This window comes from Ramlibacter sp. G4-7 (assembly GCF_057784995.1).
Genome location: NZ_JBYNTT010000023.1, coordinates 1 through 55,406 on the forward strand (window position 1 = coordinate 1; position 55,406 = coordinate 55,406).

At 68.5% G+C, this 55,406-nt stretch carries 52 protein-coding genes (1 of these 52 running past the window's edge); 26 read left to right on the forward strand and 26 right to left on the reverse strand.

Features of this window, described 5'->3' with window-relative positions; all coding sequences use genetic code 11:
• Positions 1-115: 115 nt before the first annotated feature.
• Positions 116-1,489 carry an MATE family efflux transporter gene (locus AC3EGR_RS22985; protein WP_488548856.1) on the forward strand — a complete coding sequence of 458 codons (1,374 nt, stop codon included), beginning with the start codon at positions 116-118 and terminating at the stop codon, positions 1,487-1,489.
• A gap of 19 nt (positions 1,490-1,508) precedes the next feature.
• On the opposite strand, the gene AC3EGR_RS22990 is transcribed toward AC3EGR_RS22985, so the two are convergent.
• Genes AC3EGR_RS22990 through AC3EGR_RS23005 form a run of 4 tightly spaced genes read right to left on the reverse strand, consistent with a single transcriptional unit; the run spans position 1,509 to position 3,895 of the window.
• A complete protein-coding gene (locus tag AC3EGR_RS22990; protein ID WP_488548857.1) occupies positions 1,509-2,102 on the reverse strand; it encodes a hypothetical protein in 594 nt (197 codons plus the stop codon).
• Between the two features lie 47 nt (positions 2,103-2,149).
• On the reverse strand, positions 2,150-2,806 hold the full coding sequence (locus AC3EGR_RS22995; protein ID WP_488548858.1) for an RraA family protein: 657 nt from the start codon (positions 2,804-2,806) through the stop codon (positions 2,150-2,152).
• A gap of 19 nt (positions 2,807-2,825) precedes the next feature.
• On the reverse strand, positions 2,826-3,488 hold the full coding sequence (locus tag AC3EGR_RS23000) for an RraA family protein (RefSeq protein WP_488548859.1): 663 nt from the start codon (positions 3,486-3,488) through the stop codon (positions 2,826-2,828).
• On the reverse strand, positions 3,485-3,895 hold the full coding sequence (locus tag AC3EGR_RS23005) for a RidA family protein (protein ID WP_488548860.1): 411 nt from the start codon (positions 3,893-3,895) through the stop codon (positions 3,485-3,487). Before AC3EGR_RS23005 ends, AC3EGR_RS23000 begins: the two co-directional genes overlap by 4 nt.
• A 97-nt stretch (positions 3,896-3,992) precedes the next feature.
• On the opposite strand from AC3EGR_RS23005, the gene AC3EGR_RS23010 reads away from it, so the two are divergent.
• Positions 3,993-4,712, forward strand: coding sequence for a GntR family transcriptional regulator (locus tag AC3EGR_RS23010; protein WP_488548861.1), 720 nt, complete (start codon positions 3,993-3,995; stop codon positions 4,710-4,712).
• A 19-nt stretch (positions 4,713-4,731) separates the two neighbouring features.
• Here the strand turns inward: AC3EGR_RS23010 and AC3EGR_RS23015 are convergent, their stop codons facing one another.
• A complete protein-coding gene (locus AC3EGR_RS23015) occupies positions 4,732-5,691 on the reverse strand; it encodes a Bug family tripartite tricarboxylate transporter substrate binding protein (RefSeq protein WP_488548862.1) in 960 nt (319 codons plus the stop codon).
• Between the two features lie 20 nt (positions 5,692-5,711).
• Positions 5,712-6,692, reverse strand: coding sequence for a 2-hydroxyacid dehydrogenase (locus tag AC3EGR_RS23020; RefSeq protein WP_488548863.1), 981 nt, complete (start codon positions 6,690-6,692; stop codon positions 5,712-5,714).
• Positions 6,693-6,822: 130 nt separating this feature from the next.
• On the opposite strand from AC3EGR_RS23020, the gene AC3EGR_RS23025 reads away from it, so the two are divergent.
• The 9 genes from AC3EGR_RS23025 to AC3EGR_RS23065 all read left to right on the forward strand — a co-directional run bounded on the left by AC3EGR_RS23025 (position 6,823) and on the right by AC3EGR_RS23065 (position 16,137).
• A complete protein-coding gene (locus tag AC3EGR_RS23025; RefSeq protein WP_488548864.1) occupies positions 6,823-7,821 on the forward strand; it encodes a Bug family tripartite tricarboxylate transporter substrate binding protein in 999 nt (332 codons plus the stop codon).
• A 38-nt stretch (positions 7,822-7,859) separates the two neighbouring features.
• On the forward strand, positions 7,860-8,852 hold the full coding sequence (locus AC3EGR_RS23030; protein ID WP_488548865.1) for an amidohydrolase family protein: 993 nt from the start codon (positions 7,860-7,862) through the stop codon (positions 8,850-8,852).
• A 2-nt stretch (positions 8,853-8,854) separates the two neighbouring features.
• Positions 8,855-9,844: a DODA-type extradiol aromatic ring-opening family dioxygenase gene (locus tag AC3EGR_RS23035; protein ID WP_488548866.1), complete on the forward strand. Its 990-nt coding sequence runs from the start codon at positions 8,855-8,857 to the stop codon at positions 9,842-9,844.
• A 20-nt stretch (positions 9,845-9,864) separates the two neighbouring features.
• On the forward strand, positions 9,865-11,184 hold the full coding sequence (locus tag AC3EGR_RS23040; protein WP_488548867.1) for a Rieske 2Fe-2S domain-containing protein: 1,320 nt from the start codon (positions 9,865-9,867) through the stop codon (positions 11,182-11,184).
• Between the two features lies 1 nt (position 11,185).
• Positions 11,186-12,157 (forward strand): Bug family tripartite tricarboxylate transporter substrate binding protein, encoded by a 972-nt coding sequence (locus AC3EGR_RS23045; protein ID WP_488548868.1) that lies wholly within the window; start codon positions 11,186-11,188, stop codon positions 12,155-12,157.
• Between the two features lie 68 nt (positions 12,158-12,225).
• Positions 12,226-13,008 carry a short-chain dehydrogenase/reductase gene (locus AC3EGR_RS23050; protein WP_488548869.1) on the forward strand — a complete coding sequence of 261 codons (783 nt, stop codon included), beginning with the start codon at positions 12,226-12,228 and terminating at the stop codon, positions 13,006-13,008.
• A gap of 11 nt (positions 13,009-13,019) precedes the next feature.
• Positions 13,020-13,856: an alpha/beta fold hydrolase gene (locus AC3EGR_RS23055; RefSeq protein ID WP_488548870.1), complete on the forward strand. Its 837-nt coding sequence runs from the start codon at positions 13,020-13,022 to the stop codon at positions 13,854-13,856.
• Positions 13,857-13,928: 72 nt separating this feature from the next.
• A complete protein-coding gene (locus AC3EGR_RS23060; protein WP_488548871.1) occupies positions 13,929-14,897 on the forward strand; it encodes a Bug family tripartite tricarboxylate transporter substrate binding protein in 969 nt (322 codons plus the stop codon).
• A gap of 1 nt (position 14,898) precedes the next feature.
• Entirely contained in the window at positions 14,899-16,137 is a 1,239-nt protein-coding gene (locus tag AC3EGR_RS23065) for a Rieske 2Fe-2S domain-containing protein (protein WP_488548872.1), read from the forward strand.
• Between the two features lie 42 nt (positions 16,138-16,179).
• Here the strand turns inward: AC3EGR_RS23065 and AC3EGR_RS23070 are convergent, their stop codons facing one another.
• Entirely contained in the window at positions 16,180-17,091 is a 912-nt protein-coding gene (locus tag AC3EGR_RS23070) for a LysR family transcriptional regulator (protein WP_488548873.1), read from the reverse strand.
• Between the two features lie 177 nt (positions 17,092-17,268).
• Here AC3EGR_RS23070 and AC3EGR_RS23075 point away from each other — a divergent pair, with 177 nt between their 5' ends.
• The 3 genes from AC3EGR_RS23075 to AC3EGR_RS23085 are packed head-to-tail and all read left to right on the forward strand — an operon-like array spanning position 17,269 to position 21,052.
• A complete protein-coding gene (locus AC3EGR_RS23075; protein ID WP_488548874.1) occupies positions 17,269-18,834 on the forward strand; it encodes an AMP-binding protein in 1,566 nt (521 codons plus the stop codon).
• Positions 18,835-18,842: 8 nt separating this feature from the next.
• Positions 18,843-20,051, forward strand: a complete 1,209-nt coding sequence (locus tag AC3EGR_RS23080; RefSeq protein WP_488548875.1) for an acyl-CoA dehydrogenase family protein — start codon at positions 18,843-18,845, stop codon at positions 20,049-20,051.
• Positions 20,052-20,077: 26 nt separating this feature from the next.
• Positions 20,078-21,052 (forward strand): Bug family tripartite tricarboxylate transporter substrate binding protein, encoded by a 975-nt coding sequence (locus AC3EGR_RS23085; protein WP_488548876.1) that lies wholly within the window; start codon positions 20,078-20,080, stop codon positions 21,050-21,052.
• A 42-nt stretch (positions 21,053-21,094) separates the two neighbouring features.
• Here AC3EGR_RS23085 and AC3EGR_RS23090 read toward each other — a convergent pair whose 3' ends face one another.
• The 7 genes from AC3EGR_RS23090 to AC3EGR_RS23120 form a co-directional block, all read right to left on the reverse strand.
• Positions 21,095-21,484 (reverse strand): hypothetical protein, encoded by a 390-nt coding sequence (locus tag AC3EGR_RS23090; protein ID WP_488548877.1) that lies wholly within the window; start codon positions 21,482-21,484, stop codon positions 21,095-21,097.
• A 140-nt stretch (positions 21,485-21,624) separates the two neighbouring features.
• Entirely contained in the window at positions 21,625-22,017 is a 393-nt protein-coding gene (locus AC3EGR_RS23095; RefSeq protein WP_488548878.1) for a hypothetical protein, read from the reverse strand.
• A gap of 97 nt (positions 22,018-22,114) precedes the next feature.
• Positions 22,115-23,701 (reverse strand): sensor histidine kinase, encoded by a 1,587-nt coding sequence (locus tag AC3EGR_RS23100; RefSeq protein WP_488548879.1) that lies wholly within the window; start codon positions 23,699-23,701, stop codon positions 22,115-22,117.
• A 202-nt stretch (positions 23,702-23,903) separates the two neighbouring features.
• Entirely contained in the window at positions 23,904-24,893 is a 990-nt protein-coding gene (locus tag AC3EGR_RS23105; protein WP_488548880.1) for a Bug family tripartite tricarboxylate transporter substrate binding protein, read from the reverse strand.
• 32 nt (positions 24,894-24,925) lie between these two features.
• Positions 24,926-25,900 carry a D-2-hydroxyacid dehydrogenase gene (locus AC3EGR_RS23110; RefSeq protein ID WP_488548881.1) on the reverse strand — a complete coding sequence of 325 codons (975 nt, stop codon included), beginning with the start codon at positions 25,898-25,900 and terminating at the stop codon, positions 24,926-24,928.
• A gap of 17 nt (positions 25,901-25,917) precedes the next feature.
• A complete protein-coding gene (locus AC3EGR_RS23115) occupies positions 25,918-27,108 on the reverse strand; it encodes a mandelate racemase/muconate lactonizing enzyme family protein (RefSeq protein ID WP_488548882.1) in 1,191 nt (396 codons plus the stop codon).
• On the reverse strand, positions 27,105-27,623 hold the full coding sequence (locus AC3EGR_RS23120; RefSeq protein ID WP_488548883.1) for a MarR family winged helix-turn-helix transcriptional regulator: 519 nt from the start codon (positions 27,621-27,623) through the stop codon (positions 27,105-27,107). The genes AC3EGR_RS23115 and AC3EGR_RS23120 overlap by 4 nt, the downstream gene beginning before the upstream one ends.
• 184 nt (positions 27,624-27,807) lie before the next feature.
• On the opposite strand from AC3EGR_RS23120, the gene AC3EGR_RS23125 reads away from it, so the two are divergent.
• Both AC3EGR_RS23125 and AC3EGR_RS23130 read left to right on the forward strand, forming a co-directional pair.
• On the forward strand, positions 27,808-27,951 hold the full coding sequence (locus AC3EGR_RS23125) for a hypothetical protein (RefSeq protein ID WP_488548884.1): 144 nt from the start codon (positions 27,808-27,810) through the stop codon (positions 27,949-27,951).
• A gap of 12 nt (positions 27,952-27,963) precedes the next feature.
• A complete protein-coding gene (locus AC3EGR_RS23130; RefSeq protein WP_488548885.1) occupies positions 27,964-28,158 on the forward strand; it encodes a hypothetical protein in 195 nt (64 codons plus the stop codon).
• Between the two features lie 72 nt (positions 28,159-28,230).
• Here AC3EGR_RS23130 and AC3EGR_RS23135 read toward each other — a convergent pair whose 3' ends face one another.
• From AC3EGR_RS23135 to AC3EGR_RS23150, 4 genes are read right to left on the reverse strand one after another with little or no spacing between them, the layout of a single operon-like run.
• Positions 28,231-29,151 carry a dihydrodipicolinate synthase family protein gene (locus AC3EGR_RS23135; protein WP_488548886.1) on the reverse strand — a complete coding sequence of 307 codons (921 nt, stop codon included), beginning with the start codon at positions 29,149-29,151 and terminating at the stop codon, positions 28,231-28,233.
• Positions 29,152-29,158: 7 nt separating this feature from the next.
• A complete protein-coding gene (locus tag AC3EGR_RS23140; protein ID WP_488548887.1) occupies positions 29,159-30,130 on the reverse strand; it encodes an aldose epimerase family protein in 972 nt (323 codons plus the stop codon).
• A complete protein-coding gene (locus AC3EGR_RS23145; RefSeq protein WP_488548888.1) occupies positions 30,127-30,999 on the reverse strand; it encodes an SMP-30/gluconolactonase/LRE family protein in 873 nt (290 codons plus the stop codon). The genes AC3EGR_RS23140 and AC3EGR_RS23145 overlap by 4 nt, the downstream gene beginning before the upstream one ends.
• Positions 30,996-31,760 carry an SDR family NAD(P)-dependent oxidoreductase gene (locus tag AC3EGR_RS23150; protein WP_488548889.1) on the reverse strand — a complete coding sequence of 255 codons (765 nt, stop codon included), beginning with the start codon at positions 31,758-31,760 and terminating at the stop codon, positions 30,996-30,998. The genes AC3EGR_RS23145 and AC3EGR_RS23150 overlap by 4 nt, the downstream gene beginning before the upstream one ends.
• Before the next feature lie 162 nt (positions 31,761-31,922).
• On the opposite strand from AC3EGR_RS23150, the gene AC3EGR_RS23155 reads away from it, so the two are divergent.
• Entirely contained in the window at positions 31,923-32,387 is a 465-nt protein-coding gene (locus tag AC3EGR_RS23155; protein WP_488548890.1) for a FadR/GntR family transcriptional regulator, read from the forward strand.
• 133 nt (positions 32,388-32,520) lie between these two features.
• On the opposite strand, the gene AC3EGR_RS23160 is transcribed toward AC3EGR_RS23155, so the two are convergent.
• Positions 32,521-33,063, reverse strand: a complete 543-nt coding sequence (locus AC3EGR_RS23160; protein ID WP_488548891.1) for a hypothetical protein — start codon at positions 33,061-33,063, stop codon at positions 32,521-32,523.
• 424 nt (positions 33,064-33,487) lie between these two features.
• On the opposite strand from AC3EGR_RS23160, the gene AC3EGR_RS23165 reads away from it, so the two are divergent.
• Positions 33,488-34,051, forward strand: coding sequence for a GAF domain-containing protein (locus tag AC3EGR_RS23165; RefSeq protein ID WP_488548892.1), 564 nt, complete (start codon positions 33,488-33,490; stop codon positions 34,049-34,051).
• Between the two features lie 104 nt (positions 34,052-34,155).
• Here AC3EGR_RS23165 and AC3EGR_RS23170 read toward each other — a convergent pair whose 3' ends face one another.
• Positions 34,156-36,000 carry an AI-2E family transporter gene (locus AC3EGR_RS23170; RefSeq protein ID WP_488548893.1) on the reverse strand — a complete coding sequence of 615 codons (1,845 nt, stop codon included), beginning with the start codon at positions 35,998-36,000 and terminating at the stop codon, positions 34,156-34,158.
• Between the two features lie 183 nt (positions 36,001-36,183).
• On the opposite strand from AC3EGR_RS23170, the gene AC3EGR_RS23175 reads away from it, so the two are divergent.
• On the forward strand, positions 36,184-36,429 hold the full coding sequence (locus tag AC3EGR_RS23175; protein WP_488548894.1) for a hypothetical protein: 246 nt from the start codon (positions 36,184-36,186) through the stop codon (positions 36,427-36,429).
• Positions 36,430-36,899: 470 nt separating this feature from the next.
• Here the strand turns inward: AC3EGR_RS23175 and AC3EGR_RS23180 are convergent, their stop codons facing one another.
• The 3 genes from AC3EGR_RS23180 to AC3EGR_RS23190 form a co-directional block, all read right to left on the reverse strand.
• Complete coding sequence (locus tag AC3EGR_RS23180; protein WP_488548895.1) at positions 36,900-38,450, reverse strand: ion channel; 1,551 nt, start codon at positions 38,448-38,450, stop codon at positions 36,900-36,902.
• 655 nt (positions 38,451-39,105) lie between these two features.
• Positions 39,106-41,004, reverse strand: coding sequence for an RNA-directed DNA polymerase (locus tag AC3EGR_RS23185; protein WP_488548896.1), 1,899 nt, complete (start codon positions 41,002-41,004; stop codon positions 39,106-39,108).
• Positions 41,001-41,255 carry a colicin E3/pyocin S6 family cytotoxin gene (locus AC3EGR_RS23190; RefSeq protein ID WP_488548897.1) on the reverse strand — a complete coding sequence of 85 codons (255 nt, stop codon included), beginning with the start codon at positions 41,253-41,255 and terminating at the stop codon, positions 41,001-41,003. The genes AC3EGR_RS23185 and AC3EGR_RS23190 overlap by 4 nt, the downstream gene beginning before the upstream one ends.
• A gap of 663 nt (positions 41,256-41,918) precedes the next feature.
• Between AC3EGR_RS23190 and AC3EGR_RS23195 the strand changes: the two genes are divergently transcribed.
• The 7 genes from AC3EGR_RS23195 to AC3EGR_RS23225 all read left to right on the forward strand — a co-directional run bounded on the left by AC3EGR_RS23195 (position 41,919) and on the right by AC3EGR_RS23225 (position 53,083).
• Positions 41,919-45,812 carry an NACHT domain-containing protein gene (locus tag AC3EGR_RS23195; protein ID WP_488548898.1) on the forward strand — a complete coding sequence of 1,298 codons (3,894 nt, stop codon included), beginning with the start codon at positions 41,919-41,921 and terminating at the stop codon, positions 45,810-45,812.
• Positions 45,813-46,242: 430 nt separating this feature from the next.
• Positions 46,243-47,478, forward strand: coding sequence for a thiamine pyrophosphate-dependent enzyme (locus AC3EGR_RS23200; RefSeq protein ID WP_488548899.1), 1,236 nt, complete (start codon positions 46,243-46,245; stop codon positions 47,476-47,478).
• 2 nt (positions 47,479-47,480) lie between these two features.
• Entirely contained in the window at positions 47,481-48,542 is a 1,062-nt protein-coding gene (locus AC3EGR_RS23205) for an alpha-ketoacid dehydrogenase subunit beta (RefSeq protein ID WP_488548900.1), read from the forward strand.
• A gap of 1 nt (position 48,543) precedes the next feature.
• Positions 48,544-49,869 carry a dihydrolipoamide acetyltransferase family protein gene (locus tag AC3EGR_RS23210; RefSeq protein ID WP_488548901.1) on the forward strand — a complete coding sequence of 442 codons (1,326 nt, stop codon included), beginning with the start codon at positions 48,544-48,546 and terminating at the stop codon, positions 49,867-49,869.
• Positions 49,870-49,873: 4 nt separating this feature from the next.
• The gene (gene lpdA, locus AC3EGR_RS23215) at positions 49,874-51,268 is read left to right on the forward strand and encodes a dihydrolipoyl dehydrogenase (RefSeq protein WP_488548902.1); all 1,395 of its coding nucleotides are present in this window, start codon (positions 49,874-49,876) and stop codon (positions 51,266-51,268) included.
• A gap of 17 nt (positions 51,269-51,285) precedes the next feature.
• Positions 51,286-52,197 carry an alpha/beta fold hydrolase gene (locus tag AC3EGR_RS23220; RefSeq protein WP_488548903.1) on the forward strand — a complete coding sequence of 304 codons (912 nt, stop codon included), beginning with the start codon at positions 51,286-51,288 and terminating at the stop codon, positions 52,195-52,197.
• Positions 52,198-52,216: 19 nt separating this feature from the next.
• A complete protein-coding gene (locus AC3EGR_RS23225) occupies positions 52,217-53,083 on the forward strand; it encodes a toll/interleukin-1 receptor domain-containing protein (protein WP_488548904.1) in 867 nt (288 codons plus the stop codon).
• Between the two features lie 31 nt (positions 53,084-53,114).
• On the opposite strand, the gene AC3EGR_RS23230 is transcribed toward AC3EGR_RS23225, so the two are convergent.
• The 3 genes in view from AC3EGR_RS23230 to AC3EGR_RS23240 are tightly spaced (at most 32 nt apart) and all read right to left on the reverse strand, a layout consistent with a single transcriptional unit that may run on beyond the window.
• Positions 53,115-53,630 (reverse strand): c-type cytochrome, encoded by a 516-nt coding sequence (locus AC3EGR_RS23230; RefSeq protein WP_488548905.1) that lies wholly within the window; start codon positions 53,628-53,630, stop codon positions 53,115-53,117.
• A gap of 32 nt (positions 53,631-53,662) precedes the next feature.
• Positions 53,663-54,844, reverse strand: coding sequence for a c-type cytochrome (locus AC3EGR_RS23235; protein WP_488548906.1), 1,182 nt, complete (start codon positions 54,842-54,844; stop codon positions 53,663-53,665).
• On the reverse strand, positions 54,841-55,406 hold the 3' end of the coding sequence (locus AC3EGR_RS23240; protein ID WP_488548907.1) for a GMC family oxidoreductase. The gene runs 1,201 nt beyond the window's last position; only the last 566 of its 1,767 coding nucleotides appear in the window; the start codon falls outside the window, past its right edge; the stop codon is at positions 54,841-54,843. The genes AC3EGR_RS23235 and AC3EGR_RS23240 overlap by 4 nt, the downstream gene beginning before the upstream one ends.

Genomic DNA, 55,406 nt, shown 5'->3' on the forward strand with positions numbered 1-55,406 from the left:
GCGCTGAACACGGGTTGCCCCCCGCGGCGAGCGTTCGTCGCCAGCGACGCCCGTCGCCGTGGACAACCCTGCGCAGCGGCACGCCTACGCAGACGAATGTCAGGAGGGTAGTCCAGTGAGCACCGCTGCCCTGCCCGCGTCCGCTGCCACGCAGAAGATGCTGCGCGGCCCCGTGCTGCCCACGCTGCTGCGGCTGGCGACGCCCAACGTCCTGGGCCTGTTCGCGAACACGGTGGTGATCGGCTTCGACGGCTACATCGTCGGCCGCCTCGGCGCCGACACGCTGGCCGGCGTGGCCGTGGTCCTGCCGCTGGCCATGCTGATGCTGCAGATGTCCGCCGGCGGCCTGGGCGGCAGCACGACGGCCGTGGTCGCACGGGCGCTGGGCGCCGGCGACGCGCCGCAGGCGACGCGGCTGGCGCAGCACGCGCTGCTGCTCGGGCTGGCAGCGTCGCTGCTGTTCACGCTGGTCGCCGCCAGCCCCGCCTTGTACTCGGCGATGGGTGCGCGCGACGCGGTGCTGGCACAGGCGAGCAGCTATGCGGCGGTGCTGTTCGCCGGCGCCGCGGCGATCTGGTCCGTGAACGTGCTGGCCGGCGTCGCGCGCGGCACCGGCGACATGGGCGCGGCCGCCCTCGCATTGATCGCGACCACCGTGATGCACCTGCTGCTGTGCCCCCTGCTCGTGTTCGGCACGGGAGCGTGGCCCGGCCTGGGCGTGGCGGGCGCGGCCACCAGCACGGTCACCTGCAATGCGATCTCCGCGCTCGGCCTGCTGGCCTGGCTGTCGCGGCCCGCACGCGCCGTGCGCATCCTCGGCCCGCGCTGGGCACTGCATCGCGCCAGCTTCCGCACCATCCTGAAGCTCGCCCTGCCCTCCGCCCTGAGCCCGATCCTGAGCAACAGCTCCATCGCGCTGTCCACCGCCTATGTCGCCACTTTCGGCAGCCTGGCCGTCGCGGCCTACGGCATCGCCGCGCGCCTGGAATACATCCTGGTGCCCATCGCCTTCGGCTTCGGCGGCGCCCTGACGGCCATGGTCGCGACCAACCTCGGCGCGCACCAGGCGGTGCGCGCCAAGCGCGTGACCTGGACCGGTGCCAGCCTCGTGTGGGCGGTGACCGGCCTCATCGGCGTGGCGGCGGCGCTCTGGCCGCAGGGCTGGATGGGCCTGTTCTCCAGCGACGCGGCGGTGCGCGAAGCGGGGAGCACCTACCTGCGCATCGTCGGCGGCTCCTACGGCTTCTTCGGACTGGGGCTCGCGCTGTTCTTCGCGTCGCAGGGCGCGGGCCGGCTGGCGTGGCCCTTGACGGCGAGCACGGCACGGCTGGCGGTGGTGGCCATCGGGGGGTGGATCGCGCTGCGCGTCGCGCCCGGTTCGCCCGACGTGCTCTATGGCGTGGTGGCGGTCAGCCTCGTCGTCATGGGCGTCACGCTCGCCACGGCCACCTACCTGGCCGACTGGGCCGCGCGCGGCAACGACGCGTGAGGGCCTGCGTCCGCGCGGCTCAAGTGGGCGGCGCGGCGCGACGCGCCTGTTCCAGCAGCCCCGGGATCTTCGCGGCGTCCAGGGAGGCGCCGGCACCGGGCGAGCCCTTTTGCCAGACGAAGAGCGACTGGCCGTTGCGCATCGCCGCGTAGCCTTCCGGTGCGGGGAACGCCACGAGCTCCCGCGCCGGACCGGGGACGCGCAGGCGGATCACCGCCACCGTCACCTCGTACCAGGAATCCGGATGCTCTTCGCCACGCCTTTCGCGCACCGAGTAGCGCACCTGCACGACGGCCCAGGGAACGCCGCCATCCTCGCCCTCGATGGCACGCGGGCACTGCAGCTCGCCATCGCGTGACCACTCGGTCCACGGCGCGGGCACGCCGAAGCGCGCAAGCCCGGCGCAGGACGGACCGCTTCGGAAACTGCCTTTCAGCCGCCCTGCCGCGTCCTGCCAGGCGGCGTCGCGGCCCGACTCGATCCCCCGTCCGACGAAGAACAGCAATCCCGCACCCGCCAGGGCCAGCACCGCTGCCGGAATGCGCAACCCGCGCGACCACAGGAACACGGCTGCGGCGAAGCAGGCGAAGACGACAGGAACGAGCCACGGCATCGCGCGATGCTAGCCGAGCGGGTGGCGCCGTCGCCCGCGCCAGCCGCTCAGGGCTGCTTTCTCGTCTGCAGCTGGTGGTAGCGGTGCTTCTCCCGCGCCTCGCGCAGGCTCATGCCTTCGCGCACGCTGGCGCGGATCGCGTCCTCCGCCGCCTGGATCTCCTCCGCCGCGGCCAGCACCTTCTCTTCGAACGCCGCCGGCACCACGACCACCCCGTCGGCATCGCCGCGGACCAGGTCGCCGGGGCAGACGCGCACGTTGCCGATGTTGACGGGGATCTGCGTCGCTTCCACCTGCACGCGGTCCTTGCCGGTGCGCATCCAGTGGTCGCGGCTGTAGATCGGGTAGTTCAGTTCCAGGCACAGGGACACGTCGCGGTTGATCCCGTCGATCAAGGTGCCGGCAATGCCCTTGCGGCTGGCGATCTCCGTGAGGATGTCGCCCCACACGGTGCAGTCCTCGCGGCCGTTGTTGTCCAGGACGATCACCGTGCCCGCCGGCAGGTCGTCGATGTAGTCGCCCACGGTCCCCGGCGGCTGGCCCGCGGGGCCGTACTTCAGCGTCCAGGCGCGCCCGGTCATGCGAAAGCTGCTCGAACGCGGCTTGATCCTGTAGCACTGGCCGACCACGGCGAGGCGATCGAGCGCGTCGCTCAGGGTGGCGGTGTCGAGCCTGGCTGCGCGCTCGACGTTCCGGTCGCTCATGGAATGTCTCCTCGTTTCCTTACTTGAGCATGTGCTCGTAGTCGGCGCCCATCACTTCGCTGATGCGCTTGCCGGCGCGCAGGGCAGCGGCCATGGCCGCCTCGCGCGCGACGATCATCTCGGCAGCCTGCAACACGCGCTCGATGTCGGCGGCGGGGATGAACACCACCCCGCTGGCATCCGCGATGGCGTAGTCGCCGGTGGCCACCGTCACCCCGCCGATGTCGACGGGTTCGCCCGTATCCAGCTCCGCGACGCGCCCGCGTGCCGTGCGCGCGGTGAGGCTGCGGCAATACACCGGGAAGTCGTAGCCGCGCGCCTCGTCGATGTCGCGCACCGGCCCGTCGGCGATCACGCCCGCGACGCCGCGCACCTTCGCGCCCAGCGAGAGGATGCCGCCCCAGCTGCCCGCGTCCAGGCCGGTCTTCTGCTCCACGACGATGATCTCGCCCGCCTGGGCCATCTCCACCGCGGTGGTGCCCAGGTGGCGCGGCGGGCCGCTGCGCCGCGGCGCCGCATCGGCCGTGACCATCCGGAAGGTCACGACCTTGCCGGCGATCCGGCGGGTCGTCGAGCGCTGCTCCAGGCCCGAGACGGCGGGCGGAAGGCCCAGCTTGTCCATCGCGTCCGAGACCGCGCAGCAATCCAGGCGCGCGAGCCGTTCGACATGGTTCTTGCTCATGGGGCCTCCGGCCTGTCCTGCACGACCGCGATCGCCTCCAGCTGCAGCAGCATGCCCCCGCGCAGCTCGTGCACGAGGGTGTGGCGCGCGGGCCTGTCCTGCGGGTCGGGGAAGCACTTCACCCATTCCGCGTTGATGGCGTCGCGCACCGATTCGTCCTTGACGAACACCGTGACGTGGCCGACGTCCTCGAGCGTGGCGCCCCCGTTCTGCAACAACGTGCGCAGGTTCTGGAAAGCGAAGCGCGCCTGCTCCGCCGCCTCGGCCGGCACCTTGTTGGTGGCGGGGTCCTTGCCGGCGATGCCGGAGGAGAAGAGCATGTTCCCCACGCGCGCGCCCATGGGAATGGGCACGTTGCCGTGGTTGACGCCGGGAACTTCGATGGAACGGGGTCTGCGTGCGGTCATGGGAATGGCGTGGGCTCCAGGGAGGTGCGCGGGATCATATATTGAATTCAATCTGGCATTCAAAGGTGGAAAGCACGAATTACAATGCGGCACAGCCATGCAAGACGCCGATCCCGCTACCGATACCGTCCCCGTCCAGCCACGCGTCGGGGTGGCCATGGCCACCGCCCTGCAACGGCTGCGGCACATGATCGTCACCGGCGAGCTCACGCCCGGCGAACAGATCCGCCAGCAGGAAACCGCCGACCTGCTGGGCGTCAGCCGCGTGCCGCTGCGCGAGGCGATGAACGTGCTGGCCAACCAGGGGATGCTGCTGCACCGGCCCAACCAGGGCTACTTCGTGGTCAAGCGCGCGCCCGGCGAGCTCGCGCAGATCCGCCGCATGATGCACGCGCTGGAAAACGAGCTGGTCAAGACGGCGGAGTGGCCCGACCGCAAGGCGCTGGCGCAGTTGCGCGCCCTCAACGCCAGGATGCGCGACACGGTGCGCAAGGCGGAGTGGACCCAGCTGGCGACGCTCAACCGCGATTTCCACTTCGCGATCTACGCCTTGTCGCCCGACAACCTGATCCTCGCCGAAGTGCAGCGGCTGTGGTCGCTGGCGGATCCCTTCATCCTGGTGAAGTTCGAGAGCATCGAGGCGCGCGCGCGCACCGTGGACGAGCACGAGGAGATCATCGACGCGCTGCAGGCGCAGGACCGGCCCGCGCTGCGCCGCGCCATGGACCACCACCGCGCCAGCAGCATGCAGGGCGTGACGAGCGCCATCGGCGCCGGTCCCGACCCGCACGGCCTGCGGCGGGTGCAGGGACGCTGAAGCCGCCCCCGGCGCCGCCTCACTGGGCGACGATGTTGGCGCCCTTGACGACGGCGGTCCAGCGCGGGTAGTCCTCCTGGATCGCCCGGGCGAAGGATTCGGGCGTCCCCTTCATCGGCTCCAGCCCGCGGCTGGTGATCGCCTCGCGGATTTCCGGCAGGTCCAGCACCTTGTTGAACTCGCGATTGAGGTAATTGACGATCGCCGGCGGCGTGCCGGCCGGGGCCACCATGCCGGACCAGGATTGCAGCGTGAGCTGCGGCAGCCCGAGTTCCGTCACGGTCGGCACGTCCGGCAATCCCGGCAGGCGCGTGGGGCTGGTCGTCACCAGGGGCTTGAGCTTGCCGTCCTTGAAGTGCGGATCGAGCATGAACAGCTGGTCGAAGAACAACTGCACATTGCCCGCCAGCAGGTCCTGCACCGCCGGTGCTGCGCCCTTGTAGGCGACGTGGACCATCTTCACGCCCGTCTCTTTCTGGAACATCTCGCCGATCAGGTGCGGCGTGGTGCCGACGCCGGGCGACGCGAAGCTCAGGCTGCCCGGCCGGGCTTTCGCCAGCTGGATCAGCTCCTTCAGGTCCTTCGCCTGCACGCCGGCGTTCGCGGCGAGCACCAGCGAGAACGAGAGGACCGGCGCAACCGCGGCGAATTCCTGTGGCGGGCGGTGCATCACCTGCGGCGCGATGTTCAGCGTGCTCTGGTTGGCGTAGAACAGGGTGTACCCGTCCGGGGCCGAAGCTGCCACCTGCTGCGAGGCGATCTGCCCGCCGGCGCCCGGCGTGTTCACCGGCACGACCGGCTGTTTGAGGTTCTCGCCCAGCTTGTTGGCCACCAGGCGCGCGATCACGTCCGAAGGGCCGCCCGGTGCGAAGGGCAGCACGAGGCGGATGGGCTTGTTCGGATAGCCGGCCGGTTGCGCGGATACGCCGGCCGCGGCCAGCGCCACGGCGGCTGCGATCAGCGATCGTCTGCGGATCATGTCTTGTCTCCTGTGTTCGGTCAGTAGCCGGCCTGTCGGTCGATCGCGTGCAGGGGCTGCGCGCCGGAGCGCACCCGCTGCAGGTTGTCCAGGAACTGCGCGACCGCCCCTTGCACCGTGGGCTGGGCGGCGATGTGCGGCGTGACACTGATGCGCGGGTGCTGCCACAGCGGGTCTTGCGGCGGCAGCGGCTCGGTCGCGAAGACGTCGAGTGCCGCGCCCGCCAGGTGGCCCTCGTCCACCAGGGCGACCAGCGCGGCTTCGTCCAGGATGCCGCCGCGCGCCGCGTTGATCACGAACGCGCCGGGCTTCAGGCGGCGCAGCAGCGCGCCATCGAGCAGGCCGCGCGTGGCGGCGGTGAAAGGCAGCAGGCACACCAGCGTGTCCGTCTGGCCGAGGAAGGCCCCCAGCTGCTCCTGCCCCGCGTACATCGCGTGCATTCCGTCCACGCCCTGCCCCGAGCGGCTCCAGCCGGTCACGCGCAAGCCCAGCGCCAGCAGCGCCTGTGCCACCGCGCCGCCGATCTCGCCGACGCCCATCACGCCGACGGTGTGCGTGCGCCCATCGGGAAGGGGATGGCGCTGCCATTGCCGGTCGCGCGCCTGTGCCTCATAGCGATCGAAACCGCGCAAGCGCCGCAGCACCTGGTAGGCGACGTACTGCGCCATGCTCAGGCCCAGCCCGGCTTCCACCACGCGCGTGACCCAGACGTGCGGCGGGATGTCGCCCGCCGCCAGCAGCCCGTCCGCGCCGGCGCCCACCGAGGCCACCAGCTTCAGGTTGGGCAGCCGCGGCACCAGGCCCGGCGCGAGCTTGAAGGCGAACAGCGCATCGATGCGCGCCGGGTCGCAGCCGTCCAGGCTGGTCACCACCTCGAGTTGCGGCGCCGCCTCGCGCAAGGCACGGTAGCGGGACGCGACCACCTCCGAGCTGAGCAGCATCAGGACGGCCGGCGCGCTGGAAGCGGCGGCGGGAGGGGTCGGGGCGGGTGGCTCGATCACGGCCGGACTCTAGGGGATGGAAGCTCCTTCCACGCGGTCGGAATGAGTCGGGACTTACCCGAATGCCTTCACGATTGAATTCAATCTAGCATTCACTCCCCTGATTTCGATCAACGACCGGGAGACTTCCATGCTGTATCGCCAGCTGCGCCGCCTCGGCGCGGCGCTGTGTGCCGTTGCCGCCATCGTGGGCGGCGGTGCGTCCGCCGCGGACGACCCGGCTGCCTCCTATCCCAACAAGCCGATCCGCATCATCGTGCCCTTCGTGGCCGGCGGCGGTACGGACATGACCGCGCGCCTGCTGGCGCAGAAGCTCGGCGACAAGTTCGGCCAGCAGGTGATCGTGGACAACCGCCCCGGCGGCAACACCGTGATCGCCACGCAGGCCGTGGCCAGCGCCGCCCCCGATGGCTACACCCTGCTGCTGGCCAACAGCACCTTCGCGATCAACCACCTGATCAGCCGCAACCTGCCGTACGACACCTTCAAGGACTTCACGCCCGTGAGCGGGGTGTCCTCCGGCCCCTGGCTGATGGTGGTGCATCCGTCGGTGCCGGCGAACAACCTCAAGGAGATGCTGGCCATCCTGCGCGCCGCCAAGCCCGGCGAGTGGAACTTCGCCACCGTCGGCAGCACCGGCATCGGCCGGGTCGTGGGGGAAACCTTCGCGGTCGACGCCGGCGTGAAGCTGCAGCACATCCCCTACAAGGGAGCGGCGCAGGTGTCGGCGGCCCTGCTCGCGGGTGAAGTGAAGTTCACCATCGACCCGCCCGGCCCTTACATCGAGCACATCCGCGCCGGCAAGGTGAAGGGCCTCGCGGTGAGCAGCAGCAAGCGCCTGCCCTCCCTGCCCGACGTGCCCACCTTTGCCGAGCAAGGCATGCCCGAGTTCAACCTGCAGGCGTGGAACGGCCTGCTGGTGCCGGCCGCCACCCCCAAGGCGATCGTCAACAAGCTCGCCGCGGCGGTGCAGGAGGTGCTCGCCAGCCCCGAGGTCAAGGACAAGCTCGCGGGCATGGAGACCGAAGCCATCGGCTCTTCCCCCGCGCAGTTCGCGACCTTCCTGCGTTCCGAGTCCGACCGCTTCAGCCGCGTCGTCAAGGCCGCCAACATCCAGCCCGTCAACTGAATCCGACAGAACAGGCGCCCAGCGCCAGAGGACAACGCATGATCATCGACTCCCACGCCCACGTCGTCATTCCGGGCTACAGCCACAAGTTCCTGGCGGAACTCGTCGGCAGCCGTGCCAACCCCGTACGCATGCCGCAGCACACCGAAGAAGGCGTGCGCAAGGCCGCGCAGTCCATCATCGACATCATGGACACGGTGGGCACGGACATCCAGTTCATCTCGCCGCGCCCCTACCAGCAGATGCACTCCATCAAGCCCGCACGCGTGACGGCGCTGTGGACCAAGCACATGAACGACCTGATCTTCGAGACGGTCAAGATGTTTCCCAAGCGCTTCCGCGCGGTCGCCGGCCTGCCGCAGTACCGGGACGAGAGCCCCGTCAACTGCCTGCCGGAGCTGGAGTTCCGGGTCAAGGAACAGGGCTTCATCGGCTGCCTGCTCAATCCGGATCCCACCGAAGGCGACGGCGCGCCGCCGCCCGGACTGGGCGACGAGTTCTGGTATCCGCTCTACGAGAAGCTGTGCGAGCTGGACGTGCCGGCCCTGGTGCACTCGGCCGGCAGCTGCTCGCCGCGCGAGTCGTACACGCTGAAATTCATCAACGAGGAGAGCATCGCGATCATCTCGCTGCTGGACTCCAAGGTGTTCGAGCGCTTCCCCAGCCTGAAGCTGATCATCCCGCACGGCGGCGGCGCCATCCCCTACCACATGGGCCGCTTCCGCTCCTGGTCGGTGCGCCGGCCCGGCCAGGAGTTCTTCGACGACAAGCTCAAGCGCCTGAACTTCGACACCTGCACCTACGACAAGAACGCCCTGGAGCTGCTGTTCAAGACGGTCGGCGCCGACCGCGTGCTGTTCGGCACCGAGAAGCCCGGCACCGGCAGCGGCCGCGACCCGAAGACGGGGCGCGACTACGACGACCTCAAGCCCGTGATCGAGAGCATCGAGTTCCTGTCGCCCGAGGACAAGCGCAACATCTTCGAGTGCAACTGCACCCGCCTGTACTCGCGCTTCCGCAAGGACGAGTGAGCGTGGCCAAGATCGTCCTGGGCGTCGGCACCTCGCACACGCCGATGCTGAACCTGACGGCGCAGCAGTGGTCGCATCGCGCCAACGTCGACTACAACAATCCCAAGCTGGTCATGCCCGACGGCCGCCAGCTCAGCTACCCGCAGGTGCTGGAGGAGCTCGGCCCGCGCTGCCAGGACGAGATCGCCATGGACGTCCTGCAGCGCAAGGAACAGGCCTGCCATGCGGCGCTGGACCGGCTGGGCGATGCGATCGCCGAGGCGCAGCCCGACGTCGTGGTGGTGATCGGCGACGACCAGCAGGAACTGTTCGACGCGAACAACCAGCCGGCCTTCGCGGTCTTCCACGGCGAGGAGATCGTGACCACCACGGGCCGGTACGCCGAAGGCGCACCCGACTGGATGCGCCAGGTCGGCCGCGGCTACCTGATGGAGGACGTGCACCGGCTGCCCGCGAACCCGCAGTTCGCGCTGCAGATGATCGAAGGCCTCATGGAACGCGACGTGGATGTCGCCTCGGTGGCGGGCGTGAAGGATCCGGCCAAGGCCGGGTTCGGCCACGCCTACGGCTTCATCGCCAAACGCCTGTTCCGCCGCGCGATCCCGATGGTGCCGGTGCTGCTGAACACCTACTTCCCGCCCAACGTGGTGAGCGCCGGGCGCGCCTACGACATCGGCCGCAAGATCCGCGAGGCGGTCGAGGCGATGCCGCAGGACCTGCGCGTGGCAGTGGTCGCGTCCGGCGGGCTGACCCACTTCGTCATCGACGCGGAATTCGACCTGCACGTGATCGATGCGCTGCGCCGCAAGGACGTCGCCGCGCTGCGCGCCATCCCGCGGGAGCGCCTGAAGTCGGGCACGTCCGAAACGCTGAACTGGATCATGGCCGCCGGCGCCGTGGACCACATGGATTTCAGGTGGGCCGAATACCAGCCGCTGTACCGCACCGCCGCCGGCACCGGCACCGGCGCGGCGTTCTGCGTCTGGTCCTGAAGACAGAGGAGATCGCTCACATGCTGACCGAAGAAAAGAACAGGCTGCTCACCCGCGTGGGTCCGGGCACGGCCATGGGCGACTACATGCGCCGCTACTGGCATCCGATCGCCGGCACTTCCGAGTTCGACGAACGCCACACCAAGCCGGTGCGCCTCTTCGGCGAGGACCTGGTCCTGTACAAGGACCTCTCGGGCACCTTCGGCCTGATCGACCGCCAGTGCCCGCACCGCCGCGCCGACATGAGCTACGGCATCGCCGAACAGGACGGCCTGCGCTGCAACTACCACGGCTGGGCCTTCAACGAGTGCGGCACCTGCGTGCACCAGCCGTTCGAGGACACGGCCTACCCCGAGAAGAACACCAAGCGCAACATCAAGACCAAGGCCTACCCCGTCGGGGTCAAGGCCGGCATGGTCTGGGCCTACCTCGGCCCGCAGCCCGCGCCGCTGCTGCCGGACTGGGAGCCGTTCTCGCGCGAGAACGCGTTCGTCCAGGTCGCGCTGGCCGAGATCCCCTGCAACTGGTTCCAGTGCCAGGAGAACTCGATCGACCCGGTGCATTTCGAGTGGATGCACGAGAACTGGGGCAAGCGCCTGCGCGAGGGCACGGACGTCACCTACGGGCCGAAGCACCTGAAGCTGGACTTCGACGAGTTCGAGTACGGCTTCGTCTACAAGCGCGTGCGCGAGGGCAGCGACGAGTCGCATCCCTTCTGGACGATCGGCCGGGTGGCCCTGTGGCCCAACGCCTTCTTCCTGGGCGACCACTTCGAATGGCGCGTGCCGATCGACGACGAGCACACGCTCAGCGTGCTGTGGAAGCTCACGCACGTGCCCAAGGACCGCGAGCCCTACGTGCAGCCGTCGATTCCCACCTGGCACGGCCCGGTGCGCGACGAGAAGGGCCAGTGGATCACCAGCCACGTCATGAACCAGGACTTCCTGGGCTGGGTGGGCCAGGGGACGATCGCCGACCGCACGAAGGAGAACCTGGGGATGAGCGACCGGGGCATTGCGATGGTGCGCCGCCGGTTCTTCGAGGAACTCGATCGCGTCGCGACGGGAAAGGAGCCCAAGGGCCTCATCCGCGATCCGGCGAAGAACGTGCGCGTGCAGCTGCCGGTGGCCAACCAGGACACCAGCCTGCGCGGACTCACGATCGCGCAGATCATGGACCACCCCCGCCGGCGCCAGCACCTGACCAGCTTTCCGCTGCAGGCCGGCCAGCCGGAGTCGGTGCGCAAGATGCAGTCCGAAGCCATGGGCGTGGAGATCGGCGAATTCCAGGGGCTGGCGCCGCAGTTCCCGGTGCGGCCGCAGGCCGGGAAGGGGAGCTGACATGCACGCACACCTGAATCGCCGCGCCGCACTGGCGCTGCTGGCCGCAGCCACCGCACCCGCGATCGCGCAGCCGCAGGGGCAGGCGATCCGCATCGTGGCGGGCTACGCTCCGGGCGGCAACGTCGACGTGCTCGCGCGCACCTTCGCGCGGTTCCTCTCGGACGCGCTGGGCCGCCCCGTGATCGTCGAGAACAAGCCGGGCGGCGGCGGACAGTTCGCCGCCGAACTGCTGAAGAACGCGCCGGCCGATGGCAGCGTGCTGATGATGGCGCCCGACGCGGCGGTGGTGGTGCGTCCCGCCGGCATGAAGAAGCCGCCGTACGATCCGCGGCGCGACTTCACGGCGGTGGCCGAAACCGGCGCGCAGGACTATGCGTTCGCGGTGCCCGCCAGCCTGCCCGTGAAGGACCTGCGCGAGTTCGCGGCCTGGGCCCGGGCCCATCCCAAGGAAGCGAACTACGGCTCCGCGGGCGTCGGCGGCATCACCCACATGGGCAGCATCCTGATCGCGCGCGCCCTCGACGTGCCGCTGCAGCATGTGCCTTACAACGGCTCGGCGCCAGCGGTCGCCGCGCTGGTGGGCGGCCAGATCACCTCCACGTTCCAGCCGGTGGGCACCCTGGCCGCCCAGGCACAGGCGGGCAAGGTCAGGCTGCTCGCCGTGTCGGGCACGAAGCGCAACGAGCTGTTTGCCGACGTCCCCACGTTCTCGGAACTGGGCCATCCCTCGCTGCGCATCGTGACCTGGTTCGGGTTGTTCGCCCCGGCCAGGACGCCGCCGGAGATCGTCCAGCAGTACAACGGGATCGTCCTGAATGCGCTGCGCCAGCCGGCGATCCGCACGCAGATGAAGACGATGGGCCTGGACGTGCGCGAATACACGCCCGCGCAGTTCCAGGACGAGGTCAAGGGCGACATGGAGCGCTGGGCCAGCGAGATCCGCGCGGCCGGCATCCAGCTCGATGAGTGAGCCTGCGCGCCGGGGACGGCTTGCCGGCGACGGCGGCATCGGCATCGGCATTTCCTGAAGGAAACGACATGGACCTCCACCTGGCCGGCAGGCTGGTGCTCGTGACCGGTGCTTCCAAGGGCATCGGCTACGCCGTGGCGCGTGCCTTCGCCGAGGAAGGCTGCCGCCTGCGGCTGGTGGCGCGCTCGGCCGATGCCCTGGAGGCGGCCGCCGCGACGCTGCGCCGCGAGCACGGCGTGCAGGTGGAAACGGTGGCGCTGGACCTGGCCGCCGCGGCGGCGAAACCGCGCCTCGCGACGCTGTGCGCCGACGTGGACATCCTGGTGAACAATGCCGGCAGCATCCCCGCAGGAACGCTGGGCGAGGTCGACGAGGAGCGCTGGCGCGCCGCCTGGGACCTGAAGGTCTTCGGCTACATCAACCTCAGCCGGGCGTGCTATGCGGCGATGCAGGCGCGCGGCCAGGGCGTGATCGTGAACGTGATCGGCACCACGGCGGAACGGCTGGACAGCGGCTACATCGCGGGCAGCAGCGGCAACGCGGCGCTCGTGGCGTTCACGCGCGCGCTCGGCTCGACCAGCGACGCCGCGGGCGTGCGCGTGCTGGGAGTCAGCCCCGGCCCGGTGCACTCCGACCGGCTCGAGGGGCTGGTCAAGCGGCGCGCGAAGCTGCGCTTCGGCGACGAGAGCCGCTGGCACGAGATCCTGGCCAACATGCCATTCGGGCGGCCGGCCAGGGCGGAGGAGATCGCGGCGTCGGTCGTCTTCCTGGCCTCGGACCGCTCCTCGTACACCACCGGCTGCGTGCTCACCATCGACGGCGGCCTGGCAGCCCGGGGACCGGCCACGTGACGCAGGCCTGGATGGCAAACGCCGGCGACGGCGTGCGGCTGCACATCGAGGAGCGCGGAAACACGGCCGGGGTTCCGCTCGTGTTCGCGCACGAGTTCGCCGCCACCTGCCGCAGCTTCGATGCGCAGGTCCAGGCGTTCGCGCGCACGCACCGGTGCATCGTGTTCAACGCACGCGGCTATCCACCCTCGGATGTCCCGACGCGGCCGGAGGCCTATTCCGAAGAGCGCGCCGCGGCCGACGTCGACGCCGTCCTCGCGGCGCTGGGCGGGCAGCCGGCCCACCTCGTCGGCGTGTCGATGGGCGCGGCGGCCGTGCTGCAGGCCGCCCTGAAGAACCCGCGCCGCGTCGCCTCGCTCACGCTGGCCTCCATCGGCAGCGGCTCGGACCGCAAGCCGGAGGAAGTGCGGGCGAGCACCGAGGCGAATGCGCGCACCGCCGAGGAAGGCGGGACGCGGGCACTCGCCTTGCAGATGGCCGATTCGCCCACGCGCCGGCGCCTGCGCGAAAAGCAGCCGCAGGCCTGGAACGCGTGGATCGAGGAGTTCGCCCGCGTTCCGGGCGAAGCCGCGGCATGCACGATGCGCGGCGTGCAACAGCGCCGGCCTTCGCTGTACACGCACGCCGAGCGCATCCGCGCGCTGCAAGTGCCCATGCTGGTGCTGGCCGGCGCCGAGGATCCCTCCTGCGTGCGCGCCGGCGAGTGGTTGCGGGACACGGCCCCTGGCGCGCGGCTGGTGGTGTTCGAGAACACCGGCCACGCCATCCAGCTGGAGGAGCCGGAGCGCTTCAATGCGGTGCTCGCCGAGTTCCTGGCCGGCCTGCAACGAGCCGCGGCCCAAGCATGACCGGCGTTTCGCGCCGCAAGGCTGCGAGCCTCGCCCTGGAGCCCTGACATGTCCAACACCGGAGGAGACACAATGAAGCCTTGGTCCCGGGTCCTGGCCGCCCTGCTGGCCGCGTCCTTCGTCTTCGTCGCGCTCGGCGCGCGGGCCGAGTACCCGGAGCGCCTGGTCCGCATCATCGTGCCCTACCCGCCGGGCGGGGGCATGGACAGCGTCACGCGCACCATCGCCGCCAGGCTCACCGAATCGCTCGGCAAGGCGGTCGTGGTGGACAACCGCGGCGGCGGCGCCGGCATGATCGGCATCCAGGCGATGACCAATGCGCCCGCGGACGGCTACACGCTGATGACGCACGCCCTGGGCTTCGCGATCAATCCGGCGGTGTACCGCAAGCTGGCCTACGATCCGGTGAAGAACATCCAGCCGCTCGCCATCGTCGGCTTCTCGCCGGTGTACATCGCCGTGAATCCCAGGCTCGAGGCGAAGACCCTGCAGGAATTCGTGGAACTGGCGAAGAAGCGGCGCCTCAAGGGTGCCACCTTCGGCTTCGGCGCCAGCCGGCTGATGATGGAGGAACTGCGCCTGAAGGGCGGGTTCGAGCTGGACTTCATCCCCTACAACGGCACCGCGCCCGCCATCCTGGCCACCATCGCGGGCGACACCGACTTCGTGATGATGGATGCGCCGTCCGTGCAGCAGCACATCGCCTCCGGCGGCTTGCGCGGGCTCGCGGTGGCCAGCGAGAAGCGCTCGCCCGGCCTGCCGGACCTGCCGACGACACGCGAAGCGGGCATGCCCGGGCTCGTGGTCGATTTCTGGTACGCAATGTTCACCCGTCCCGGAGCGCCGCCCGAGGTGCTGCACAAGCTGAACGCCGAGATCAACGAGGCGACCCGCTCGCCCGAGGTCGCGCAGCGCATGGCGGCGATCGGCATCGTGCCGAACCACCTGGGCCTGGAGGAATCCACCCGCTTCTACCTCTCGGAAGTGGAGCGCTGGAAAGGCGTGGTGCAGAAGGCCAAGCTCGAACCCGTGGACCAGTGACATGCTCAGCCGCGAAGACAACGAACTCCTGACGCGCGTGGCCGGCGACGCGCCCATGGGCGCGATGCTGCGCCAGCACTACTGGGTGCCGGCCCTGCGCGCGGGGAGGCTGGAACGCGACGGTGCGCCGGTGCACGTGCGCCTGTTCGGCAAGGACTACGTCGCCTTCCGCGCCACCGATGGACGCGTGGGCTTCTTCGACGAGAAGTGTCCGCACCGCGGTGTCTCGCTCGTGCTCGCGCGCAACGAGGACTGCGCGCTGCGCTGCATCTTCCACGGCATGAAGTTCCACGTCGAGGGCCGGGTGGTGGAGGCGCCCACGCAGACCGTGAACCCGCAGGCCTTCACCCAGTCCATGAAGCTGAAGCACTACCCCGCGCGGGAAGCAGGCGGCCTGCTCTGGGTGTGGCTGGGGACGGGCGAGCCGCCGCCGCTGCCCGAGCTGGAATTCATGGGCCTGCCGCCGGAGCACCTGAACGTGCGGCTGCACAAGATGCGGGCCAACTGGTTCCAGGGCATCGAGGCGACGATCGATTCCTCGCACGTCGGCATCCTGCACCGCAACTGGGTCGGCTCGCTGGGCGAGCTGAACCTCACGGCCGACAACACGGCCCCGCGCTACGAGGTGCAGGTGCAGCCTTACGGGCTGCGCGCCGCGGCGCTGCGCGGGCTGGAAGGCGGCCGCACCTACGTGCGCGTGACCGAACTGGTGTTCCCCTTCGTGAGCTTCATCCCGCCCTCCTCGATGCAGTCCGGGGATCGCCTGACCATCATCACGGTGCCCATCGACGACGAGAACTCGATGCAGATCTTCGTGCGCTACAACATCGCACGGCCGATCCGGCATGACGACTGGCAGGCCCTGCCCGATCCGGACGCGTTCGCGCCCGTGCAGGGCAGCGTGGACAACGCCTGGAACCAGGACCGCCGCGCCATGGACGATGGCAACTTCAGCGGCTTCGACAACCTGCAGCTGGAAGACTTCGTCACGCAGGTGAGCATGGGCGCGATCGCCGACCGCACGCAGGAGCAGCTGTGCAATGGCGACCAGGTGATCGTCCGCGCCCGGCGGCTGTACCTGCAGCTCGCGCGCGACTTCCGGGAGGGCAAGGCGCCCGCCGCCCTGCCGCAGGCCGGGAGCAGCCAGCGGCAGGTTCGGTCCTGGTCCTTCGTGACCCCCACCGACGCCGCGACGCAGTGGGCCGACCCGCAGCTGCGGGAGTCCGCCGGCGTCGCCTGAGGAGCGGGCGCGCGCCCTCCCCTTGGCACGCCCAGCCGCCGGTCAGCCCTTGCCCCGCCCTCGCGCATCCTCGCGCAGGATCTCGAGGAAACGCTTCGCGAGCGGCGGCAGCGCCTGCGCCTTGCGGGTGAGCACCCCGATGGACCGCGGGAACCGGGCCTCGGCGAACGGCAAGGGCGTGAGTCCTTCGCCGCCGGGCCCCAGCAGCATCGCCTCGCTCATGAGGGACACCAGGTCGCTGTGCACCAGCAAGCGGCTCAGCTGGGCCGCCGTGTTGCTCACCTCCACGGCCACGCGCGGGGGCGGCAGGCCGGCTTCGGCAAGGCGCGCCTCGACGCCGCGGCGGCCCGACACGCCCGGGCCGGGCAGCATCCACTGCGCGTCCACGAGGTCCTGCAGCCGCACGCGCCGGCGCGACAGCAGCGGGTGGTTCTCGCGCACCACCATGCACAGGTCGTCGTCCATGAGGGACAGCGCCTCCAGGTCGTCCGGCAACACCCGCGGGATCGCATTGATGGTCAGGTCCAGGTCGCCCAGGCGCAGCGCCGCGAGCAGCGCGTCGTTCAGGTTGATGTTCACGCGCAAGCGCGCCGCCGGCCGCTGCTGGTGCAATTGCAGGCAGGCGGGCACGAACAGCCGCTGCGCATAGAGCGGCGACACGCCCACCCGCAGCAGGCCCATGGAGCCCAGGTGCAGGTCGGCCGCCTCCTTGATCGCGTCGCCGAGGCTGCTGCGCAGGGTGCGGGTGCGGAGGTGGAACTGCTCGGCCACCGGCGTCAGCGTCATGCCGCGCGGGCCGCGTTCGAACAGCGGGAAGCCCAGGTCCTTTTCGAGGCGCTGCAGCCCCTTGGTCAGCGCCGGCTGGGACAGGCCCAGGGCGCTGGCGGCGCGCCGCACCTGGCCATGTTCGGCCACCGCCAGGAAGTAGTCGATGTCGTCCAGCCGCACGGCCATGGCGCGTCCTCCGTGAAGATTCCCGCTTGGCACGGGAAGGGCCGCTGCGATAACCGCCCGTTATCGCAAACGGCCGCTGGATTATCCGCGGGCGGGGCCTGCTTTCCTAGACTGCGTGCCAGCCACCCAAGGAGACAACGCGATGACGCACCAGCCTGCCCACAGCGGGGCCCGCCCATGAATCCCGGCATGTACCTGGCGCGCAGCGCGCGCTTCTGGCCCGAGCGGCCCGCCGTCCTGTTCCGCGACGGTGCGCTGAGCTACCGCGCGCTGGAGCAGCGCTCGAACCGGCTCGCCCACGCGCTGAAGGCCCTGGGCCTGCAGCGCGGTGACCGCGTCTCGGTGGTGTCGCCCAACCGGCCCGAGATCGTGGAGCTGGAATGCGCGCTCTACAAGGCGGGCCTGGTCAAGGTCGCGCTCAACGCGCGGCTGGCGCCGCAGGAGCTCGCGGATGCGCTCGCCAACGCCGAACCGGCAGCCTGCCTGGCAGGCCCCGAGCACCGCGGGATGGTCGACGACGCAGCCGCCGGCGTCTCCTCGCTGCAGCACCGCATCGCTTTCGACCCGGCCGGCGCCGGCGCGGGCTGGCTGTCGTACGAGGACCTGCTGGCCCGCTCCCCCGACACCCACTTCCACGAAGACCTGCAGGCCGACGAACTCGCCGTGCTGCACTACACCTCCGGCTCCACCGGCAAGCTGAAGGCGGCGATGCAGACGGTGGGCAACCGGATGGCGTCGCTGCGCAAGGTCAGCATGGGCCGCATGCACGCCGGCCCCGGCGACGTGCTCCTGCTGTCGGGCCCGATCACGCATGCCAGCGGCATGTTCATCCAGCCGATGCTGTTCCAGGGCGCGACCATCCTGCTGCTGGAAGGTTTCCGTCCGGCCGACTACCTGGCCGCCATCGAGAAGCACCGCGTCACCATGGCCTTCCTGGTGCCCGCCATGATCCATGCGCTGCTGGCCGAGCCCAGCATCCGCACCCGCGACCTGTCCAGCCTGCGCCTGGTGAGCTACGGCGCGGCGCCCATGTCGCCGGCGCGCATCCGCGAAGCCTGGGCCGCCTTCGGGCCGGTGCTGGCACAGGGGTACGGGGCCGGCGAGACGACGGGTGGCGTCGTGGGCCTGAGCATCGCCGACCATGCGCGGGCCATCGAAGGCGACCGCCCCGAGCTGCTGTCCGCATGCGGCCGGCCGCTGTGCGAATCCGACGTGCAGGTGCTGGACGACGAGGGCCGACCCGTCAGCGGCGACGCCATCGGCGAGATCTGCGTGCGCGGCCCGGACGTGTTCGCCGGCTACTGGCGCGCACCGGAGCAGACGCAGGCGGCGCTGGACGCCAACGGCTGGCTGCGCACCGGCGACCTCGCCCGCGTCGACGAGGAGGGCTACATCTACATCGTCGACCGCAAGAAGGAGATGCTGGTCTCCGGCGGCTTCAACATCTACCCCAGCGAGATCGAATCGGTGCTGGCCCAGCACCCGGCGATCTACGAGGTGTGCGTGGTCGGCGTGCCCGACGACCACTGGGGCGAGACGGTGAAGGCGGTGGTGGTGCTGCGCGAGGGCGCCAAGGCGCAAGGCGAGGAGATCATGGACTTCTGCCGCGGCCGGCTGGCCGATTTCAAGCGGCCGCGCTCGGTCGACTTCGTGCCGCAGCTGCCCAAGAACGGCAACGGCAAGCTCTCACGCAAGGACGTGCGCGAGCACTACTGGCGCGGCCGCGACCGGCGCGTGAACTGAGGATGCCCATGGACGCCACCGTCACCCCCTTGCGCGCCCCGCTGCCGCCCTTCGAGGGCTCCGACACGGCGCGCGAATTCATCGCGCGGCTGGACACCTTCCTGCGCGAGGAACTGCATCCGCTGGCCGCGCAGCATGGCATCACCAGCGAGAACGGCGCGCCGCGCGCGCTGCTGGAGCAGGTGTGGAAGCGCTCCCGCGACCTGGGCTTCTACGGCATGACGCTGCCCAAGGCGCTCGGCGGCGCCGGATTCAGCGTCGTCGACCACGCGCTGATCAAGGAGTTCATCTATGCCAGCGGATCGCCGTTCGCGCCGCACGTGCTGGGCGAGCTGACCGGCCCGCCGCGCGTGGGGGCGCTGGCCAAGCAGGCCACGCCCGACCAGATGGAGCGGTTCATCCTGCCGGTGGCGCGTGCCGAGAAGGCGATCTGCTTCGCGATCACCGAGCCCGAGGCGGGCTCGGATGCCGGCGCGCTGCAGACGCGCGCCGTGCGCGACGGCGACAGCTTCGTGCTCAGTGGCACCAAGCGCTTCATCTCCGGCTCGCCCTTCTGCGACTTCGCCGTGATCATCTGCTCCACCAGCGACGACCCGGCGGTGCGGGAGACCACGGCGTTCTACGTCGAACGCGATCGCCCGGGCTTCGCCATCGAAGCGGGCTACAAGACGATGGCGGGGCAGTCCCACACCGGCAACATCGTGCTGACCGACTGCCGCATCCCGGCCGCCAACCAGATCGGCGAGCGCGGCCGCGGGCTCGCCCTGGCCCTGGGCCGCATCACGGTCAACCGCCTGCTGCATTGCCCCGCGATGCTGGGCCTGGCGCGACTGGCGCTGGAAGATTCGCTGGCGCATGCGGCGCGGCGGCGCCAGTTCGGCCAGCCCATCGGCGCCTTCCAGGCGGTGCAGCACCTGCTGGCCGACATGGCGACCGAGCTTGCCGCGGCGCGGGCGCTCATGCTGAGCGTGGCGCGCACGCTGGACCAGGGTGGCGAGGCGCGCGCGGAAGCGTCGATGGCCAAGCTGTTCTGCTCCGAGACCGCCTTCCGCATCGCCGACCGCGCCGTGCAGGTCCACGGCGGCGAAGGCATCGTGCAAGGCAGCCGGGTCGAGTTCCTGTTCCGGCTGCTGCGCATGTACCGGGTGCTGACCGGCACGAGCGAGATCCAGCGCAACACCATCGCGCGCGAACTGCTCGGCGCCGCCATCCGCTGAAACCGACAAGCAAGGAGACAACGAACATGCAGGCCCTCCGCAGACGCAACCTGGTGCTGGCAGCCGCCGGCCTGGCGCTGGCAAGCGCCGCCGTCGCACAGGACACCTTCCCCTCGCGCCCGATCCGGTGGATCGTGCCTTACCTCGCCGGCACCGCGCCGGACATCACGGTGCGCATCACCGCCGAAGCGATGTCGGACATCCTCAAGCAACCGGTGGTGGTGGAGAACAAGGGCGGCGCCGCCGGCAACCTCGGTGCGCAGATCGCCGCCCGCTCGCCGGCCGACGGCTACACCTGGGTGTACTCCGCCACGCCGATGGCGACGAACATGCGCATGTACCGCAAGCCCGGCTACGACGTGATGAAGGACTTCATCCACGTCGGCGGCATCACCCGCTCCGACGTCGTGCTCGTGGTCGCGGCGGACTCCGGCATCCAGAGCGCCAGGGAGCTGATCGAACGCGCCCGCAAGCAGCCGGGCAAGCTGTCGTACGCGTCGGGTGGCGTCGGAACGCCCGCGCACATGGGTGCGGAACTCATCCTCAAGAGCACCGGCGTGCAGGCCCTCCACGTGCCTTACAAGGGCGCCTCGGAGTCGGCCAATGCGGTGCTGGGCAAGCAGGTGGACTTCGCGCTCACCATCAGTTCGGTGTCGCTGCCCCACATCGCGGGCGGCAAGCTGAAGGCCCTGGCGGTCACCGCGCCCTCGCGCAATCCGCGCATGCCCGACGTGCCGACGCTGGCGGAAGCGGGCATCCCGGGCGTGACGCTGGTGTCCTTCGGTGGCCTGTCCCTGCCGGCCGGCACGCCCGCCCCCATCGTGCAGCGCGTGGGCGAAGCACTGCAGAAGGCGCTGGCCGAGCCCTCCGTGCGTGCCAGGCTGGAAGCCAACGGCGCCGCCGTCGTGGCGAGCAAGGCCGACGAGTACGCGCACAGCCTGCAGTCGGAAATCGCGCTGACCGAAAAGATGATGAAGGTCGCCGGCATCGCGGCGCAGTGAGCCGGCGCCGGTCGCCGCTGCGCCGGCAGGAAGCCGCGGACCTCAGGTCTTCGCCGACTTCTTCTTCGCCCTGCGCGCGGCGTCCATGGCGGACGCCTTCGCCGCGCTTTTCTCGGCGCGCGTGGGCCCCTTCTTCCCGGGCTTGGCGTCCTTGTGCTCCTTGTGCTCCTTGGCTTCCTTGCTCGCCTTGGGCTTTTCCTTGGCCTCCGGATGGTGCGTCCGCACCAGCTTGTCCAGGGCGCTCGGGCCGGGCTGCAGGGCGCGCTCCTGGCGCCTGGCCCGTTCTTCCTTGAGCAGGCGGCGCTCCTCCACCAGCGCCTGTTCGGCCTCCGATGTCGCGCCGTCCGTGGCCTGGGCGTGCGTACGCGCGCGGTGCAGCATGGCGCCGTTGTTCGCGATGCGTTTGCTGAGCGATGCGATGCGGATGGGCATGGGATGGATCTCCGGAAGTTCGTCCGGCCAATGTACGGGCAGGCGGCGGCGGGACGGCGCTATGACCATGAGGACCTGACGACTATCGCAGCCGCTGCCGAGCTAGTCTTGCACGGCCGGCAGCGAAAGCCGTTCGCGCCTCAGCGCTGCACCTTCCACAAGCCCGCTGCCTCGAGCCGCGTGCTGCCCGGGTCCGGCACCAGGAAGTCGGCCTCGACCTCGTCCCCCGGCTTCAGGCTGTCCAGGTCGAACAGGTCCGCGTTCACGTGCACGACGCCGATGCGCCCGCTGTCATCGCGCAGCCGCAGCGTGTCCGCCTTCGTGTCCACGGCGTCCACCACGTACACCCCCGGCAGCGGCCCCGCGGCCACGGCCGCCTCCGGACTGAAGCGGCCCGGCACCAGCGGCCTCGGTGGCCGTGGGCGGGCGATCGGCTGCGTCGGACGCTGCGCCCAGGAGCGGGAGCCCACGCCGATGGCCGCCGCGATGCACGCACGACCCAGCCCGAACAAGACGATGCGCCGCTGCAGCATGTCGACCCTCCTGCCGTTGCCCGCGCGGGCATTGTGCCCCTCTCCGCGCCGAATCGTCGCCGCCGCCGATCGCTCGCCGGCGCAGGGCTGCGCGCGACTAGGAAGCCGGACCGGGCGAGAGCGTGAAGCTGAATCGTGCACCGCCGTCGACGCGCGATTCGGCCCAGATGCGGCCGCCGTGCCGGGAGACGATCCGCAGCGCGTTCGCCAGGCCGATGCCGGTCCCCGCATACTCGTCTTCGGAGTGCAGTCGCTGGAAGGTCCCGAACAGCTTGCCGGCCCACTTCATGTCGAAGCCGGCGCCGTTGTCGCAGACGCAGTAGACCGTCTCGCCGGCGGCATCCACGGAACTGGTGAACGAGATCCGCGCTGCATCGCGGCGGGCGGTGAACTTCCAGGCGTTGCCCAGCAGGTTTTCCAGCAGCATCCGCAGCAGCCGGCTGTCTCCGCGCACCCGCATGGCCGGTGCGATGGTGCAGCACAACACACGTCCCGCCTCGCGTGCCTGCAACTCCTCGATCACCGTGGCGGCCAATGCACTGAGGTCCACCTCCGACAGGCTCACCGCCGTGCCGGACGTCTGCGCCACCGACAGCAGTGCGTCCACGTAGTCGTCCATGCGACGGGCTGCAGCCTTGATGCGCGCGGCGTAGTGCCCCACCCGTGCGAGGTCCCCGCTGGCGACTGCAAGGTCGAGAGCGTCGCTGAAGCCATGCGTCGCCGCGATCGGCGCCTTCAGGTCATGCGCCAGCGCATGGGCGAAATCCCTGAGCTCGGCGTTCGCCTGCTCCAGCTCGCGCGTGCGCTTGCGCACGCGCTCCGTCAACGCCTGGTTCCTGCTGGAAAGCTGCTCCCCCAGGGTGCGAAGCCGCTCCCGGTCGTCCTTGCTCGCCGTGATGTCCTGGGCCGCTCCCTGGATGCGCAGGGTGTTGCCGTCCGCCGAGCGCGCCGGCTCGCCGATGAGCCGCATCCACATCGGGCGGCCCGTCGTCGTGAACATGCGCAGTTCGCGATCGAAGGCGGTGCCACCCTGGACGCAGGCAACCCAGGCGTCGTGCACCTGCGCTTGCTGGGGACGGTGCACGAGTGCCAGCACGTCGCGCACGGAGGGGCACGCCTGCGCCGGGAACTCCAGCAGCTCCAGGAAATCGCCGGACCAGGCCACCCGCAAGTCCGGCAGCTCCACGCTCCAGGCGCCGACCCGGCCCAGGCGGCTCGCCAGCTTCAGCAGGGACTGCGCCTTTTGCGCCTCCTCCTGTGCGTTCTTCAGCTCGGTCACGTCCATCGCGGTGCCGCGGTAGCCCGTGAACCGACCGTCCTCGTCGTACACCGGCACACCGGTGGTGGAGATGTAGAGCGCGTCCGCGCCCTGCCCCACGCGGAACTCGAAATCGCGAAAGGGCTTCCTGGCCTCCAGCCAGCGGCGGTGGTCGTCCCAAGTCCCGCGCAAGGGCACCGCAGCCGACGATTCCCAGCGGCGCCTGCCGATGATCGAGCCGCCCTTGGGCTCGACGTTCCGGCCACGCACGTCCATGGTGTAGCGGAACTCCGCGTCCTGCTCCCACAGCCAGACGGAGGACGTGTCCTTCACCGTCCGCAGCTGCTCGTCCTGGCTCGGGAGGGCGCGCTCCAGCCCTGGCCGGCCGGCCCCCTCCTTGTTCACGGTCTCCACTGGTGTGCTCACTGCCCTGATGCTGTCGTTGGCCCGATCGAGTTCGGCGAGGCGCGTTTGGGGAGCGCCTGCCGACTCGGCTGTACGTATTGTCGTTGGCGGCCGGGCGGCAATCCTGCCCGGCCCCGGCGAATGCCGCCCTTGCACGGCTTTCGGAACAAATTCACGGCGACCGCCTGCCAGGGCCGGCGCGCCGAGCGCCGCCGAGACCGGCTCAATCCTCCGCCGTGAAGCCCGTGGAGCGCACCACTTCCCGGTACTTCTCCCAGGTGGAACGGTAGATCCCGGCGAATTCCTCCGGCGAGTTCACGTCCGCCTCGACGCCGATGTCGACCATGCGCGCCGCCACCGCGGGGCTTCGCACCACCTCCGCGACCAGCGCATTCACGCGCGTGACGATCTCCCTCGGCGTCCTGGCGGGCGCCACCAGCCCCGACCAGTCCTGGAACACGACGTCGTAACCCAGTTCCTTCATCGTCGGAACCTCGGGCGTGAAGCGCGTGCGCTGGCCGGTCGTCGTCGCCAGCATGCGCAGCTTGCCTTCGCGCGCGTGCTGGATCACCTCCGGGATCGGCGTCACCACGGAAGCGATGTGGCCGCCGAGCACGTCGATCACGGAGGGTGCGCCACCCTTGTAGCCGATCATGCGCAGCGGCACGCCCGCACTGCGCGCGAACAGCACGCCCGCGAAGTGCTGCCCGCCGCCGGTGGGCGCGCCGAAGGTCGCCTTGTCCGGGTTGGCCTTGCACCAGGCGACGAAGTCCGCGGCGGTCTTCACGCTCGCCGGCACGGCCGGGCCGACCGAGAGGACGAACGCGCCCTTGCCGGTCGTGGCCACCGGCACGAAGTCGGCCAGCGGGTCGTAGGGCAGCGTCCGGTAGATGTGCGGAAAGATCGCCATCGGGAACGCGGGGCCGAACAGCATGACGCTGCCGTCGGCGGGCGCGTTCTTCACCGCCACGGCACCGACCCGTCCGTTGCCGCCCACGCGGTTGTCCACGATCACCGTCTCGGCGTACTTGCCGCGCAGCCCCTCGGCCACGAGACGCGCGACCTGGTCGGTGGCGCCACCGGCCGGGAAAGCGACGACGATCGTCAGCTGGCGGATCGGCGGCTGCTGCGCCCGCGCAGCGCTGGCCGCATACAGCGCCGGAATGGCCGCACCGGCGGCGAATGTCTTCAGGATGTCGCGTCGCGTCTGCATGGCTGTCTCCTCGTCTTGGTGTCCGTTGACCCTCAACCGGCCGAAACCACGTGCTCCGGCGGCTCGCCCGCGATGAACCGGCGCAGGTTGTGCGCGACGCCCTCGGCCAGGCGCTGCACGCTGCGCGGGCTGCCCGAGCCGGCGAAGTGCGGCGAGACCAGCACGTTCGGCGCGTTCCACAGCGGGTCGTCGGCCGGCAGCGGCTCGGGATCGCTCACGTCCAGGCCCGCTCCGCCGATCTGGCCGCTGCGCAGCGCACGCACCAGCGCCGCCTGGTCCAGCACCGGCCCGCGCGCCACGTTCACCAGCAGGGCGCCGCGCTTGCAGGCCGCGAACTCCTTGTCGCCCAGCAGGTGCGTGGTTTCCGGCGTGAGCGCGATCGCCACGGCGATCACGTCGGCCTGCCAGAGCGCGGCATGCAACTGCGACAGCGGCAGGGCCTCGTCCACGTTGTCCTCCTTGCGCGGCGTGCGGGAGACGGTGAGCACCCGCATGTCGAAGGCGCGCGCGCGCCTGGCCAGCTCGCGGCCGATGTGACCGTAGCCCACGATCACCAGCGTGCCGCCTTCCAGCGATCGCGCCTTGGGCGCGATGAGCGTGCGGTCCCAGGCCTTGCGGGCCATGACCACGTTGACCATGTCGGGCACGCGCCGCCCGAGCGCCAGCATGAGCGCCATCGCGTGCTCCGCCACCGCGGGGGCGACGCCGCCACCGGCATAGGTCACCACGATGCCCGGCGGCCAGCCCAGCTCCTCGTAGCCTTCGCGGCCGGCGGAGATGAAGTGCATCCAGCGCACGGTGTTCTCCCTGGAGCGCAGCGCGGCGAAGACCTGCTTGGCTTCGTGCTGCGGCCCGTGCACCAGCACCAGGGCGTGGGCGCCGGGCAATGCCGCGAGCGTTTCCTCCAGGGTCTGCGTGACGATCAGCTGCACGCCGGGCACGGCCTGCACGGCCTCGATGATCTGGTTGCGGGCCAGCTGCAGCTTGGCCCAGTAGACGATGCGCAAGGTGGTCTCCCGTTGTTTCAGCGGCCGCGCGCCGGGTGGGCACGCAGCGCGATCTCGTCGATGTCCGTGCCCCACCCCGGCCGGTCCGGCACCAGCATGTGGCCGTTTTCCACCACCGGCGGGTGCGTCAGGTAGTCGCGGGTCCAGGGCGCCTCGTCCACGCGCAGTTCCATGATGCGCAGGTTGGGCGCGGCCGCGGACAGGTGCAGGCTCATGAGGCTGCCCAGGTCGCCCACCGGGTTGTGCGGCGCCATCGTGGTCTCGTACGCGTCGGCGAACGCCGCGATGCGCGCGGACTGCCACACGCCGTTCCACATCGGGTCGACGATGCAGGTGTCCACGGCCTGCCCTTGCAGGAAGGGCCGGTACTGCGCGATGCCGTGCAGCGACTCGAGCGAGGCGATCGGCACGCGCGCGTGGCGGCGGATCAGCGCCAGCGCCTCGGGGTCGTTCATGTCCAGTTCCAGCCAGGCCAGGTTCAGCGGCTCCAGCCGCTGCGCGAGCCGCAGGTAGCCTTCGGTGCGCTGGCTGAAGCTCATGTCCAGCATCAGGCCGACCTCGGGCCCCACGGCCTCGCGGTACGCGGTCATCTGCTCCACGATCTGGGCGAGTTGCCGGTCGCTCATGGAGCGGTCCAGGAAGCCGGGCGCGGGCCGGAAGCCGCCGTTGAAGAAGTAAGGCTTCTCCTTGTCGAAGAACACCGGGTTGGTCTTCACGGCGCGGTAGCCCTGCTTCACCGCCTCCTTCGCGACGGCCACCAGGTCGTCCAGCGTGCGGATCGGGTCGTAGCCGAGCGAGGTGTAGAAGGCCTCGCGCGGGCCCACGCGGTAGCTGCCGCAGTGCGTCCAGTACACCGGGACCTGGTCGCGGAGGGGTCCGCCCAGCAAGGTGTGCACCGGCACGCCCGCCGCCTTGCCGGCGATGTCCAGGCAGGCGTTCTCGATGGCGGCGACCGCCTGCTGCGCGAGCCCGCCGGACGCCAGCCGCGTGGTGGCGATCAGCGTCTCGCTCACGCGGCCGACCTGGCGCGGGTCCATGCCGATCGCCGTGCGGGCGAAGTCCTGGATCAGCGGGTCGATGCGCGCGCCGGAAAAGCTGTCGTAGAACTCGGACCAGCCGACGAGGCCCTCGTCCGTGGACAGCTTCAGGTAGGAGCAGCTGCGGTAGCCGCCGTCGGCATGGAAGGTGTCGGCGCGGGTGATCTTCATCGCGGTGTCTTCCTCGTTTGCAAGGCGGCCTGCAGCTTCTTGACCGCGCCGTAGAAGACGACGCGCTCGGCGGGGTCGAGCACCTGCATCAGCTGCTCCTGCGCGGCGCGCGCCTGCGGCAGGATGCGGCGCGCGAGGGCGCGGCCCTTGGCGGTGATGGCCACGATCAGCTTGCGGCCGTGGTCCGGGTCGGTGCTCACGCTGATCAGGCCCTGCGGCTGCAGCGTGCGCAGCAGCCGGCTCACGTAAGCCTTGTCCATGCCGGTCTCGCGGCAGAAGTCGGCCAACTGCATTTCGCCCTGGGCGTTCAGGCGCGCGAGCATGCGCCACTCGGCCACCGAGAGGCCGTGCGCCTTGACGTAGGTGGCACTGAGCTCCTGCTGGATCGCGTTGGCCAGCCGCATCAGCATGGTGCTGGGGTAGTCCTCCAGCGGCAGTTCGGGTGCGAAGCGGCCGTCCGCATGCCAGGGGCACGCGGGGCGGCGGGGGGCGGGGACGGCACGCAATGTGGACATGTCCACACTGTCGGACCACCGGGCCCGTCGGTCCGTTGGGACATTCCCTTAGCACGGGAGGTGCAATGGGCGCCGCAAGGTTCCGCGGCGCCCACCCGATGCGCTACTATGGGACCGACACGCGCCGCGGGCCCCAGGGGCCCTCCCCGACAGGCGAGCGCGGCCTGTCCACAAGGAGAACAGCATGCCGAAACCCAACTACGGGTTCGAGAAACGCCAGCGCGAACTCGAGAAGAAGCGCAAGAAGGAAGACAAGGCGGCCCGCAAGAGCGCACCCGCGCCCGCGCCGGCCCCCGCGAGCCCGCCCCCCGAGGGGGAGCAGAGCTAGACGGCGGCCCCCATGAAGGACGACGTCAAGACCAAGGTCCGTCCGGGTGGCCTGCGCTACGAGTCCAAGTCCGGCGGGACGGACTTTCCCGGCCCCTATGGCGGCACGATGAGTTGCTTCGTCTGCGGCCGCCACGTTCCCCGTTCGCGGCTGACCACCTTCCGCGTGGCGGGTGCGCAGCAGCTGCGCTGCCGCGAAGGCTGCTGACCGTCCGGGGGCAGCGAGCCCCCGGCCGCCTTCGCCCTCCTCCTGGGCACGCGAACCCCACCGCCCGCGCCGTCACTTCCCCCAGCGCAACACCAACGGATCCAACCTCCGCGCCTCGGCCAGCAACCCCTCCCGCACCGCCGGCTGCATCGGCGGGAACGGATGCCGCGGCGCTTCACACTCGATGATGCCGCCGGCCTTCATCAGCGCTTTCGCGGTGAGGATGCCGCCCTGCCGGTTCTCGTAGTTGATCAGCGGCAGCCAGCGGTAGTAGGCCTGCGCCGCGTCCTCGCGCCGCCCCGCCTGCCACGGGTCCAGGATCGTGCGGATGCCATCCGGATAACCGCCACCCGTCATCGCGCCGGTCGCGCCGGCTTCCAGGTCCGGCAGCAGCGTGATGCCCTCCTCACCGTCCCACGGCCCTTCGACCGCTTCGCCACCCAGGCGGACCAGCTCGCGCAGCTTGGAGGCCGCGCCCGCGGTCTCGATCTTGAAATAGGCGACGTGCTCGATCTCGCGGGCCATCCGCGCGAGGAAGGCCGCCGACAGCGGCGTGCCGGCCACCGGCGCGTCCTGGACCATGATCGGGATGGCGATGCGGTCGGACACGCGGGAATAAAACTCGTGGATCCTGTCCTCCCCCACCCGCAGCGTGGCGCCGTGGTAGGGCGGCATCACCATGACCATGGCGGCACCCTGCTCCTGCGCGCGCCGGCTGCGCGCGGCACACACCTCGGTGCTGAAGTGCGTGGTCGTGACGATCACGGGCACGCGGCCGGCCACATGCTCCAGGATCGCGCGCGTGAGCAGCTCACGCTCGTCGTCGGCCAGCAGGAACTGCTCGGAGAAATTGGCCAGGATGCACAGGCCCGCGGAGCCGGCATCGATCATGAAGTCGACGCAGCGCTTCTGGCTGGGAAGGTCCAGCGTGCCGTCCTCGTGGAAGGTGGTGGGCACCACCGGGAACACGCCTTGGTAACGGGTGCCGTGCATGGCGTCCTCAGATGTGGATGAAGCGGTAGAGCGTGGTGCTGCGGAAGGTTTCCCCCGGCCGCAGCAGCGTGGACGGATAGTCCGGGTGGTTGGGCGAATCCGGGAAGTGCTGCGTCTCCAGGCACAGGCCCGCCCGGTGCCCCAGGCCGCCGACGCTGCCGTCCAGGAAATTGCCGGAATAGAACTGCAGGCCGGGCTCGGTGGTGTGCACCTCCATGTGGCGGCCCGAGGAGGGATCGTCCAGCCGCGCCACCCGCCGCAGGCCTTCGCCGTCCAGCACCCAGTTGTGGTCGTAGCCGCCGGCGCGCTGCAGTTGCGGGTGCGTCTCCGCGATGCGGTCGCCGATGCGCGTGGCCTGGCGGAAGTCGAAGGGCGAGTCCGCCACGGGCGCGATGTGCTTGGGGATCAGGCCCGCGTCGACCATGCAGTAACGCTCCGCCGCAATCGCGAGGGTGTGATCGAGGATGTCGCCGCTGCCCGCCAGGTTGAAGTAGGCGTGCTGGCTCAGGTTCACCACCGTCGCCCGGTCGCAGCGCGCCTCGTAGTCGATGCGCCATTCGTTGGCAGGCGTCAGCGTGTACTGCACGCGCACCTCCATGCGGCCGGGAAAGCCCTGGTCGCCGTCTTCGCTGGTGAGGCGCAGCTCCAGCGCGGACGGGGACAGTGCCGCGATGTCCCACATCCTCTTGCCGAAGCCGTGCGGCCCGCCGTGCAAGGTGTTGGCGCCATTGTTGATCGGCAACTGGAAGGTCTCCCCGTCGATCGTGAAGCGCCCGCGCGAGATGCGGTTGGCGAAGCGGCCGACGATGGCGCCCAGGTTCGGATGCGGGTTCGCGTAGTCCTTGGGGGCGGGCAGGCTTAGCAGCACGTTGGCGACGCGGCCCTGCCAGTCCGGCACGTCCAGCGCCGTGACGATGCCGCCCAGGCCGATGGCGGAGAGCGACAGCCCCGCGCCGTTGCTGATCGTGAAGACCTTCATGGCGCCAGCCGGAAGCGCGTCTCCGGGAGCCCGCGCCAGCGCGTGGCCGCCGCGAAGACGCCGCCTGCGTGTGGCTCCTCGCGCAGGCGCTCCTTGCCCAGGCCGCCGCGCGCCGAGGTCACGTACAGGACGTCCAGCGCCCGGCCGCCGAAGGCCGGACAGGTCAGCCGCGACACCGGCATGGCGATGCGGTCGGTCTGCTGGCCCTCGCGGTCGTAGCGCACCACGCAGCGCCCCTCCCACTGCGCGTTCCAGAGTCCGCCCGCGGCGTCGATGCAGGAGCCGTCGGGAAAGCCCTCCTCCGCGCCCAGCCGCACGAACACGCGCGGCGCCCCGATGCGCCCGTCCGCCTGGTAGTCCAGCGACCAGATGGTGCGCGTGGGCGAATCGGCGTAGTACAGGGTGGCGCCGTCCGGGCTGAAGCAGATGCTGTTGCCCACCGCCGCCGGCGGCAGCGCAAGCCGCTCGACCCGCAGGTCGGCATGGACCCGGTAGAAGCCGCCGATGGCCTCTTCCCGGGGGTTGAACATCCCGAACACGAAGCGGCCCTGGCGGTCGCAGCGGCCGTCGTTGATGCGCGTCGTGGGCTGGTCGGCCTCGACGGGGACGACCGGCGAGAGGGATTCGCCGGCCGTGTCGAACACGGCGATGCCCGACGCCAGGCCGAGCAGCAGCTTCGTCTCGCTGCCCGCGCAAAACGCGAAGCTGCCCACGCGCTGCGGCAGCGTCCAGGTGCGCACGCTCCCATCGTCCTCGAGCCGGCAGATCTTCGAGCCCTCGATGTCCGTCCACCACAAGTGGCTCCCATCCCAGAGCGCGCACTCGCCCAGGCGGTCACCCGCGTCGACCAGCAGGCGTACCGCGCTCAAGTCCAGCCTCCGTCGACGATGAAGTCCTGGGCCGTGCACATCGCACTGTCGTCCGCCGCCAGGAACAGGGCCATGTGCGCGATGTGCTGCGCCAGCAGCGGCTGCTTCAGGCACTGGCCGCGCGCGATGTCGGCCTTGCCCTCCTCCGTGAGCCAGAGGCGGATCTGCCGTTCGGTCATCACCCAGCCCGGCACCAGCGTGTTCACGCGGATGTTGAAGGTGCCGTAGTCGCGCGCGAGCCCGCGCGTGAGGCCCTGCACCGCCGCCTTGGCCGCCGTGTACGCGGGCATGCCGCCCTGCTTGAGTTTCCAGCTGACCGAGCCGAAGTTCACGATGGCGCCGCCGCCCGCCTCCTTCATGTCCGTTGCGACCTTGCGCGCGGCGAAGAACTGGTGCTTCAGGTTCACTGCCATCGCCGCGTCCCAGTACTCGGGCGTCGTGTCCTCGATCCTGTGGCGCGTGTCGTTGGCCGCGTTGTTCATCAGCGCGCCCACGGGACCGAAGCGGTCGCGCACCGCGTCGATGGCGCGCTCCAGCGCGGCGATGTCCGTGATGTCCGTCTCGACGAACATGGGCGCATGGCGGCTGCCCTCGAGCGAACGCGCCAGCGCGCTGCCGGCCTCGCGCGCGATGTCGATGAAGCCGACCTTGGCGCCCTGTTCCGCGAACTCCTGCACGAGGCTGGCGCCGATGCCGGTCGCTCCTCCGGTGACCAGCACGACGCGGTCGGCAAGGCTCGGATAGCGCGCGAACGGGCTCATGGCGGCACCCCGGTGCAGAGGAAGGACGCGATTATTAGTCAGACTTGATCCGCGGAACAAGCAGCCTCAGCTGCGGGTTTCGCCAAGGGGTGCGCGTCTCGGCGCCAGCGCGCCGGCGTCATCCGCCGCCCGCGCATCGACTGGCACCCGCCGGACCCGGACGTGCTGTACTGGCTGATCCAGTCGCAGCCCACGGGCGAGTTCGTGGGAACGCTGATGACGGTGCGGCGCATCTTCGAACCCGCCGCCGCGGCGCTGGCGGCGCGCGTGGCAACTAAGGAACAGCTGGAAGGCATCGCCGAAGCCTACGCCGGCATGGAGGCGGCGCACACGACGCAGGAACTGCTGGAGCCCGACCTCGCCTTCCACCGCCGCATCGCCGAGGCCACCGGCAACGACCTGCTTGCCTACATCGGCAACATGCTCTCGCTGGCGCTGCGCGAGTCGATCCAGCTCTCCAGCAAGCTGCCGAACACGCACTCGCTCTCGCTGCCGCGGCACAAGGCGATCCTCACGGCGATCCTGCACCGGGATGCGCTGGCGGCAAGGCAGGCGACGCTGGTGCAGCTGGAGGAGACGCGCGGCGACATCACGCGGGTGCTGGATTCGGACATCCAGGTCGCTTGAGGGCTGGAGCGCAGCTGTGCACCGGCCGAGGCTCGGTGCGCGGGCCGGGGGTCGTCCGGCACGACGACGGCGCGACGCGCCCCAGACTGACGTTCCCGCCGCTCCGCCTGCCATTCCCGCCAGCGGGCGCACGTCACCCCGGTGGATTGCACTTGACCTGGTACGAGCCTTGGACGATCAGGTACTTGTCCCGGAGATCCGGAGCGAGTTCGACCTGCTCGAAATTGTTCCTGCGACCCAGCTCGCGCCAATTCGGCACGAAGCGGTATGCCTGTCCACCGCGCGGCAGTTGCGCCGGCAGACCGACGAAGGCACTCACGCCGAGCCGGTCGTTGTCGCCTGGATCGACCACCCGCACGCGGAGTGTCGTCCCCACGTCCGCCTGCACCCCACCCGGCAACACGGCGAGGCTGTCCCACCAGCCGTCGGTCATCACGGCACAACTCACGCCCACGACCCGCCCCGCATCGATGTCGACATCCTTCACGCCTGCCGCCTGCAAGCCGGCCAGTTCCCCCGGGTTCAAGCGGCGGCCGCGCTGGTCTGCTTTTCCGAACACCTGCCAGACCTGCACGGTGACCACGTCGTTCTTCCCAGGCATGGACCCGCAGCCCGACAAGTGGGCCGCCAGGACCGTGACCAGAACGGGCGTGCGCAAGTTCATCGTCTCGAGCATGCGCGATTCTTCCACGCGCCAAAACGCCACGACGCCCCAAGGCTTGCACACACCGGCTGAGCGGAGCAGACAACGCTTACACAAGCCTGCCGCATTCTGCGCAATAGTAGGCGGCCTTCGATCGCAACCAGGAGAAGCATCATGAAGAAGCTGACTGCGCTACTGTTGATCGCTGCCACTGCTCTGCTGGGAGCGTGCAACAAGCCCGGGGACAGTTCCAGCGGCGCCGCCAGCGGCTCCAGCGCGCCTGCCTCAGCGTCGAAGTAGCAGCAGGCAGGGGCCATCCGGCTCTGAAAGAAGCGGATCCCGCATGGCACGGCCGCTTCTGGCCGACCTCTGCCCAGGCTCGCCTCTGCAACAGGACAGCAGCGCGGCGTGAGCACCTACGCGGCCCCAGCCAGGCGCATCCGCAGAATCTGTTCCGATGGAAGGCGTTTCCGGGTCCACCAGAGCCGAGCAGGTGGCTGCAGCAGCAGCCGAGTTCGCGCGCGCCACAGCGGACAGCGCAAGTCCTGATCTCTATGGGCCGCTGACCTTCTTGCTGACGCAGGTGCGCCGCAGCCTGGGCATGGACGTTGTATTTGTCTCGCGCTTCATGGACAAGGAACGCGTCTTCGAAGTGGTGAGCGCCGAAGGTGAGGCGGCATCGACGGTGGCGCCGGGCCGCTCGGACCCGCTGCTGGACACTTACTGCCAGCGCATCGTCGACGGCCGCCTGCCCGTGATCATTCCGGATACGCAGAATGCGCCGGAAGCCGCTGCGCTTCGCATCACCCAGGTGCTGAACATTCGCGCCTACCTCAGCGCCCCCGTCGTGCTTGCCAACGGGCAGGTGTTCGGCACCATCTGCTGCATCAGCCATGCCGCGCGCCCCGACTTGCGCGAAGCGGATGCAGCGGCAATCGCGGCGGTCGCGCGGGCGGTTGCAGCGAGCCTCACACCTGCGGGCACGATCAGGTACGCCAGCTGGACCCCGGGGACAGATTAGCAATTGCCCGGTCACGTTCGGTTGCTGGCCAACTTCTCCGACGAAGGCGGCACGTCCCACGTCAACGCAAAAACCCATGGCGCCTGCCTGATGGAGGCGTGTTCCTATGCAGCCGTCGCGCGCCCCGACAGGACGAATGCCACGACCTCGGAGAAGGAACGCACGACCAGGTCCACCGGCCCTCGCACGAGCGTCTCGTCGGCCAGCCCTTCCTCGTAGGGCGGCCGCACGGTCAGCACCATCGCAAACGGGAACGCGTCCCGGACCCGCAGCGAGAGGGACTGCCACAACTCGTGGTCCTCCTGCAGCGGGTAGGCAAGAACCACCGTGGACACGAGCTCGGAGCTGCCCCAGCCGTTCGATGCGACCACCGCGCCCAGGCCGTAGTCCGAGCCGACGTCCAGCGAGAGGCTCCGCGCCTCGATGCCTTCGTCGCGCAGCGACTGCTGGAGCAAGGCATTGAGCAGTTCGTCCCGCCCGGAACCGAGCCCGACGCAGACCACGAGCGACGAATGCAACGCCGCGGCCGGCCCCGCCCACAGGCGGAGGCGTTTCTCGCGCACTTCCGCGAGATGGGCCCCGACATCCGCGTCGAGCAGCGACGTGGAGCGGCGGCGCCGGCTGGCATCACCAGTCGACGGGATCCGGGCGAGCACCTCGGTCGCCTCCCGCATCGCGAGACGCACCCTCTCGTGCTGTTCTGCGCCGATCCGCGACTGCCGCGCGTCGGCCGACGCCAGCGCCAGGGCCGGCAGCACGAACTGGTCGCAGTAACGGGCGAAATTGCTGCGTCGCAAGTACCGGCGCGCTGACGCGATGATGTTGTGCGCGTCCCCCGACAGGGCCTGCTGGTACAGGCGCAATCCCTCGGTCAGACCGGGCGTCTCGCCAAAGATGACGGTGATGGGTTCGAGTGCGCGCACATGTCGCCCGGCCACGACCAGGCAGAGCGTCATGGGGGTGGAGAGCAGCAAGCCCAGCGGCCCCCAGATGGCTCCCCAGAACAGGGCGGAGACGATCACGCCCAGCGGCGCGAGACCGGCACTGTGTCCATAGACCTGCGGCTCGACGAAATGGGCAACCACCACCTCCAGGACGAGATAGCAGCCGATGCTCCACAACATGAGGGACCAGCCCGGATCGACCGCTGCCGCAAAAGCGGCGATCACGACGCCTGCGCCCAGCGCGCCGACGTAGGGGATGAACCTGGCCACGGCGCCCAGGGCGCCCCACAGCGCCGCATGCGGGATGCCGACCAGCCACAGCGCCAGCGCCAGCACCAAGCCGAAGGTGGCATTCACCACCAGTTGCGAGAAGAAGAAGCGCGCGACGCCCTGCGCCGCGTCTTCCATCGCCTGCATGGTCCGGCCCACATCGGCTTCGCCCGCGAGGCGGATCATGCGCTCGCGCAGGGTCTCGTGGCCCAGGAGGATGAAGACCAGCAGCACCAGCACGATGCCTGCCTTGGAAACGGGGCGCCACAGCGAGGACAGGACGATGGCCGCAGTGCTCCCCTGCGGCGGCAGCGCTTCCGGCGGCGCAGGGGCCCGGGACGCCGGAGCGCCCGGTCGCGCCTGGGCCCGCCCCGCGGCCGAGGCAGGAGCTTGCGGGACGACGCCGACGATCTCCGAATGGATTCGCTCCAGCGGGCGAATCGTCAGGTCCATCACATGCTGCAACTTGCCGCGAACGGCTTCCTTGTAGCGCGGCATGTCCGTGGCGACGGCAATGAACTGCGACGTGATGAAGATGACTGCAAGAGCGATGCCCGCAGCCGCAACGAGGAGGGAGAGCCCGGCCCCGGCGGCCTGCCCTATCCCGCCGCGTGCCAGCTTGCGCTTGAGCGGTGCCAGCACCAGGCTGAGGACGCTGGCCAGCGCGATGGGGGCGAGGATCTCGCGCCCGGCGTACAGAAGCGCCAGGACGCATGTCGCAGCGATGATCCGCAAGGCGGCTGATGACGGGGCTGAAAATATGGCGGACATCCCTGGCCGGGCGATCGCGGCGCGGTGCACGGATTATGACGAGGGAGCTGGTCGAGATGCCCGCTCTCCACGGCATTCCACGAGCTGATGACCGCCCCTACGCGCTCTGCACCGTGCACAATTTCCCCACCCCGTTGGAGACACCGGATGAGCCAGCGCCCTCCACCGCACCTCCAACGCGCAGAAGATGCGGGAGTCCAAGCGGCGCATCCCGCACTTCAGGGACATGCAGGAGTTCGACCTCACGGAGCTGGAGCCGACCTCGCCTTCCACCGCCGCATCGCCGAGGCCCCCGGCAACGACCTGCTCGCCGACATCGGCAACATGCTCTCGCTGACGCTGCGCGAATCGATCCAGCTTTCGAGCAAGCTGCCGAACATACGGGTCGCTTGAGCCCTCGCCAACTGGCGCCGTCGTAACGGACCAGCCAAGGCGCACGCGGGGGTTCCCTGTGGGCCGGCACGCCCCATCCCCGAACAATGGCCCCTCCGATCCGACAGGGGGAACAAAGATGCGTTTCGGCCGCGGGCGCGAGCTGAACCGCCTTTGGCGATGACATGTCTGCTTCTGGCAGGCCTTGCATGCGGTCGCTTCAGAGGGCCTTGGCACCGACGGCAGCTCCTGGCCGCGAGAAGACATTCGCGCGAATGCACTTAGCGGCCTTTTGGCTGCCGCTCCTCGCGACATGGAGAACGCCTCCTTCGCAGCGGGAGCGGTCGGTGGCCGGTGAACGACGAGGTCACGGTTTCGAGTCCAATGCGGCCATTGAGCCGCCGTGCGCTATGGAAGCGCACGGACGGCAACGGGTCGAACGCGGACATCCCAACTCTGACATATGGCCGCTTAACTTGAGCAACACGATGTCAGTATCTTCCACGGTTGGTGAATGCCGCCACGATCAGCCCTGCAGCTAGCGCACCTAGAAGAGCCTCAGAGACACAAAGTAGTTGGAGCGGTCCAGGCTGAGGGCTGATGTCGCCAAAGACTAGCGACGTGAAGCTAGTTAGGGACAAGTACAAGAACTCGCGCCATCCGGGGCTACTTACGCCGGCAGCCTTTATGTCGGCAGGAAACTGGGAATAGATTGCGGCATAGATGGCGATCGCGGTGAGCGATGCGGCGAGAACTCGTGCCGGGCGCTCACCGTAGCCCCAGACCGCCCACTCTACGACCGACGTCATCCACTTCAGTTTTAGCGAAAGGAATTTCAGCCCTCGCGGTGGCAAAACGAGAAAGACGTAGAACTTCAAAAACCGCAGCACTCGTTTCCTCAGTGCAGTATGGTCCAGAATTCCCAGCCTGTAGTCTCGGATAATCTCTCTAGCAGTTCCGCCGTAGTCCGGGATGCGCGATCCATCTTCCCGATAGGGCGCCCAGGATGCTTTTGTCTGCTGTACGCGCTCCTGATAAAAGAACTCAGAAGCTTCGTGACGTAGGCCGTTTGACTGAGCAGCGACCCTCAGCAGCCGGAACGTCTCAGCGTTAGCCCTGTAATGACTCGCTCCGCGTAAGGGATCAAAAAAGACAGATTTGATGTCCGAGTCCTCAAACATGGGCAGCACAGAGGCGCCGCGAAAAGACACACGGTAGATGCTGCAGCGGCGAAAAACGACGCGTCCAGCGGACAAGTTCCGATAATGATGGTCCTGCACCCGGCAGCTCTCATATTCGGTATCCAGGAGCACGCACTCATCCAACCCCAGAAACGGAAAATTTGAGTTGGAAATTCTTAGATGCCGAACGCTCGCGAAGCAGGCCAGGGCAAAGCGTGAGTTGCTCTGAAAGTTGTCGAGCGTGAGGTGGTCAAGGTCGGCGAAGTCAAGGTTTCGGCCCCCGAGCTCCACCCGGCCCGTGAGCGTCAGGCCTCCTAGCTTGAGAACGGGGATCTTGCCAAATAGGTACGCTCGACTCCGTTCGGGAAGATTAACTGCTTCCCACAGAGTGAACCGAAAGCTTTCGGCGGACTGCTTGTTCCGTTCATCGAACGGGATCGTAGCGTGCGCTCCGAACTGCGCCCGCAACCAAGGGAAGTAAGGCAGAAAGCGAGCTTCGTAGGTGAGAGGTTCTGGCCGGTTGGGGTTGTTGGCAACTTCCGCGCTGTATGGCTCGAGCAGGTCCCCGGCAATCTCGTCGTTCGAAGCGCGGACGAGCAAAATCTCCTCAGATTTGCTTGGGGGAATGAGTCCGCGATACAGAATCTCGTTGGAAACCTGAACGCCCTTAAATACTGAGCCGGTGGGCACAACTTGGCGCAGAACATCAAGGGATAGGCCATGTGTCGCCATCCAGTCCTCGAAGTGAGGTAGAAACTCTGCTAGCCGTGCGAGGAGCTCCGGTATATCGTTTTCGGCTCGCCATCGATTGAACTCTCTAGGCGACATTTGCCAAAGATCGCCAGGTGCTTTTCTCTCCATCAGTGCCCTCCTCGCGCGCGATGGTAACGCTGCTGTCTGAATACCCTCCTTTGTTGCCTGTTATAGCGCCGAGAAGTAAGGGTCTCCTGGGTCGGGTGAGGCGAAGGCCGTGCCAAGTTACGGCCCCTATTCGCCGGGCTATACCTGATGCAGCCGACGAAGCTGTTCGGCTTCGAAGGCTTCATCGATCTGCTCTACAACTTCTACCGAGGCAAAGACGGCGACCCGTGCATCGCCCGCACAAGGTATCCCTCGCGCCAATTCTGGCGAGCTCCAGCGCTTTGACTCCGTCCGAGGTGCAGGACCGGCATGTCCGCTTTCTCCCATTCGCGCTCACTCACCGTGCCTGTCGGCCCAACGACGGTTTCGCCGACCGCTGTCATTCGCGCGGCCCGCCCTGGCCGACCGCCCCAGTCTTGACCTGCCGTTCGGGCAATAAAGGCCGGGTGTGCAGCGGTTGCGGTCGGTGGTCGGTGGTCGGTGGGCGCCGAGTTAACGGTCTCGGACCAAACCTCCGGACGAAAATGAATCGGGCCACCTGGGTGGCCCGATTCATTGAGGACGGACACATCGGTTGTTTCAGCTCACACAGGCCACGCCGGTTGCGAAGAAAGAGAAAGGAGCATCCATATCGCGGCCATTGCTGCTGGGTAAGCTATTGCATTATTGGATCATCTTCTTCGCCCTGAGCACTCCGGGGACTTGGACGACCAGCCATGACCCACTTCACCATGCACTGGTCCACAAACGTGAGGCGACTACCCTTCATGAGCTTCGCAAGCCACTTCTCCCGCTCGTCTTGCGACAACAGGGAGGACGCCAGAATAATCGACCGGCGATCCCAGTAGGCATAGTGCAACAGCCGGGTCTTGTGCTCCTTGATCCACGCTTCACTTCGTAGCGTTATCGCGGCCCGAGCTTGCGGGCGTAAGCTATTACTCTCAAAAACGAAAGATCGAACGCGCGAGAGTCTTAGCAAGCTTTCGTGGCGTGAGAAGTACCACTCCATCCACATGCGGATCGCGCGAACATCCATTGCATCGCTGTCGCACAAACGCTCGAGAAGCTCGTGATGCTCTTCCACGAACTCTGCATCAGTAATGGAATCCAGATACAGTGCCACATCGTTCATCGCCGGCGACAGGAACTCCAAGTTTGAGAGTACCGCCCCGCCCAAGCGCGACATCAGACTAGATCGCGCCTTCCGTAGAACCTTTCTTGCGAGGCCAAGATCGAGATTTCTGCTCCCTAGCAAATTGTCCAACGTGCTCTCGAGCAGATCCGCAGCTTCGTCAGAATAGTCACTGTCTTCATCTTCCTCGTAAGCGTCGTCGCCGACGTCATAAGGGTCTGTATCCTCAATGTCTGCGAGAGTTTGGTTCCTACGGGCTTCGCCCGAATCACGTAAACGGCCGATGAACGTTGCCGTAGATTCGATGAACGTTTTCTCTGGATTGAGAGCAAGGCGTTGATTCTCGTGCAGATAGACTGTTAGTTGCTGAAGCAGGACGTTCAGCGCGTTCCGCGAGTTCGAGAAAATTCGAACGTCATCGACGTAGCGCACATGCTTGACGCCCTTATTGAACAAGAACTGGTCCACATCGTTCAAGGTCACTTCAGACATCACGACGCTCGCCGACGGACCTACAGGTACCCCCTGAGAAGCGCCTGTATTCAGCGTCATAAGGAAGTGCTCGACGCATTTCGAGACGGTGGCTCTCTTCGATGCGGCTAACTGAATCGCATTCTGGAGGCGATGCAAATAGATGCTGTTGTAGAAGTCGGCAATGTCTGTGCTCAGAACGAAGGAATGCGCCCGCGCCAGCGCTTCACACCTTTCAGTGAAAACGTCGTACCCGGTGCTGCGACCAAAGAAGCTGTCCGCGCTTTCGGAGTACCGATACGAGCAAGCCACGTCTCGCGGTGCGCGGGATGCTTCTACGTCAGAAGCAATTTCCCGTGCCAGCGCGGTGTAGACAACTGCGTCGAGTGGTTCAAGGCGGTGGACAACTCGGAAGCCTCCGCGCGCCTTTGGCCAAGGCTCAGCTAGTGCAGCAGCCCCGAGGACCTCAGCAGACTCTGAGGAGAGCAGGAACCTCTTCACTTCATTCCAACAATGAGCTAGTGCAAGAAACTCTTCCGCACGTGGAAAGAAATCAGAATCGTAATAGCGTGTGATGTGTGACAGCGCGAAGTCGAGGCTTTCCTCAGAAAGGAAGTCCTTGATCTCCCACTTAGTCTTGTCACGCGGCTGCTCCGGCGCTCGGCTAGCGGCCGCTCTAAGCCGGGTGAGGCTCTTCACCTTTGCTCGCACCTCCCGCGTCGGGGCTTCGGCTTCGACGTAGTAGAGGCGGTGATCAAGATCGAGAACTAATCCGAGGTGGCGGAGGCGATCTGCGTGCCTCTCGTCGACCAGAAAATTTCCTATCAGATCGGCTTCAGGAGGTAGTCCCAAGACCTTTTGTAGTTGCTCCTGGGAGATCTCAAGCGGCCTCTTGTCGGCCAACGCCTCAGTGTCGCGGTCGTATGCGACGAGATAGTGCAGAAGACTCATGGCTTCACCTTCCTGCCAGAATCCGCGGGGCTGACCTGATCGCCGTCAAGAGAAAACTCCCCCAAGTGGTTTCCTTGCGGCGAGTACTGCTCGAATCGTCCGTGCATGTAGTCCCATTCGAGGATGCGTCCCGTGGCGTCCTTCCAGCGTTTCCGGAGCTTGCCATGCCCATTGAAAGGCGTCTTTGCCGGAGCAGACGCAAACCCCCGGAAGCAGTCCGGGACGTCGCTTGGTGGGGGCACGTAAGACATGTCGGCAGCCAACGCATGGGCAACCTGCGATCCTAAGCCCTTATGCGCCCCTCGGTTATTGCTCAGCTTATCAGGTCGATGCACCCTCGCGACAGAGGGGAGTACGCGCTCTCTGTCACCTTGATCGTTTGCATGGGCGTGTGAATTTGCACATTGGGCGCCCCGCACCACATGTAGGTCTCACCCAAGCCTGCGCCCACTCATCTCAACTCAGGGATTAAGACCGCTAGAATGCGCTCCGTCCCGCAGGCGTCGTTCAATGGCAGGACCTGAGCTTCCCAAGCTCACGACCTGGATCGCAGCTTCCGGCCAATCGTGCTCTGTCTCTGCGTACGTCAGCCAATGTCAGGTATCGGCGGCCGCCGCCATCGGGTCGGCCTAAGCCGACCGTCCGCCCCCAGTCTTGACGCGCCGTTCGGCCAACGAAAGTCGGCAGTGCAGCGGGTGCGGTCGGCCGGCGGAGGGCGCCGAGTTAACGGTGCCTGATTCAGGCAGTTAGTCCCGCTGCCAGCCGCGCCAAATGACCTTGGTTCTGCGCCAAGGGTCGTGGGCGTGCAAACGGCACCGCAGCACGCTTCGGGCATTCCGTAAATGGCAGGCCAAAGGCCAGACGCTCCCAGGGAGGAACTGCCGATGACGGCTGCTCTACCTTAAAGTCTTGGTATGTCGTCGCATCCCGATTCTTTCCTGGCAGCCCTGACAAGTCTCTCCAAGGACCAGATCAAGCAAGCTGGGCAGAGGTACACACCAGGCGTTGATCCGAACGCGCCGAACCTCCGGATCGAATCACTCTTCACCGCCATTGAGAACGTCGCTTGCGGCGCGGGGGCGCGCGCGCGGTTGGACGGTGTCCTGGATGCGTTCTCGAAGGCGTGGGACAGCGCGAAAAACTGCAGTCAGCGGCGCGACGCAATTCAAACGCTGACGGACGAGGCGCGCAAATTATTGCCATCGATCGTGAGCCGATTGCGGGCGGGGGATGCCCGGGCGGCGGACGAGTGGTCTGAGCAACTTGGGCGCCTCCAATCCGATCTTGAAGCCGATATGGATCACTGGCGCGCCGAGGACGCCAAGCTGCCGCCGACTACAGGGGATGGCGGCTACTCCTCCGAACGCAATACCGTCCGCGGCAACATGAACTCCATTGGACGGTGCTTGGGCGTCGTGCGAGACGAAAGAGAATTCGTTCAGAGCGCAGCGTTCAAGGTCCTGTTCGACCCGCTACTACTGGTCAGCGGCGAGTGGGGCACGGGCAAGACGCACCTGCTGTGTGACGTCACGCAGATGCGGATGGCGCGAGGCGAAGCCACCGTCCTGGTCCTGGCCAAGAACTTCGAAGGGCGTGTCGTCGCCGAGATTTGCGGTCGCATCGAAGCGGGCCGCAGTGAAGATGAGATTTTCGACCAACTTCAGGCGCTGGCCGACGAGCGAGGGGAGCGCGCAGTCGTCATCGTGGATGGCGTCAACGAAGGACGTCGGAGGGAGTGGCGCGCAGCTGTAAGCACCCTTCAATCCCTCGTTGCATCGCGCCCAAGTGTCGGGTTGATCGTCACGTGCCGGACACCGTTCGAGTCAATTGCGATGGAGCAGAACGACTTGGACAAGTTCCACAAGGTGACGCACCTCGGATTCGACGATCAGGAGTTCGATGCCCAGGCGGCCTTCTTCGAGTATTACGGCCTTCCGCTGCCCGAGGTGCCGCTGCTTGACCGCGAGTTCTCGCGGCCCCTCACGCTGAAGTTGATCTGCCAGTCGCTGCAGAACCTCACCGGCAAGAAGCTGGCCAAGGGATTCGCTGGGATTGCCTCTGGACAAAAGGGGATGACCTTTGTGCTCGAATCGTTCGTTAAGCGCATCGGCGAGCCGATCGAGAGTGAATTCGGCCTGAACGCCAAGGGATGCTGGTTCTTGCTGAAGGGTAGCGATCAAATCGCTGACAGGCGCCTCGCCGGATTCGCACCATGCATGGCGGTCAACTTGCGCGGCTATGTTCGGCCCGCCGAGGCGGATCGCATCATCGCCGCAAATTGCCCGGCACTAAAGCCGGCGCAGCGACGTCAACTTCTGGAGGCACTGCGCACGAATGGTCTGATCGAAGAAGACGCGATTTGGTACTCGTCCCGATCCGGCTTCAAGTCCCGCGTCGTCTTCCGCCTGCCTTACCAGCGCTTCAGCGACCATTTGGTCGCGCGGCACTTGCTGAAGACGCACCTTGACGTGTCTTCAGCGGCCACGATCAGGCGCAGTTTCTCGGCCAAATCGCCGCTCGCCCGAATCTTTCGGACGGCGAGCCGCTATCAGCGTGAATACGCAGAGCCAGGCTGGGCGCAGGCACTGATCACGGAATTTCCGGAGCGTGTGGGCACGCGGCTGCCGGGGAAGGAGTGTGAGCTGTTCTTCGTGCTGCCCAAACGAGCCCAGAATCTGGATGCGTACTTCGACCCGTTCATCGAGGGGATTTTCTGGCGCGACCCGGCGGCGTTTACCGAGGGAACACGGGCTGTCATCAATCAGTATTTGAACGCGGGGGTCCAAGCATGGGAGCGAGTGGTTGACGCACTGGCCGCCGTCTCGACCAAACCGAAGCATCCGTACCACGCCCGGCGCTTGTATGACTTCCTTGCACGCTTTCCGATGTCGGATCGGGATCTGCAGTGGTCCGAGTACGTTCGGCGGCGGTACGCATCGCCCACCATTCACAGGCTGCTGACGTGGGCACAGAAGCTGAGCACGGCGAACATGACCCCGCAGTCCGCCAAGGAGCTTGTCATCCTGCTCTCGCTCGTCCTGACGACGGTCGATCGCGCCGATCGCGATATTGCGACCAAGGCGCTCGTATTGATCGGCGAGCGGTTCCCCGAAGTGCTCTTCACCCACCTTGAGACCAGCCTTGCGTTCAATGACCCGTATTTGCCGGAACGGATGCTGGCGGCCGCCTACGGAACAACCTTGTCGCTCGTGGACTCCGAAAACGCCACGACGTTTCGATCTGTGCTCGGGTCGTTCGCCAAGACGTTGTACCGCAAGATGTTCGCACCCGGTGCGAAGTATGCGACCCACCACACGCTGATGCGAGACTACGCGCTGGGGATCATCGAGATGGCGCAGCGGGCGAAATGCGTCGCACTGCCCAAAACCGCAAGCCGCAACCTCGCGCCGCCTTATCCGAACACGCCTACGACCTTCACGAGCAACGGCACACCTGATCCCAAGGTAAAAGACGCCATCGGTCATGCGATCCAGATGGACTTCGGCAACTACACGATTGGGCGGTTGATCCCCCAGCGCTCGAACTACGACGACAAGCATCCGGGCTACGTGCAGGTTCGTGCGAAGATCGAACGTCGCATGTTCGACCTGGGGTATCGCGAGGAGCGCTTCAGGAATGCTGATCGCGAAATCGGAAACGCCTCCTGGAATGCACGTGACCAGGACAAGGTGGACCGGTACGGCAAGAAGTACTCGTGGATCGCATACTTCGAAATGTGGGGTGAGCGCGAGGCTGCGAGGAAGCTGCCGGATTGGCGCCTCGGCGAGAGGACGTCCGACTGCGGCGTGGATCCAAGTTTTCCCAAGCGCCCACCCCAATGGACGCCGCCGATCCCCGACCTGTTTGGTGACTGGGGAGGAGACACCGACGCGTGGGTCGGAGGTGGTTTCACACCGAGCTGGAATTCACTGCTCGTTGTTCCGGAAATCAATAGGCACCCGGGTGAGTGGGTTCTTATTGAAGGCTTCGCCCGCGGCCTTGACGCGAGTACCGATCGCGATCTCTTTGCGTTTCTGCGAGGCTTGTTCATCGCACGCAAAGACGTCCAGGCCCTCCGTTCGAAGTTCCTTGCGATTGAGTACCCGGGTAACCACGCGATTCCTAAGGGGGCGACCGAGACTTACCTCTACGCCGGTGAGGCTGGGCGCCGCCAGAACTACGTGCGACGACTACGCCAGCGGGACGGAACGTACCGCCGGCAGACTGGGGAGGCGTTTGACAGCTACGAGCGGGTCTACACGAAGCGCAAGACACCAGCACGAACCCTCACGATCAAGTTGGTCTCCAAAGATGGAGTGGAGTCAGAGCGTTCGCTTGTGCGGTTGCTCGAACCAACGTATGAAATGCGGCGCGTGCCGGGCATCCGCATCGAGGTTCCCTCCATTCAGTTTGGCTGGGAGTCGTACCACTCGACGCAGAACGATTTCTCGGGCTTTGACCTTCCCGCGCCGAAACTGATCCAGCGACTTGGTCTGGCGAGCAAGAATCGCGAGATCGACTTCTACGATGCGGCGGGCAATCCTGGAAGTCTTTATCGCGAGGCCGGCGACGGATGGAAGGGAAATCGACACAGCCTCCTGTATGTCCGCGCGGATCTTCTTCGCCGTTACCTCGCCGAGACACGCCAAGTCCTCGTCTGGTGCAATTGGGGGGAAAGGGAGTGGCTGAACAAGATGGAAGGCCACGATGTGATCCGTACCCCCGCAAGGCAGCGGATATGGGAGTCTCACAGCCACATTCACCGCTCGTTTTCGGAATGGTCAGCCAAAGACTCGACCATCAAGTAGACCTCACCTCCTCAACAAGGCAGACGCCTGGTTCGCGCGTGCTGGGCCATGTGCCAGTCCGGCATCAATGTCTTGCATCTGCAGCCTTGTTCGGCCCATGGGCGGCTTTCGACCAATCGCGGTGTGTTTCCGCGTGCGTCGGCAAATGTCAGGTATCGGCGGACGCCGTCATCGGGGCGGCCCAATCCGACCGACCGCACTCAGTCTGAAGCGGTCATCCACCGACGTTGCATCTCGCCTGAAAGGATCTACCAGCGCAGTAGCAGTGTGATCTTCGGACACGATCCCGCAAATGCCAGACATGCGTGCGGAACGGTGACACGGCTGCTCCTGGCCAAGCAAACATCTGGCGTTCGATGGCGCTGGCCGGTGGTCTCCCCCGATTGCGATCCTCCCTGCACAATCTCCAACACCGTCACGGAGACAACGGATGAGCACGCACCCTCCCCTGCGCCTGCACGTCCCGGAGCCCTCAGCCCGCCCCGGCAACCTGACTGACTTCTCCTACCTGCATCTCTCGCAGGCCGGCGCGGTGCGGCGGCCCCCGGTCGACACCTCCCACTTCGACACCGCGGACCTCGCCTACGACCTGATCCGCGTCCTCGATCCCGAAGGCAAGGCGGTCGGCCCCTGGGTCCCCGAGGTCTCGCCCACGCAACTGCGCCGCGGCCTGCGCGCGATGATGAAGACGCGCATCTTCGACGCCCGCATGCTCGTCGCGCAGCGGCAGAAGAAGATCTCCTTCTACATGCAGTGCCTCGGCGAGGAGGCGATCGCGGTGGCGCACGCGCAGGCGCTGGAGGCGGGCGACATGTGCTTTCCCACCTACCGCCAGCAGGGGCTGCTGCTCTCGCGCGACGACATCTCCCTGTCCGAGCTGATGTGCCAGCTCATGTCCAACGAACGCGACCCGCTCAAGGGCCGGCAGCTGCCGGTGATGTATTCGTACAAGCGCGCCGGCTTCTTCTCCATCTCGGGCAACCTCGCCACGCAGTTCATCCAGGCGGTGGGCTGGGCGATGGCCTCGGCGATCAAGGGCGACACGCGCATCGCCTCGGGCTGGATCGGCGACGGCGCCACGGCGGAGGCGGACTTCCACACGGCCCTGACCTTCGCGCACGTGTACCGCGCGCCGGTGATCCTCAACGTCGTCAACAACCAGTGGGCGATCTCCACCTTCCAGGCCATCGCCGGCGGCGAGTCCACCACCTTCGCGGCGCGCGGCGTGGGCAGCGGCATCGCCTCGCTGCGCGTGGACGGCAACGACTTCCTGGCGGTGCTGGCCGCCTCGCGCTGGGCAGCGGAGCGCGCTCGCTCCAACCTCGGGCCGACGCTGATCGAGTGGGTGACCTACCGCGCCGGCGCGCACTCCACCTCGGACGATCCGTCCAAGTACCGGCCCGCCGATGACTACCAGCGCTTCCCGCTCGGCGACCCGGTTCAGCGCCTCAAGCAACACCTGGTCGCCATCGGCGCCTGGTCCGAGCAGGAGCACCAGCAGGTGCAGGCGGAGCTCGAAGCCGAAGTGGCGGCGGCGCAGAAGGAGGCCGAGAGCCACGGCACGCTGCTGGACGGCCACATCCCGAGTGCGTCCACCATGTTCGAGGACGTGTACGCCGAGATGCCCGCGCACCTGCGGCGCCAGCGCCAGCAACTGGGGGTCTGAAGATGCTCACCAAGACGAAGCAGGTCCCAGACGACAGCGCCGCCGGCGAAGTGCGGCAGATGACGATGATCCAGGCGCTGCGTTCCGCGCTGGACGTGGTCATGGCGCGCGACGACAACGTCGTGGTGTTCGGGCAGGACGTGGGCTACTTCGGCGGCGTCTTCCGCGTCACCGAAGGCCTGCAGGCGAAGTACGGTTCTTCACGCTGCTTCGACGCGCCGATCAACGAAGGCGGCATCGTGGGCGCGGCCGTGGGCATGGCGGCCTATGGCCTGCGGCCCGTGGCGGAGATCCAGTTCGCCGACTACTTCTATCCGGCCAGCGACCAGATCGTGTCCGAGGCCGCGCGCCTGCGCTATCGCTCCGCCGGCGACTTCACCTGTGCCATGGTGATCCGCATGCCCTGCGGCGGCGGCATCTACGGCGGCCAGACGCACAGCCAGAGCCCGGAGGCGCTGTTCACGCACGTGTGCGGGCTGCGCACCGTGATGCCCAGCAACCCGTACGACGCCAAGGGGCTGCTGATCTCCGCCATCGAGTGCGACGACCCGGTGATCTTCCTGGAGCCCAAGCGCCTGTACAACGGTCCCTTCGACGGCCACCACGACCGGCCCGTGGTGCCATGGTCGAAGCACGACCTGGGCAACGTGCCCGCGGGCCACTACCGCGTGCCGCTGGAGTCCGCCGCGGTGTTCCGCCCCGGCTCGCAGGTGACGGTGCTGGCCTACGGCACCATGGTGTGGGTGTCGCAGGCCGCGGCGGAGGAAAGCGGCGTCGACGCCGAGATCATCGACCTGCGCTCGCTGTGGCCCATGGACCTGGACACGGTGGTCACCTCGGTGCAGAAGACCGGCCGCTGCGTGATCGTGCACGAGGCGACCAAGACCAGCGGCTTCGGTGCCGAGCTCTCCGCGCTGGTGCAGGAGCACTGCTTCTACCACCTCGAAGCGCCGATCGAGCGCGTGGCCGGCTACGACACGCCTTACCCGCACGCCACCGAGTGGGCCTATTTCCCCGGGCCGGAGCGCGTGGCCGCGGCGCTGAAGCGGGCGATGGAGGCATGACATGGGCAGCTACACGATCCGCGTGCCCGACATCGGCGAAGGCATCGCCGAAGTGGAACTGGTCGCCTGGCGCGTGCAGCCCGGCGACACCGTCAAGGAAGACCAGGCCATCGCCGACGTGATGACGGACAAGGCGACGGTGGAAGTGCCGTCGCCGGTGGCGGGGACGGTGACGTCGCTCGGCGGGCAGGTCGGGCAGGTGCTGGCGGTGGGGTCGGAGTTGATCCGGCTGGAGGTGGAAGGCGTGGGGAACGTGAAGGAGTCCGCGGCGGCGGCTGCGGTGATCACGCCTGCCGCCGTCGAACGCTCCGCGAATCCTCCCTCGGTCCCTCCCCCTCTCCCCCTGGGAGAGGGTCGGGGTGAGGGCACGCCACGGCCCGTGCAAGCGCCGCAGCGCTCCGAGCGCCCCCTCCCCAGCCCTCCCCCAGAGGGGGAGGGAGCAAGAAAGCCCGGCGAGAAGCCCCTCGCCTCCCCGGCCGTGCGCCAGCGCGCCTGGGACCTCGGCATCGAATTGCAGTTCGTCCACGGCAGCGGCCCGGCCGGGCGCATCACGCACGAGGATCTCGACGTCTACCTCGCCTCGCGCGGCCAGCCCAGCGCGGCGCGCGCCACCGGCCTGCGCCCGCGCCAGGGCGAGGAAGCCCTGCCCCTCACGGCGCTGCGCCGGCGCATCGCGCAGAAGATGCAGGAGTCCAAGCGGCGCATCCCGCACTTCAGCTACGTCGAGGAGATCGACGTCACCGAGCTGGAGACGCTGCGCGCGCAACTCAACGAACGCTTCGCCGGGCAGCGCGGCAAGCTGACGCTGCTGCCCTTCATCGCGCGCGCGGTGGTGGTCGCGCTGGACGACTTCCCGCAGATGAACGCGCGTTTCGACGACGACGCCGGCATCGTCACGCGCTACCGCCCCGTGCACCTGGGCATCGCGACGCAGACCGATGCGGGCCTGGCCGTGCCGGTGGTGCGGCACGCGGAGGCGCAGGACCTCTGGGGCCTGGCAGCCGAGATCGCGCGGCTGGCGGAGCTCACGCGCGGCAACAAGGCCACGCGCGAGGACCTCAGCGGCTCGACGCTCACCATCACCAGCCTCGGGCCGCTGGGCGGCATCGTCACCACGCCCGTGATCAACCATCCGGAGGTGGCCATCGTGGGCGTCAACCGCATCATGGAGCGGCCGGTGTTCCGAGGCGGCGCGGTCGTGGCGCGGCAGCTGATGAACCTGTCCTCCTCCTTCGACCACCGCGTGGTCGACGGCATGGATGCGGCGCGCTTCATCCAGGCCGTGCGCGCGCTGCTGGAGCAGCCGGCGCTGCTGCTGGTGGAGTGAGGCCATGAAGGAACGCGACACCACCCTCCTCGTGATCGGCGGCGGCCCCGGCGGCTACGTTGCCGCCATCCGCGCCGGCCAGCTGGGCGTGCCCACCGTGCTGGTGGAGGAAGCCGGCCTGGGCGGCACCTGCCTCAACGTCGGCTGCATCCCGTCGAAGGCGCTGATCCACGCGGCGGACGCGTTCGAACGCGCCTGCGGCTACGCCAGCGAGTCGCCGCTGGGCATCCGCGTGCAGTCGCCGCAGATCGACCTGGCGCAGACGCAGCGCTGGAAGGACGGCATCGTCGCCAGGCTCACGGGCGGCGTCGGTGCGCTCTTGCGCAAGGCCGGCGTGCAGGTGCTGCAGGGACGCGCGACCATCCTCGATGGCAAGACCGTGGAGGTGACGGCAGCCGACGAACCGGTGCGCGTGCGCTGCGAGCACCTGCTGCTTGCCACCGGCTCCGAGCCGGTCGCCCTGCCCGGGCTGCCCTTCGGCGGGGCCGTGATCGGGTCGACGGAGGCGCTGGCGCTCACGCGCGTGCCGCGCCACCTGGTCGTGGTCGGCGCGGGCTACATCGGCCTGGAGCTGGGCATCGCCTTCCGCAAGCTGGGCGCCGAGGTCGCGGTCGTGGAGGCGACCGGTCGCGTGCTGCCCGCCTACGACGAGGAATTGACGCGTCCGGTGCTGGCGAGCCTGAAGCGGCTCGGCGTGACGCTGCACCTGGACTGCCAGGCCGTGGGACTCACGGCGCCGGGCAACGGCCTGCGCATCCGCAGCAGCAACGCGGACGAATACGTGCTGCCGGCGGAGCACGTGCTGGTGGCCGCAGGGCGTCGTCCGCGCACCTCCGGCTTCGGCCTGGAGTCCCTGGGCCTGGACATGGACGGCCGCGCGGTGAAGGTCGACGCGCAGTGCCGCACCTCCATGCGCAACGTGTGGGCCATCGGCGACCTCACCGGCGAGCCCATGCTCGCGCACCGCGGCATGGCCCAAGGCGAGGTGGTCGCCGAAGTGATCGCCGGCAACCGGCACCGCTTCGAGCCCGTGGCGGTGCCCGCGGTGTGCTTCACCGACCCCGAGGTGGTGGTGGCGGGGCTGTCCCCCGAGCAGGCCACCGCGCAGGGCATGGAGGTGCTCGTCGCCCAGTTCCCCTTCGCGGCGAACGGACGCGCCCTGAGCATGGAAGGCGGCGAAGGTTTCGTGCGCGTGGTGGCCCGCAAGGACAAGCACCAGGTCCTGGGCTGGCAGGCCGTGGGCCGCGGCGTCTCGGAACTGGCCGCGGTCTTCAGCCACTCGCTGGAGATGGGCGAGCGGCTGGAGGACGTGGCAGGGACGATCCACGCGCATCCGACGCTGGGTGAAGCGGTGCAGGAAGCGGCGATGCGGGCGCTGGGGCGGGCCGTGCACGTCTGAGTCCGTGGAGTCCCGTGATGCACGTGATCGAGCGAAAGGTGCCGCTTCCCGACGGGCACGTGATGCACGTGGAGGAGCACGGAAACGCGGCGGGCATCCCCGCGCTCGTGCTGCATGGCGGCCCTGGCTCGGGCTCGTCGCCGCTGCAGCGGTCCTTCCTCGACCCTGCGCGCTACCGCATCGTCTGCCCCGACCAGCGCGGCACCGGACACAGCACGCCGCGCGGTGCCATCGAACACAACACGCTGGCCGACCTGCTGGCGGACCTGCGCCTGCTGCGCGAACACCTGCGCGTGGAGCGCTGGCTCGTGGTGGGCGGCTCCTGGGGCGCGACGCTCGCGCTGCTGCACGCGATCGACCAACCGCAGGCGGTGGCGGGACTGCTGCTGCGCAATGTCTTCCTCGCGCGGCCGCAGGACATAGCCCGCTTCTTCGCCGACGCGGGTTGGGCCGGGCTGCAGCGCCAGGCGGCCGCCGCGGGCCGCGCCTTGCCGGACTTCCTCGCGGACCTGTTCGCCAACGGCTCGCGGGCCGCGAGACGCGCGGCGGCCACGTGCTGGTGGGCGATCGAGCAGTCGCTGTCCGGCGCTGCGCCGTCGGCGCCGGGCGACATCGGCGTGCTCGTGGACCGCTACCGCATCCAGAGCCATTACCTGCGCCACGGGTGCTGGCTGGCCTCGCCCGGGCTGCTTGCGCGGTGCGAGGCCCTGCCCGACGTGCCCATCCTGATTCTGCAAGGGGCGGAGGACCGGGTCTGTCCGCCCGAAGGCGCAGCGGCACTGGCGCAGGCGCTGGGCACGCGCGCGGACTTGCGCCTCATCCCGGGCGCCGGGCACGATCCCGGGCATCCCGCCATGGCGCGGGCGATGCGTGAGGCGCTGGACGCGTACGCTACCACGGGCGTCTTCCAGGGCCCCCCTGCTGGGTGATCGTCGCAACGGAGAGGCGATGTCGGGTGTCTTCATCAACTACCGGCGGGAGGACAGCGCGCCCTACGCAGGCCGGCTGTACGACCACCTGCGCCAGCGCTTCCCCGGCGCGAAGGTGTTCATGGACATCGATGCCATCGCGCCCGGCGAAGACTTCGTCGATGCCATCGACAGGACGCTTGCCGCGAGCAAGGTCGTCCTCGCCGTGATCGGCCCGAAGTGGGAAAGCGCCATCGACGCGACAGGCGAGCGCCGATTGATGCGATCCGATGATTTCGTCGCGCAGGAGTTGCGCGCCGCCCTGGCCGGTGACGTGCGCGTCATCCCCGTGCTGGTCGCGGGCGCGAGCATGCCGCAAGCCGCGGCGCTGCCGCCCGACCTGCAGGCGCTGACCCGGCGCAACGCGATCGAGGTGTCGGACTCCCGGTTCGCGGCGGACGTGGACCGGCTGTGTGCCGCCATCGCCCCGGCCCTCGGCCAGGAGCCCAGGTCGGGCAAGGACGCTGCGGACACGCAGGCCGCGGACGCCTTCACGCTCTTCAAGGCCATGTTGTGGACGCTGGTGGCCCTGAGCATCGTCTCGGTCCTGTTCGCCTCCACCCGGCCGCGCGAGGGCTACCTGTACGGCATCGCCCTGGCGCTCCTGGTCTTCCTTCCCCTGACGATCTGGCTCTACGTGAAGATCCTCCAGGGCAGGAACTGGGCGAGGATGGTGTACGTTGCCATCACGCTGCTGACCGCCCCTTACCCGCTGTTCGAGTGGAGGGAGCAGATGGCGCTGGAACTCGCGACCAACGTCTTCTCCTCCGCGCTCTCGCTGTGGCTGGTGCGCGTGATGTTCACGGACCCGATCCGCAGGATGTTCGCAGTGCGCCCTTCGGATTGACTCCCTCCCCCCCGGGGGGAGGGAAACGTTTCTACTTCGCCTGCGACACCATGTAGTCGACGCCCGCCTTCACCTGGTCGTCCGGCAGCGTGGTGTTGCCGCCCTTGGGTGGCATCATGCCCTTCTTGCCGGTGAAGCCCTGGATCGCGTGCTGGTACAGCGTGTCGTTGCCTTGCGCGATGCGCGGGCCCCAGTCGGCCTTGTCGCCCAGCTTGGGCGCGCCGGCGACCCCGGCGCCATGGCAGGCGACGCAGGTGGCCGTGTACACCGCCTGCCCTCCGGACGCGCCGCCCGCGCCCGCGCCTGCCGCGGCCGTGGAAGTCGCCGCAGGAGCAGCCGCCGTGTCGGTCGTCGCGGGCGCCGGTGACGGCGCTGCCGCCGGCGCGGGGGCCGGTGCTGGCGCAGGGGTCGGCGCCGCGGCCGTCGTGCTGGAACTGCCCGAGCCGGTGCTTGCCGTGCCGGTGGAGCTTGCGCTGTCGGTGTTGCGGCCGCAGCCCGCGGCGGCGGCGGCGAAAGCAAGTGCGAGTGCGATCGTGGTGGTGCGCATCGTTGGAGTCTCCTTGTGGAACGAAGGGGTCGTCAGCGGCCGCTGGCTGGCGCAGCGGCGGGTGTCGGGGCCGTGGTCGCGGCGGGGTTGCCCGTGGAGGCGCTGTTCGTCGCGCCGCCCACGCCGGCGCCTTGCCCGCCGCCAGCCAGGGGGGCGCCTTGCTCCGTGCCGGTGGCGGCACCGCCAGACGCAACGCCGGCGGACGCCGGCGCGGCGGCCGCACGCGGACCGGACACGACGGCTGGCGCGGCACTGCTGCGGGCGAGCGCCATCGTCTCCGCGTCGATGGAGCCCGTGCGCGCCGGCTGCGCCGCGTAGTAGGCCGCGAGCGCCTCGATGTCCTGCGACGACAGCGCGCGCGCGATCCAGGGCATCTGCCCCGTGGGATCGTTGTTGCGCGTGCCGTCCTTCCAGGCCTCGAGCGTCCGGGCGAGATAGCTCCCGTGCTGCCCGGCGAGGTAAGGATAGGACTCGCCGGCGCCGATGCCGCCGGGCCCGTGGCAGTTCACGCAGCCCTGGATCCCCAGCCCCTCATCGCCCAGGTCGGCCAGCTGCCGGCCGCGGCCACCCGCACTGTTGCCGCCGCCCGCGGTGGCTTTCCCCTTCGCGCCGGACGCCGCCGGGGCAGCGGCAGGAGCCGCCGCAACCGCAGATGCGGAAGCACTCGCAGCACTTGCCGCCGCCGGCGCAGTTGCAGCACTGGCAGGCACGCCCGCTGCCGACGCTGCCGCCGCACCCGACATCGCGGTGGCGGGCGCACCCGACACCGCCAGCGACGCGTAGTGCGCGGCAGCGCCCACGCGCTGGTCCGCGGACAGCGCGGTGGCGATCGGCGCCATGATCGGGTTCTTGCGCGAGCCTTCCGCATAGCTTTGCAGCTCGTGCAGCAGGTAGGCATGGGACTGTCCGGCGATGCGCGGGAACCCGGTCGCGGCATTGCCTTCCCCGCTCGCGCCATGGCAGCTGTTGCAGGCAGCCACGCCATTGGCGCCCTGGGCCGCCAGCGTCGCGCCCGCCTGGCGCTGCGCATCGGTCGGCTCGGTCACGGCCACCGGGGCAATCACCGGCCCGCTCGCCACCGGCGCGGGGGCGGATGCAGCCGCCGTCGCACTCGATGCGGCCGGAGCGGGCGCCGCGGCCTGCTGCTCGCGCTGGCAGGCGGCCAGGCTGCACGCCAGGGCCGTCGCCACGAGGAGGTGCGCCGCGGCGTTCATGCGATCAGCCCCGGCGCCTTGAGGTAGCGGTTGACGATCGCATCGGCCGCCCAGTACGCCAGCGCGCCCACGGTGTCGGTCGGGTTGTACGACGCGTTCTGCGGGAAGTTGGAGGCGCCGATGACGAACACGTTGGGCACGTCCCAGCTTTGCAGCCAGCGGTTGACGACGCTGGTGTTGCGGTCCGCGCCCATGATGGTGCCGCCCGTGTTGTGCGTGGTCTGGTACTGCGTGATGGTGTAAGGCCCCTTGCGCGGGCTGCCGGCCACCTGCTTGCCGCCCATGGCGCGGCCGATCGCCACCGCCTTCTCGGTCAGGTGCGCGGACATCTTCAGGTCGTTCGCCGGGAAGTCGAAGGTGATGCGCAGCAGCGGCAGCCCCCACGCGTCCTTGTAGGTGGGGTCCAGGTCCAGGTAGTTCTGGCGCGCCGCGCAGGAACTGCCGTGGACGCCGACGACGCAGGTGTGGTTGTAGTGCTCGGTCACGGCGCGCTTCCACGCCGAGCCCCAGCTGGGCGTGCCCGGCGGGGTGGGATGGAACTCGATCGGCCGACCGTGCGACA

What these genes read in the sequence shown, in the direction of transcription:
- AC3EGR_RS22990 (WP_488548857.1), bottom strand. Translation starts at nt 2,102, where the DNA reads ATGCCGTGGCTCGTTCCTGTCGTCTTCGCCTGCTTCGCCGCAGCCGTG.
- AC3EGR_RS22995 (WP_488548858.1), bottom strand. Translation starts at nt 2,806, where the DNA reads ATGAGCGACCGGAACGTCGAGCGCGCAGCCAGGCTCGACACCGCCACC.
- AC3EGR_RS23000 (WP_488548859.1), bottom strand. Translation starts at nt 3,488, where the DNA reads ATGAGCAAGAACCATGTCGAACGGCTCGCGCGCCTGGATTGCTGCGCG.
- AC3EGR_RS23005 (WP_488548860.1), bottom strand. Translation starts at nt 3,895, where the DNA reads ATGACCGCACGCAGACCCCGTTCCATCGAAGTTCCCGGCGTCAACCAC.
- AC3EGR_RS23010 (WP_488548861.1), top strand. Translation starts at nt 3,993, where the DNA reads ATGCAAGACGCCGATCCCGCTACCGATACCGTCCCCGTCCAGCCACGC.
- AC3EGR_RS23015 (WP_488548862.1), bottom strand. Translation starts at nt 5,691, where the DNA reads ATGATCCGCAGACGATCGCTGATCGCAGCCGCCGTGGCGCTGGCCGCG.
- AC3EGR_RS23025 (WP_488548864.1), top strand. Translation starts at nt 6,823, where the DNA reads ATGCTGTATCGCCAGCTGCGCCGCCTCGGCGCGGCGCTGTGTGCCGTT.
- AC3EGR_RS23030 (WP_488548865.1), top strand. Translation starts at nt 7,860, where the DNA reads ATGATCATCGACTCCCACGCCCACGTCGTCATTCCGGGCTACAGCCAC.
- AC3EGR_RS23040 (WP_488548867.1), top strand. Translation starts at nt 9,865, where the DNA reads ATGCTGACCGAAGAAAAGAACAGGCTGCTCACCCGCGTGGGTCCGGGC.
- AC3EGR_RS23045 (WP_488548868.1), top strand. Translation starts at nt 11,186, where the DNA reads ATGCACGCACACCTGAATCGCCGCGCCGCACTGGCGCTGCTGGCCGCA.
- AC3EGR_RS23050 (WP_488548869.1), top strand. Translation starts at nt 12,226, where the DNA reads ATGGACCTCCACCTGGCCGGCAGGCTGGTGCTCGTGACCGGTGCTTCC.
- AC3EGR_RS23055 (WP_488548870.1), top strand. Translation starts at nt 13,020, where the DNA reads ATGGCAAACGCCGGCGACGGCGTGCGGCTGCACATCGAGGAGCGCGGA.
- AC3EGR_RS23060 (WP_488548871.1), top strand. Translation starts at nt 13,929, where the DNA reads ATGAAGCCTTGGTCCCGGGTCCTGGCCGCCCTGCTGGCCGCGTCCTTC.
- AC3EGR_RS23065 (WP_488548872.1), top strand. Translation starts at nt 14,899, where the DNA reads ATGCTCAGCCGCGAAGACAACGAACTCCTGACGCGCGTGGCCGGCGAC.
- AC3EGR_RS23070 (WP_488548873.1), bottom strand. Translation starts at nt 17,091, where the DNA reads ATGGCCGTGCGGCTGGACGACATCGACTACTTCCTGGCGGTGGCCGAA.
- AC3EGR_RS23075 (WP_488548874.1), top strand. Translation starts at nt 17,269, where the DNA reads ATGAATCCCGGCATGTACCTGGCGCGCAGCGCGCGCTTCTGGCCCGAG.
- AC3EGR_RS23080 (WP_488548875.1), top strand. Translation starts at nt 18,843, where the DNA reads ATGGACGCCACCGTCACCCCCTTGCGCGCCCCGCTGCCGCCCTTCGAG.
- AC3EGR_RS23085 (WP_488548876.1), top strand. Translation starts at nt 20,078, where the DNA reads ATGCAGGCCCTCCGCAGACGCAACCTGGTGCTGGCAGCCGCCGGCCTG.
- AC3EGR_RS23090 (WP_488548877.1), bottom strand. Translation starts at nt 21,484, where the DNA reads ATGCCCATCCGCATCGCATCGCTCAGCAAACGCATCGCGAACAACGGC.
- AC3EGR_RS23095 (WP_488548878.1), bottom strand. Translation starts at nt 22,017, where the DNA reads ATGCTGCAGCGGCGCATCGTCTTGTTCGGGCTGGGTCGTGCGTGCATC.
- AC3EGR_RS23105 (WP_488548880.1), bottom strand. Translation starts at nt 24,893, where the DNA reads ATGCAGACGCGACGCGACATCCTGAAGACATTCGCCGCCGGTGCGGCC.
- AC3EGR_RS23115 (WP_488548882.1), bottom strand. Translation starts at nt 27,108, where the DNA reads ATGAAGATCACCCGCGCCGACACCTTCCATGCCGACGGCGGCTACCGC.
- AC3EGR_RS23120 (WP_488548883.1), bottom strand. Translation starts at nt 27,623, where the DNA reads ATGTCCACATTGCGTGCCGTCCCCGCCCCCCGCCGCCCCGCGTGCCCC.
- AC3EGR_RS23125 (WP_488548884.1), top strand. Translation starts at nt 27,808, where the DNA reads ATGCCGAAACCCAACTACGGGTTCGAGAAACGCCAGCGCGAACTCGAG.
- AC3EGR_RS23130 (WP_488548885.1), top strand. Translation starts at nt 27,964, where the DNA reads ATGAAGGACGACGTCAAGACCAAGGTCCGTCCGGGTGGCCTGCGCTAC.
- AC3EGR_RS23135 (WP_488548886.1), bottom strand. Translation starts at nt 29,151, where the DNA reads ATGCACGGCACCCGTTACCAAGGCGTGTTCCCGGTGGTGCCCACCACC.
- AC3EGR_RS23140 (WP_488548887.1), bottom strand. Translation starts at nt 30,130, where the DNA reads ATGAAGGTCTTCACGATCAGCAACGGCGCGGGGCTGTCGCTCTCCGCC.
- AC3EGR_RS23150 (WP_488548889.1), bottom strand. Translation starts at nt 31,760, where the DNA reads ATGAGCCCGTTCGCGCGCTATCCGAGCCTTGCCGACCGCGTCGTGCTG.
- AC3EGR_RS23160 (WP_488548891.1), bottom strand. Translation starts at nt 33,063, where the DNA reads ATGCTCGAGACGATGAACTTGCGCACGCCCGTTCTGGTCACGGTCCTG.
- AC3EGR_RS23165 (WP_488548892.1), top strand. Translation starts at nt 33,488, where the DNA reads ATGGAAGGCGTTTCCGGGTCCACCAGAGCCGAGCAGGTGGCTGCAGCA.
- AC3EGR_RS23175 (WP_488548894.1), top strand. Translation starts at nt 36,184, where the DNA reads ATGAGCCAGCGCCCTCCACCGCACCTCCAACGCGCAGAAGATGCGGGA.
- AC3EGR_RS23180 (WP_488548895.1), bottom strand. Translation starts at nt 38,450, where the DNA reads ATGGAGAGAAAAGCACCTGGCGATCTTTGGCAAATGTCGCCTAGAGAG.
- AC3EGR_RS23185 (WP_488548896.1), bottom strand. Translation starts at nt 41,004, where the DNA reads ATGAGTCTTCTGCACTATCTCGTCGCATACGACCGCGACACTGAGGCG.
- AC3EGR_RS23190 (WP_488548897.1), bottom strand. Translation starts at nt 41,255, where the DNA reads ATGTCTTACGTGCCCCCACCAAGCGACGTCCCGGACTGCTTCCGGGGG.
- AC3EGR_RS23195 (WP_488548898.1), top strand. Translation starts at nt 41,919, where the DNA reads ATGTCGTCGCATCCCGATTCTTTCCTGGCAGCCCTGACAAGTCTCTCC.
- AC3EGR_RS23200 (WP_488548899.1), top strand. Translation starts at nt 46,243, where the DNA reads ATGAGCACGCACCCTCCCCTGCGCCTGCACGTCCCGGAGCCCTCAGCC.
- AC3EGR_RS23205 (WP_488548900.1), top strand. Translation starts at nt 47,481, where the DNA reads ATGCTCACCAAGACGAAGCAGGTCCCAGACGACAGCGCCGCCGGCGAA.
- AC3EGR_RS23210 (WP_488548901.1), top strand. Translation starts at nt 48,544, where the DNA reads ATGGGCAGCTACACGATCCGCGTGCCCGACATCGGCGAAGGCATCGCC.
- lpdA (WP_488548902.1), top strand. Translation starts at nt 49,874, where the DNA reads ATGAAGGAACGCGACACCACCCTCCTCGTGATCGGCGGCGGCCCCGGC.
- AC3EGR_RS23220 (WP_488548903.1), top strand. Translation starts at nt 51,286, where the DNA reads ATGCACGTGATCGAGCGAAAGGTGCCGCTTCCCGACGGGCACGTGATG.
- AC3EGR_RS23225 (WP_488548904.1), top strand. Translation starts at nt 52,217, where the DNA reads ATGTCGGGTGTCTTCATCAACTACCGGCGGGAGGACAGCGCGCCCTAC.
- AC3EGR_RS23230 (WP_488548905.1), bottom strand. Translation starts at nt 53,630, where the DNA reads ATGCGCACCACCACGATCGCACTCGCACTTGCTTTCGCCGCCGCCGCC.
- AC3EGR_RS23235 (WP_488548906.1), bottom strand. Translation starts at nt 54,844, where the DNA reads ATGAACGCCGCGGCGCACCTCCTCGTGGCGACGGCCCTGGCGTGCAGC.